This is a genomic window from Delftia lacustris (assembly GCF_040267515.1).
Taxonomy (GTDB): Bacteria; Pseudomonadota; Gammaproteobacteria; order Burkholderiales; family Burkholderiaceae_C; genus Comamonas; species Comamonas tsuruhatensis.
Genome location: NZ_CP141274.1, coordinates 4,474,794 through 4,532,152 on the forward strand (window position 1 = coordinate 4,474,794; position 57,359 = coordinate 4,532,152).

A 57,359-nucleotide genomic window follows, 5' to 3' on the forward strand; every position below is an offset into this window, starting at 1 on the left:
AAGGTGGACACCATGATCGACGGAACCCTTCTGCCCGGCCGCCCGATTGCCTGGGGCATGGTCGGCGGCGGACACAACAGCCAGATCGGCCATGTGCACCGGTCGGCGGCGCTGCGCGACCACAATTTCCGGCTCGTGGCCGGGGCGTTCGACATCGATGCCGCGCGCGGGCGCCGGTTCGGCGAACAACTGGGCGTGGACGTGCAGCGCTGCTACGCCGACTACCGGGCGATGTTCGAGGCCGAGGCCGGCCGCCCGGACGGCATTCGCGCGGTATCCATCGCCACGCCCAACAACACCCATTTCGAGATCTGCAAGGCCGCCCTGCTCTCAGGCCTGCACGTGGTCTGCGAGAAACCGCTGTGCTTCACCACGGCCGAGGCCAAGGAGCTGCTGGAGCTGTCCCTTGCCAGGAACCGCATGGTCGGCGTGGCCTACGGCTATGCCGGCCACCCGCTCATCGCCCAGGCGCGCGAGATGATCGCGCGGGGCGAGCTGGGCGACATCCGCATCGTGCAGATGCAGTTCTCGCACGGCTTTCACAGCGAGGCGGTGGAGCAGTCCAGCCCCGCCGCGCGCTGGCGCATGGACCCGGCCTTTGCCGGCCCCAGCTATGTGCTGGGCGACATTGGCACGCATCCGCTGTACCTTTCCCAGGTGATGCTGCCGGGGCTGAAGATCGAGCGGCTGATGTGCAGCCGGCAGAGCTTCGTCAGCAGCCGCGCCCCGCTGGAGGACAACGCCTTCACCCTCATGCAGTACCAGGGCGGCGCCATGGGCTACCTGTGGGCCTGCGCGGTCAACAGCGGCTCCATGCATGGGCACAAGCTGCGCGTCATCGGCGCCAGGGCCAGCCTCGAATGGTGGGACGAACACCCCAACCAGCTGCGCCACGAAGTCCAGGGCCAGCCGGCGCAGGTGCTCGATCGCGGCATGGGCTATCTGCACCCCGCCGCGCTGCAGGAAGACCGCATCAGCGCAGGCCATGCGGAAGGCCTGTTCGAGGCATGGTCCAACCTCTACCACCGCTTCGCGCTGGCCATGGAGGCCACGGACAGGCGCGATCGCGAGGCGCTGCAAACCATCCTCCATCCGGACATCCACGCTGGCATCGAGGGCGTGCGCTGGGTGGAGAACTGCGTGCGCTCGGCCGATGCCGGCGGGATCTGGGTGGACTACTGCTAGGGAATGCCATGCCCCGCCTGGGCTGCCAGCGGCCCGGGACCCGGGGATCGCCATGGCATCATGGCCCATCCAGAAATCAGTCGATCCCTTGCCCCGGGATCGCCCACCGGCCCGCCTGCGATGAGCCCTTCCCCGCCGCCCCCCGCATCCGTGGACCGACTCCTGCAGCAGATTGCCCAGGAATACGATGGCCTGAGCCGGCAGCTCAAGGCCATTGCCCGCCACATCGAGGTCCACCGCGACCAGCTCGGCCTGCAAGGCATACAGTCCCTTGCCGCGCAATGTGGTGTGCAGCCCTCGGCCGTCGTACGGTTTGCCAAGCATTTCGGGCTCTCGGGTTTTTCCGAGATGCAGCGCCTGTTCCGCGAAGGCCTTGCCGAGCAGATCGCGCCGGGCCGCGCCTATGAACTGCGCGTGCGCGACATGGTCGAGGCCGGCCCCGCCGCCCTGGAGCCCGTGCAGATTGCCGACGAATTCCTCAAAGGCGGCATGGCCGGCATGCAGCAGCTGCGCCAGAACCTGGACGGTCAGGCATTCGACCGGGCGGTGGAGCTGCTGGCCGGCACGCAGGCGATCTGGATCGCCGGCTCGCGCCGCTCGTTTCCCGTGGCCGTGTATCTGGAATATGCGCTGCAACACACCGACAAGCGCATAGGCCTGTTCAGCGCGCTGGGCAGCATGCAGCAGGGGCAGATCCGGTCGGTGCGCAGCGGCGACGTGATGATCGCCATTTCCTTCATGCCCTATGCGGACGAAACCGTGCAGGTGGCGCAGTGGGCCAGGCAGCGCAGCGCCCACCTGATCGCCATGACCGACAGCCGCATGAGCCCCATTGCGCGCGAGGCCGAGGCGGCCCTGATCGTGCAGGACAGCGCCACCTTCGGCTTTCGCGCGCTGACGGCGGCCATGGGGCTGGCGCAAAGCCTTTTCGTGGCCCTGGCCTACCGGCTGGAGCTGTCGCTGCGCTCGTCCGCCGCGCCCGGCAGCTTGGCAGGCGAGTAGACAAAGCAAAGCGCCACCCTGGGGTGGCGCAGCGGTGAGGCAGGCAGGGGCCGTTGCCGGCCCTTGCCCTGGCCAGGGCGTTCTCAGGCCTTGGCCACGGCGGCCTCGGAAGGCAGGGCCTGCACGGGCTCTCCGTCCAGGGCGGCGTTGAGCTTGCTGTAGTCCAGCTCGTTTTCCCAGCGCGAGACCACCACGGTGGCCACGGCGTTGCCCATGAAGTTGGTCAGCGAGCGGCACTCGCTCATGAAGCGGTCCACGCCCAGGATCAGGGCCATGCCCGCCACCGGCACCTCGGGCACCACGGCCAGCGTGGCGGCCAGCGTGATGAAGCCCGCGCCGGTCACGCCGGCAGCGCCCTTGGAGCTGAGCATGGCCACCAGCAGCAGCGCGATCTCGTGGCCCAGGGTCAGGTGGGTGTTGGTGGCCTGGGCGATGAACAGCGCGGCCAGCGTCATGTAGATGTTGGTGCCGTCCAGGTTGAAGGAGTAGCCCGTGGGCACGACCAGGCCCACGACGGACTTGCCGCAGCCGGCGCGCTCCATCTTCTGCATCAGCGAAGGCAGGGCCGATTCCGAGGACGAGGTGCCCAGCACCAGCAGCAGCTCGGCCTTCAGGTAGCGTGCCAGCTTGAGCACCGAGAAGCCGCACAGCCGCGCCACGAAGCCCAGCACCACGACCACGAAGAGCAGCGAGGTGATGTAGAACGAGCCCACCAGCCAGGCCAGGTTGACCAGCGAACCCAGGCCGAACTTGCCGATGGTGAAGGCGATGGCGCCGAAGGCGCCCAGCGGCGCAGCCTTCATCAGGATGCCGACCAGCTTGAACACGGGGGCCGTCAGCGCCTCCAGGAAGTTGAGCACGGGCTTGCCGGCGTCGCCGACCATGGCCAGCGAGATGCCGAACAGCACGGCCACGAACAGCACCTGCAGGATGTTGTCGCCCACGAAGGGGCTGACCAGCGTCTTGGGGATGATGTCCATGGCAAAGCCGGTGAGCGTCAGCTCATGCGACTTGGCCACATAGCCCTTGACGGCGGCCTGGTCCAGGTCGGCCGGGTTGATGTTCATGCCCGCGCCGGGCTGCACCACGTGCGCCACCACCATGCCGACCACCAGGGCCAGCGTGGAGAAGAACAGGAAGTAGGCCATGGCCTTGAGGAACACGCGGCCCACGGTGCGCAGGTGCGTCATGCCCGCAATGCCGGTGACGATGGTCAGGAAGATCACCGGCGCGATGATCATCTTCACCAGCTTGATGAAGGCGTCGCCCAGCGGCTTGAACTGCTCGGCGTACTGGGGCTCGAAGTGGCCGAGCAGCACGCCCGCCACGATGGCGACCACCACCTGGAAATACAGCTGGCGGTAGAAGGGCAGCCGCTCGGGGCTGGCGGCGTGGGTGGGGACGGCATGCATGGTGCGGCTCCGGCAGGATTTCTGTGGGGTTGACGCACCACCGAGGTGCGGCAAGTTGCGGGAAGGTGCAGGTTGTACCGCTGGCATCCTCCGGCGCCGATAACCTATTGGTATTAGGCGCAGGCGCTCTCCCAGGGAGAATGGACGCAGAATCAGGGTAATCCCCAACCCCTTCCCGCCCCTGGAAGGCACCAAGCTGGCGCCCAATCGGGTCCAGACCACCATGCCCCAACCCGTTCGACGCCCTTCACGCCGTTCCTTCTGGACCCTGCTGCTGCTGTTCGGCGGCATGCTCGCCTGCATGCTGCTGGCCGGGGAGCTGGTCTACCACCGTGCCCTGCGCGGCGAGGCCGAAAGCGTGCAGCGCCAGCTCAGCCTCTACGCCCAGGCCCTGGGCCAGCGCATAGACCGCTACCGAACCCTGCCCGAGGTGCTGGCGCTGGATGCGCAGCTGCGCGCCGCCCTCACCCACCCGCTGTCCGCCGCCGAGGTCGATGCCCTCAACCGCAAGCTGGAGCAGGCCAACGGCGCCAGCCAGTCGTCCACGCTGACCCTGATCGACCGCCACGGCACGGCCCTGGCCGCCAGCAACTGGCGCGAGACGCGCAGCAACGTGGGCGTGGACTACAGCTTCAGGCCCTATGTGCAGCAGGCGCTGTCGCGCGGCAGCGGGCGCTTCTACGGCATCGGCCTGACCACGGGCCTGCCGGGCTACTTCCTGTCGCAGGCCATCCTGGACGAGCACAACGCCGTCGCGGGCCTGGTGGTGATCAAGATCGCGCTGCTGGAGCTGGAGCGCGAATGGCTGCAGACGCCCGACGTGGTCATGGCCTCGGACGAGCACGGCGTGGTCTTCCTGGCCAGCCAGTCCGACTGGCGCTACCGCCTGCTGTCACCCCTGAGCCCCGCCGACGAGGCGGACCTGGCCGCCACGCGCCAGTACATCGACCAGGAACTGCACCCCATGCGCTACCGGGTGCGCCAGGGCCTGGAGCAAGGCAGCCGCCTGGTGCAGATGCAGGAACCCGCCCTGCCCGGCACCACGCTGTGGCAGACCCTGCCCCTGTCCGGCAGCGACTGGCAGTTGCACCTGCTGCATGACACGCAGGCCAGCACCGTGGCCAGCCGCTGGGCGGCGGCGGCCGCTGCGGGCGGCTGGCTGGCCCTGGGCATGCTGGTGCTGTTCGTGCGCCAGCGCAGGCGGCTGGCCGCGCTGCGCCTGCGCAGCCGCCTGGAGCTGGAGACCGTGCTGCGCCAGCATGCCCAGGAGCTGCGCACGGCCCAGGACGGCATCGTCCAGGCCGCGCGCCAGGCCGACACGGGACTGAGCCGCAGCCTGGAGCACCTGCCCCAGGGCGTGGTGGTGATCGATGCCGACCTCAACCTGGTGGCCTGGAACTCGCGCTACGTGGAGCTGTTCCGCTTTCCCTCCGAACTGCTGCGCACGGGCCAGCCCATAGAGAACCTGTTTCGGTACAACGCCCGGCGCGGCCTGCTGGGGCCCGGCCCCATCGAAGAGGCCATCCACCGGCGGCTGCAGCATCTGCGCAGCGGCAGCCCGCACCTGCGCGAAAGCACCAAGGACGACGGCACGGTGCTGGAGATCCGCGGCAACCCGCTGCCCGACGGCGGCTTCGTCACCAGCTATGCCGACATCACCAGCTACAAGAACGCCGCGCGCGAGCTGCGCTCGCTGGCCGATGCGCTGGAGCAGCGCATTGCCGAGCGCACGCGCGACCTGGCCGAGGCCAAGCGCGAGGCCGAGCAGGCCAACCGCTACAAGACCCGTTTCGTGGCCGCTGCGGTGCACGACCTGCTGCAGCCTCTGAACGCCGCGCGCATGTTCAGCTCCCTGCTGCGCAGCCATCTGCATGACGAGGCGGGCCGCCACGTGGCCGACAGCATCGACGGCGCCCTGGCCGCGCAGGACGCCATCCTGGGCAGCCTGCTGGACATCTCGCGCATGGAATCGGGCCAGCTGGAGGTGCGCGTGCGCGACTTCGCGCTGGGCCCGCTGCTGCAGGTCATGCGCCACAACTTCGGCATCCTGGCCGAAAGCCGGGGCCTGCGCCTGAGCGCGGTGGACACGCGCTGCGTGGTGCGCAGCGACGAGGCCCTGCTGCGCCGCATCCTGCAGAACTTCCTGTCCAACGCCATACGCTACACGCGCCAGGGCCGCATCGTCATCGGCTGCCGGCGCCAGGGCCAGCAGTTGCGCATCGAGGTGCACGACCAGGGGCCGGGCATTCCCGAGAGCCTGCAGCACGAGATCTTCGAGGAATTCCGCCGCCTGGACGAGGGCCATGGCGACGACCGTGGCGCCGGGCTGGGCCTGGCCATCGTCGAGCGCCTGGGCCGGCTGCTGGGCCATGAGATCGGCCTGCGCTCGCAACTGGGCCGGGGCAGCGTGTTCTGGGTCTGCGTGCCGCTGGGCGACCCGGGCGCCGTGCCGCAGATCGCCGCAAGCGCGCAGACCGGCGACCCGGACCAGGATGCACCGCTGCAGGGCATGAACGCCTGGTATGTGGAGGACGATCCCCAGTCCTGCACCGCCATGCGCGCCCTGCTGCAGCGCTGGGGCTGCAGCGTGCCGCTGGCCGGCGGCCCGGCCGAGGCGCTGGCGCTGGCCGCGCCCGGCGAGGCGCCGCAACTGGTGCTGCTCGATGTGCGCCTGGGCCAGTTGCACGGCCCCGATGTCTACGCGCAGCTGTGCCAGCGCTGGGGCCAGTCGCCGCCCGTGATCCTGGTCACGGCCGAGCGCGACGGCATGCTGCGCCGCCAGGCGGCCGAGCGCGGCTGGGGCTTTCTGGCCAAGCCCGTGCGCCCGCCCGCGCTGCGTGCGCTCATGAGCCAGATGCTGCTGCGCCACCGGTAGGGGCACGGCACGCCGCGGCATGGAGTTCAGGCCGTGCCGTCGTTCTCCAGGCTCTTGACCAGCACGGCAGCCTGCGTGCGGCTGTAGCACTCCAGCTTCTTGAGAATGGCCGTCACATGCACCTTGACGGTGTTCTCGGCCAGCCCCAGTTCATGGGCGATCTGTTTGTTGAGCAGGCCGTCGGCCAGGCACAGCAGCACGCGGAACTGCTGGGGCGTGAGCTGGGCCAGCCGCGCGGCCAGCGCGGCGTCGGCCTCGGAGCGCTCGGCGGCCATGGGCGGGAACCAGCTGCCGCCGTCCAGCACTTCCTGCAGGGCCGTGCCTATGGCCTCGGCCGGCGCCGATTTCGGAATGAAGCCCGCGGCACCGAACTGCTGGGCACGGCGGATCACGCGCGGATGGTCGTTGGATGAGATCACCACCACCGGAATGTCGGGGTACTCGCCGCGCACATGCAGCAGCGCGGAGAAGCCGCGCGCGCCCGGCATGGCCAGGTCCAGCAGCACCAGTTCGATCTCGGGGTGCTGCTGCAGCGCCGCCCCCAGGGTCGCAGCGCTTGCGGCCTCCAGCACGGCGAACTGCGGCAGGGCCTCGCGCAGCACATGGATCACCGCAGCGCGGAACAGCGGGTGGTCATCGGCAACGAGCAGGGTGGATTCGGACATGGGCGCGAGTCTGACACGTCTGCAAACACATGCCCGGCTCATGGACCCCCGTGGAGGCCGGTGGCCGGGTTGCAGGCTGGCACGCCGTTTGCAATCAGTTGCAGCCACAGGCCTGGCAACAGGCGGAAATCTTCCTCCAACCGACGAACAAGGAGCCCTGAATTGACCTTTGAGCCCTCTTGCAAGGACCTGCTGCACAGGCCTGGTGCCCCGGCCCCAACCCAGTGCACGGCAGCGTTCAAGCCGCGAGAGTGCAAAACACAAATTAAGTTTCGTCATAACTGTGTCAAAGACACCACTTTCTGGCCGGTGCAATGGCTGGGATGCGTTGTAATACGCGGCTTAGCCAGTCTGGACTGCCTCGCGCGCGCACCGCAAAGGCACGCCGACACCGGCCGGACCCTGATGCGAAAACGCCACTGTCCCAGGTTTGCCACATAGCCCGCCCAGGGCGTTTGCCTCATCGTCTGCCCCGGTCACAGCACTGGCCAACCGTTTCCACTATCCAACAATGAAAGACTCCTCAACATGAAACGTTCCTTCATCGCACTGGCCGCTGCACTGGCCTGCGCCGGCGCAGCACACGCCCAAAGCTCGGTCCAGCTGACGGGCCTGGTGGACGCCTATGCCGGCTCCATGCGCATGGCTGGCGACGCCAGCGGCAAGGGCGTCGTGGGTTCGGGCGGCATGACCACCTCCTGGTGGGGCATGAAGGGCCAGGAAGACCTGGGCGGCGGCCTGAAGGTCGATTTCCAGCTGACGGCCTTCATGCGCGTGGACACCGGCAGCCCCGGCCGCTTCGACGGCGACCCGTACTTCTCGCGCGATGCCAACGTCGGCCTGTCCGGCGGCTTCGGCACGGTGCGCCTGGGCCGCGGCATGGCACCCAACTTCCTGCCCACCATCCTGACCAACCCCTTCGGCGACTCCTTCACCATCTCCCCGCTGGTGCTGCACGCCAACGTGGGCACGGCAGCCTGGGGCTCGGCCAACCTGACCACGCCGTCGGACACCGGCTGGAGCAACCAGATCGTCTACAGCACGCCCAAGTTCGGCGGCCTGCAGGCCAACGTCCACTACCAGTTCGGTGAAAAGGGCGGCGACTCCGGCAAGAAGAACATCGGCGTGAACGCCATGTACTTCGGCGGCCCCCTGAGCCTGGTGGCCTTCTACGAGCGCGCCCAGATCAGCAACCCCGTGAGCCTGGCCGTCATGCCCACCAAGACCGACTGGATGCTGGGCGGCACCTACAACTTCGAAGTGGCCAAGCTGTACGCGACCTATGGCCAGGCCAAGGTCAAGGACCTGGACCGCAAGAACAGCACCTACTCGCTGGGCCTGGACGTGCCCGTGAGCAGCGCCGGCACCATCAAGGCAGCCCTGGCCCGCACCAAGGCCGAGATCGGCGCCGTGGACTCCACGCGCACCACGGCCAGCCTGGGCTACGACCACTACCTGTCCAAGCGCACCGATGTGTACACCGTGCTGATGCACGACCGCATCACGGACCTGAAGTCGGGCACCAGCCTGATCGCGGGTATCCGCCACCGTTTCTAAGGCGACGCCTGGCCTGCCAGCACGGGCCGGGGACTTACGTCCCGAACTTTCAGCGAGGCCCTGCCTCGCTTTTTTTTCGGCCTTCTGAAGATCGATAGGGAATTTCTCCCACCGCTTTTTTCACGAACGTCAAGAGAGAAAGCGATTGTCCGACAGCCACGCTGCGCAATCCGGTGTGCAATGGAGTCCAGGCCCAGCCCCATGCTCTGCCTGCGCTGCCAGACAGGAGGTGCACCATGCGCAGACCCAGCCCCTTCGGACGTCATCCCTTCATTGCCTTCACCGCCACGGTATTGCTTGCCGTCGCCGCCAGCGTTGCCACCTTGTGGCTGGACAGCGCCGCCCCGGCCGCAGACACCTTGCTGCAAAAAGACCCGGGCGCCCTGCTGTCGTCGATGTAGGCCCTGCAAGCGCCTGCAAATGCCTGCTCAGCGCCATCCCTTTCGGACTGGCGCTGTTTTCATTTGCCGGCCGATGCGCCGGTTGATGTACCTGCCGATGCGCCCCCACCGCTGGCCGTCTTCTCCAGCAGCGCCAGCCTGCGCCTGACGGCCTGGGCCTTGTCCACCTCGCCCGCCTGATCATGGGCCCTGGCCTGCAGCAGCAGCCAGGCCATCACCGCCCGGCGCCAGCCCTGGGCCGAGGCGGTCTCGGCACCCAGCTCCAGCAACTGCGGCTGTGCCGCCCCCGCCCGCAAGGCCGCGCCGGCCGCCACCAGCCGGGGCAGCGGTTCCTTGATGGCGCCCACGGCAGCCAGCGCCGAGGCAGGCGCACCCAGCAGCGCCTGCGCCACGGGGCGCTGTAGTTCCGGCAATAGCGCAATGTCTTCGGGCCGGGGCCTGCCTTGCAAATAGCGCGCATAGGCGGCCTCCGCCGGCGCCGCGTCAAGCGCCAGCGCCTGGTAGCCGGGGCAGTCGTCCCATTCGAGACTGGCCACCTGGGCCGCGCAGCGCATCAGCTCCAGACGCGCGGCCAGGTCGGTGCGGCCCGTGGCGGCCACCTCGGCGCGGGCCTTGTCCCATTCCAGGGCCTGCACGCGCTGGCGGCCTTCCAGGTAGGCGGTGGATGCGCGTTGCGAAGCCGATTCGGCATTCAGCGCCCAGTCCGGCGCGGGCGGGCGGCTGCTGCAGCCGGCCAGCACCAGGGTCAGCACGGCGCCGGCGGCGGCATGGCGCGCCAGGAGGGTTGCGGCAGAAAGTTTCTTGGCGGCAGCACTCATGGCAGCTTCAACTCCGGTTGATGGGCAAACGGCCACTTGCGCTGCAGGTCGGCCAGCACGCCTTCGAGGCGGCGCAGGTTGCCCTCCACCTCGGCGCGCAGTGCGCCCAGGTCGGCCGTGGCCTCGCGCGCATTGGAGCCCACGGCCTGGGCCTCGGCCAGCACGGCGTCCACCTTGCCCAGCGTGCGGCGCGTGTCGGCCAGCAGGCCGTTGAGCTGCACCACGGTGGAACGCACCTCGGGCATGACGCCGCCGGCGTCGAACACCTGGCTGTCGGCCCGCGCCACCATGCGCTCCATGCGGGCCAGCGTGGCATTGGCGCGGTCCAGCAGGGCCGTGACCTTGCGCGCCTCCTGCTCGCTGCCCATGACCACGCCCAGCACGCCGCCCGGCCCCTGGGCCCGGCCGGCCAGGCCGCGCAGCTCTGTCAGCGACCCGCCCAGGGCCGAATCCGGCGCGGTGAGTTGGGCGATGTTGCCCAGCACTTCCTTGGCCGTGGACATGATCTGCGGCAGCTCGGCCGTGGCATCGCCGCGCAGCACGGGGCGCACGGCCTCGTCGGGCAGCGGCGGATCGCTGAGGATGCCGCTGTAGGCCTTGATGGTGGTGCCGCCCACCAGCCCCTTGACCAGGGTGAAGACGCTGGACTCGCGCAGCCAGTGCGCGTCCTTGCGCGGCACGTCGATGAGGATGCGCACATTGCCGTCCTCGGCCAGCTCGATGCGGCGCACGCGCCCGATCGGAAAGCCCGAGAAGGTCATGTCCATGCCCACGCTCACGCCCTCGGAGTCGTCGGCCGTGAGCACCAGGCGCTGCGTGGCGTCGAACACGCCGCGCGAGTACAGCAGGTACAGGGCCGATCCAAGAATCAGCACCAGCGTGAACAGCAGCAGGCCCGCCGCCTTGGCGCGCAGGTGCGCCACGGGCTTGAGGGCCTCGATTTCCTCGCCGTCCCAGGGGTCTGGCGGCGTGCGCCGCGTATCGGTCATGGCATTCCTTGTTCTGGCACGGGCCTTGCCGTGCATGTGGGGTTCGTGGAGTTCAGCGGGCGTGCTCAGTAATAGTTGCCCATGAGCGAGATCACCTCGATCACCAGCAGCACGGCAAACATGCGCGCAAAGCCGCCCAGCGCCGCGCCGCCGAGCCGGTGGCGCCGCAGCGGCGCATACAGGCCCGAGGCCATGGGCATGATGGCCACGGTGAGGCTGAAGAACCAGGTCTTGAGCACGAAGACCAGGGTCACGGCCGGCGTGAAGATCTGGCCGAAGATGCGCGTGTAGCCGGGCAGGCCCGCCAGCGTGAAGCCATAGACACTCAGGTAGACGGTGACCAGGGCCACCACGCAGCTGAGCACGGCCAGCGTGACCGAGGCAAACACGCCACCGGCGGCGCGCGGCACCAGGGCCATGCGCAGCGGATCGGAGCCGCGCTCCTGCCAGGCCTGGAGCTGGCCCCGCGCGCGCAGCTGCGCAATCAGCGTGCCATTGGGAATGGTGCAGCGCATGGCCACGAACAGCGCGGCCGTCAGCGGGATCAGCTCGATCACCAGCACGCGCACCACCATCTCCAGCGCATAGCGCGACAGCCCATAGCTCAGCGCCGTGACGATGACGATGCGCGTGATCACCGCGCACAACAGCGCCGCAAGCGCCGTGAAGCCCAGGAGGATGGGCCCGGTCTGCACATAGATCTGGTGCGCCATGGCACGCCGCGCGCCGCGCCGGTAGCTGGAGGGGGACATGGCCAGCACCAGCAGCACGGCGCCCAGGTAGACGCTGCGCCACCAGGCCAGCGCATGGTCGCGCAGCGCCGCCCAGATGCGGTCGGGAAGGGACAGGGCTGCGTGGCTGAGGCTCATCGGTCGATGATAGCGAGCCGTACCGGGACGGTCCGTCGGACGCCGGCGCAAGACAGGCAGCCGCGGACGGCGCTACACATGGCGCTTGGCGCCGGAGCTGCCCAGGGCAGGCGCCAGCGGCTCGTCAGCCTGGGCATGCAGGGCCTCGATCAGATGGCAGTAGCTGTCCGACCCGTCGCACTGGCTGCGCAGCTGCATCAGCTCATGCTCCAGCGCGCGCAGCTCGGCCAGGCGCTCGCGCACATGGCCCAGGTGGGCGTCCAAGGTTTCGTTGGCGGCCACGCAGTCGGCCTTGCTGGCGCCGTCCAGCGCCAGCAGGGTGCGGACCTCGTCCAGCGACATGTCCATGGCGCGGCACAGGCGGATGAAGCGCAGCCGGTGCACATCGCTGTCGCTGTACAGCCGGTACTGGTTGTCCTCGCGCACGCCCGCGCTCAGCAGCCTTTCCTTCTCGTAGTAGCGGATGTTGGCGGCGGCCACGCCGGAACGCTTGGCCGCCTCGCCGATGCGCCAGCGCGCAGATTCATGCTGTGACATGCTTGACCTTGAAGTGACTTCACCGTTTCCAATGCTCGCATGAACTCCAATCGCCTGCCAAGCCCTCAGGGCAACGAGGCCCTGAAAGCCTTCCCAGCCCTTTCCAAGCCCGCCTCGACTTCGCCGTCTTCCGCCTGCGGCACCGATTGCTGCGCGCCCTTCACCATCACCCAGCCCACGCCGGCCCGCAAGAAGGCCCATGGCCACTCGCATGCGCATGGCGAGGGCCACGATCACGCCCACGCCCGTGACCACGACCATGACCACGGTCACGACGAGAGCGATCCCCATGCCGGCCACGACCACAGCGTGCTGCCCGGCTGGCCGCGCATCACGGCCGCGCTGATTGCAGCCGTGCTGGCCGAAGCCGCCCACTGGCTCAGCGGTTCCCAGGGCGGCGTGCCGGCCCTGCAATACGGCGGCATGGCCGTGGCCGTGCTGGCCATTGCCCTGTCGGGCCTGGGCGTCTACAAGGCCGGCATCCGCGACGTGCTGCGCCTGAAGCTGGGCATCCACGCGCTGATGGCCATTGCCGTCACGGGTGCCTTCGCCATCGGCCAGTGGCCCGAGGCCGCCATGGTCATGGCCCTGTACGCCGCGGCAGAGCGCATCGAGGACCAGGCCATGGACCGCGCGCGCAATGCCATCCGCAGCCTGCTGCAGATGGCGCCCGAGACGGCCGACGTGCTCCAGCCCGACGGCAGCGTTCAGCGCGTGGCGGCCGCCGACGTGGCGCTGGACGCCAGCGTGCGCGTGGCCCCCGGCGCGCGCGTGCCGCTGGACGGCGTGGTCCTGCGCGGCGAAAGCTCGGTCAACCAGGCGCCCATCACCGGAGAAAGCGCTCTGGCCGACAAGGCCCCGGGCGACGAGCTCTACGCCGGCAGCATCAACCAGGATGGCGAGCTGCAGATGCGCGTCACCTCGGCGGCCAATGACAGCCTGATTGCGCGCATCGTCCATGCCGTGGAGCAGGCCCAGGCCTCCAAGGCACCCACCCAGCGCTTTGTCGATCGCTTTGCCGCCGTCTACACGCCCATCGTGCTGGTGCTGGCCATTGCGCTGGCGGTGCTGGCGCCGCTGGTCATGGACTGGAGCTGGCATGACGCGGCCTACCAGGCCCTGGCCCTGCTGGTCATCTCCTGCCCCTGCGCCCTGGTGCTGTCCACCCCCGTCACCGTGGTCAGCGCGCTCACGGCGGCTGCACGCCGCGGCCTGCTGATCAAGGGCGGCCAGGCGCTGGAATCGGCGCGCAAGCTGCGCGCCATTGCCCTGGACAAGACCGGCACGCTGACCACGGGCAGCCCGAAGCTGGTCGAATGGAAGTCCTGGAGCGAAGAGAATGCAGCCCGGGACGCCGCCCCTGGCCCCGCCCTGCCCGCCGCGCGCGCCCTGGCCCTGGCCGGCCGCTCGGACCACCCGGTCTCGCGCGCCATTACTTCCGGCCTCCAGGCCGACGCCGCCGTGGCCGCCGATGCCGCGCGGGCCTCGGTCAGCAAGCTGCTGGCCCTGCCCGGCCGTGGCGTGCAGGCCGAGATCGACGGCCAGCTCTGGACCCTGGCCAACCTGCGCTGGGTGCAGGAGCAAGGCTGGGACAGCGCCGCGCTGCGTGCCAGCCTGGCGATGCACGAAGCCCAGGGCCGCACCGTGACCCTGCTGGCCGACAGCAGCGGCGTGCGGGCCCTGTTCGCCGTGGCCGACCCGTTGCGGCCCCAGGCCCGCGAGGCCGTGGCGCGCCTGCAGGCCCTGGGCGTGCAGCCCGTGGTGCTCAGCGGCGACAACACGGCCACCGTGCGCTCCATCGCTGCCGAAGCCGGCATCCAGGACGCGCGCGGCGGCCTGCTGCCGCAGGACAAGCTCGACGCACTGGCCGAGCTGCAATGCACACGAGGCCCCACCGCCATGACGGGCGACGGCATCAACGACGCGCCGGCCCTGGCCCAGGCCGACATCGGCTTTGCCATGGGCGGCATGCACAGCACGGGCATGGCCATGGAAACCGCCGACGTGGTGCTGATGAACGACGACCTGCGCCGCCTGCCCGAGGTGGTGGAACTGTCGCGCAGCGCCCACGCCGTGCTCTGGCAGAACATCGCCCTGTCGTTGGGCGTCAAGCTGGTGTTCTTCGCGCTGGCCCTGGCCGGCAACGCCAGCATGTGGCTGGCTGTGCTCGCCGACATGGGCGTGAGCCTGCTGGTGGTCGGCAACGGCCTGCGGCTGCGCCGCTGGGGCAGCGACCGGGAGACGGCATGACCGACGCCCAGCGCCGCGCCGCCTTCACCCACCTGCTGCACAGCTTCCGTTCAAGCCAGGACCAGGCGCCCGCACAGCGCTGGCTGCTGCTGGAGGCCAGCCATGTGCTGGGCCAGCAGCTGCTGGGCCTGCACTGGCGATCCCACTGCTGGATGCTGCGCCACGCGCTGCAGCTGCGCGACGGCAGGGAGGTCGCCGGCCAGCTGCTGCGCCTGGCCCTGGTGCCCGCAGGCCATCTGCTGGACCGGCTGCCGCGCGGCAATACCGGCCGCACCACGGTGCCGGCCACCCTGCCCATGGACATGCCACCCGCCATATCGGCGCTGATCGCCGAAGCACTGCGCACCACGCGCCGCCCGCCCGGGCAGAGGGCCCGCACCTGAGGAACTTCGCGGCACCGTCCGGTATCATCCATGCCTATGCGTCGCCCCTTGTCCATTGTCCTGGTCTTGCTGCTGGTCCTGCGTGGCCTGCTGGGCGATGCCATGGCCATGGGGGCGGCTCCGGTGATGGGCGCCCCGGCTCCGGCCGTCGCATTGGCGTCGGACTCCGCACTCCACCACCATGCGCCGGAGATCGCGCAGTCGCCGGACAGCCATGAACGGCATCCGGCACACGCGACGGAGCAGCCCTCTCACCCCTCGCACACGTCGCACGCCGAGCACAGTGCAGACTGCTCCCCCCAGGCCGGCAGCCCTGCGGGCGGCGGCTGCGGCGAGCATGAACACGGCCCCAGCTGCACCCTGTGCGGCATCTGCCATTCGGCCCTTTTCACCCCTGGCCAGATCGGTTCGGACGGCGCTGCGCCGTCCGCCGCACTGCGCCCCCAAGGCAGCACGCGCTTTGCCAGCGCGGCCAAGCTGCAGGCCATCAAGCCACCCATTTCCTGAAGCCTGACGCCCGAATTGCGTCCGCGCCCACCCTGCCGCCCGCCCATGGGCAGCCCGTTCTCGGGCATGGCAGGGCGCTTGGCTGCGGATGCGTCACCCGTTACGCCTTCAGGAGATCACCATGCGCCGAGCGCATTTTCTCGCCCCCCTCATCCCCCTCATCCATTTCGGGCTGGCGGCCCTTGCCGCATCCAGCCCTGCTGCCTGGGCCCAAGCCCATGACGGCAGCCTCCCCCCGGCCTCTTCCTCCGCTGGCCTGACAGGCGCCATCGATCCGGCTGCGGCCAGCCTGCCGCTGCGCCATGCCGCGCTGCCGGCCAGTGGCGCCGTGGAAACCGAGCTGACCGACTGGCGCCAGGCCAATGCGGCCGTGGCCGAGTTTCCCAACGGCCATATGGACATCCTGCGCTGGGAAGCCGCCCAGGGTGGCCGATCCACGCCTGCGCCATCCCCGCACGGCTCTCACATGCAGCACGGAGGCCGGCCATGAAGCGCACCCTCTTCCCCCCCACCCGGCTGGTCGGCGCCATGGCTGCCGTGCTGGTCCTCGCCGGCTGCGCCAGCATCTCGCCTGACGGCCTGCGCGGCGCGGTCCAGTCCCATACCGCCAGCCGCCTGCCGGACGGCGCCCAGCTGCCGCCAACCGATCTGCAGGCCCGCGACGCGGCGCAGCATCGCATCGACGAGTGGCTGCGCCAGCCGCTGGACATGGACCAGTCCGTGCGCATCGCACTGCTCAACAACCCCGGCCTGCAGGCGCGCCTGGCACAACTGGGCGTGCAGGATGCAGACCGCGTGCAGGCCCTGACACTGCCCAACCCCACGCTGACCCTGAGCCGCATGGTCAACAGCGACGAGCGCGAGATCGAGCGCCAGCTGAGCTTCGGCCTGGTCAGCCTGATCACCCTGCCCTGGCGCAGCCGCTGGCAGGGCATGCAAATGGAACAGGCCACCCTGACCGCCGCGCAGGACGTGCTGCGGCTGGCCGCCGACACGCGCCGCGCCTGGCTGCGCGCCGTGGCCGCACGCCAGCAGCTGGCGGCCAGCGAGCGCATGCACGAGGCGGCCGAGGCCGGGGCCGAGCTGGCGCGGCGCATGGCCCGCGTGGGCAACTTCAGCCGGCTGCAGCAGGCGCGCGAGCTCAGCATCCAGCAGGACACCGCAGCGCAGCTGGCGCGTGCGCGCCTGGCCGCCACGGCCGAGCATGAGCAACTGGCCCGCCTGATGGGCCTGTGGGGACGGCGCATCGATTTCAAGCTGCCCGACCAGTTGCCCGCCATCCCGCAGGCCGCCACGCAGTTGCGCGCCGGGGACGATGCCGAGGCCACCGCGCTGCGCGAGCGCCTGGACCTGCGCGCCCTGCGCCGCGACCTGGACCATCTGGGCGAGCGCCGGGGCTGGGCGAGCGCCGGCGCCATCTTCGGCGACATCGGCCTGGGCTACAGCCGCAACACCGCCACGGACCGGGCCACCGGCCACAGTGATGTGACACGTGGCTGGGAGATCGACCTGCCCTTGCCGCTGTTCGACTGGGGCGGCGCTGCCAGCGGCCGCGCGCGCGCCGAGCTGCAGCGCAGCGCGGCCCAGCTGCAGCAAGGCGCCATCCAGGCGCGCGCCGAGGCGCGCAGCAGCTGGATGCGCTACCGCACGGCCTGGGACCTGGCCCACCAGCAGCAGGCCGAGGTGCTGCCGCTGCGCCGCTTCATCCAGGACGAAACCATGCTTCGCTACAACGGCATGTTCGTCAGCGTCTGGCAATTGCTGGCCGAGGCCCGCAGCAGCGCCCAGGCCGTGGCCACCGCCACCGATGCGCAGCGCGACTTCTGGCTGGCAGAGACCGACCTGCAGCTGGCACTGACCGGCACGTCGCCGGGAGCCATCCAGGCTGCCGCCAGCGCTGCCACGCCCACCCCCACCAACGAAGCGAGCCACTGACATGAACCGCCGCAATTTCTTCACCGGCGCCGCCGTGGCCGCCGTCTCCAGTGCCGCCGTCAGCCGTGTGGCCCTGGCCGCCCTGCCCGAGGCAGCGACCCAGTCCTCGGCCGAAACCGCCGCGCCACTGGCCCCGCCCAACGGCCGCCCCTACCGCCCCGTGGTCACGCTCAACGGCTGGACCACCCCCTGGCGCATGAACGCAGGCGTCAAGGAATTCCACCTGGTGGCCGAGCCCGTGGTGCGCGAGGTGGCGCCGGGCTTCTTCGTCAACATGTGGGGCTACAACGGCCAGAGCCCCGGCCCCACCATCGAGGTGGTGGAAGGCGACCAGGTCCGCATCTTCGTGACCAACCGCCTGCCCGAGCACACCACCGTGCACTGGCACGGCCAGCGCCTGCCCAACGGCATGGACGGCGTGGGCGGCCTGACCCAGCCGCACATCCCGCCCGGCAAGACCTTCGTCTACGAGTTCACGGCGCGCCGTCCCGGCACCTTCATGTACCACCCGCATGCCGACGAGATGGTGCAGATGGCCATGGGCATGATGGGCCTGTGGATCACGCATCCGAAGGCGGCCCATCCGCAGATCGCCGAGGTCCAGCGCGACTACGCCTTCCTGCTGTCGGCCTACGACGTGGAGCCCGGCTCCATGACGCCGCGCGTGGCCGAGATGACGGACTTCAACATCTGGACCTTCAACAGCCGGGTGTTCCCCGCCATCAGCCCCGTCGTCGCCCGGCGCGGCGACCGCGTGCGCCTGCGCGTGGGCAACCTGACCATGACCAACCACCCCATCCACGTGCATGGCCACGAGTTCGAGGTCACGGGCACCGACGGCGGCCCCGTGCCCCGGTCCGCACGCTGGCCCGAGGTGACCACGGACGTGGCCGTGGGCCAGATGCGGCAGGTGGAGTTCATCGCCGACGAGCTGGGCGACTGGGCCCTGCACTGCCACAAGAGCCACCACACCATGGGCGCCATGGGGCATGACACGCCGACCATGATCGGCGTGGACCACCGGGGCCTGGTCGGCAAGATCCAGAAGATCGTGCCCGACTACATGGTCATGGGCGACCGCGGCATGGGCGACATGGCCTCCATGGAAATGCCCCTGCCCGACAACACCTTCCCGATGATGACCGGCACGGGCCCCTTCGGCCCCCTCGAGATGGGCGGCATGTTCACCACCCTCAAGGTGCGCGAGCAGCTGGGCGCCAACGACTACGGCGACCCGGGCTGGTTCAACCACCCCAAGGGCCGCGTGGCCTATGAATGGAAGGGGCCGGCGGCCGAGGCCTCCGCGCCGCGCCAGACCACGCCCGGCCAGTCCCCCGGCGCACCCAGCGTGCGCAAGCCCGGTGCGGGCCATGAGCACCACTGATGCCATCCAAGGAGTCCCTCATGAACACCTTTGACCTCCTCCTCGCCACGGCACTGCTCGCCGGCCCCGCCGCCGTCTTCGCCCATGGCAGCGAAACCCACGATGACGCTCCCAAGGCCGCCGCGGTCAAGGAGCAAAAGCCCTGGGGCATTGCCGGCGATGCCTCGGCCGCCCGGCGCACCATCACCCTGGACATGAGCGACAACATGCGCTTCACGCCAGAGCGCATCAGCGTCAGGCGCGGCGAGACGGTGCGCCTGCGCGTGGCCAACAAGGGCCAGGTGATGCACGAGATCGTGCTGGGCACGCCGGCCTCGCTGGACGAGCACGCGCAGATGATGCTCAAGTTCCCCACCATGGAGCACGGCGAGCCCTACATGGCCCATGTCTCGCCCGGCCAATCCGGCGACCTGGTCTGGAATTTCAACCGCGAAGGCAGCTTCGACTTTGCCTGCCTCATCCCCGGCCACTACCAGGCCGGCATGCGCGGAACCATCACGGTGACGCAATGAGCGCGCCACTTCTTCCCCCCCTTCAGGAGCACCCCATGAAACATGAACGCATGGCATCCGCCCACCCGCGCCGCAGTGCGCTGCGCCGCATGGCCCTGGCCTGCACGGCATTCGCCGCCCCTTCGCTGTGGGCGGCTGCACCCACGGCCCGCATCCCGGTCGAGGTCTGGAAGGACCCCAACTGCGGCTGCTGCCAGGACTGGGTGGTGCACATGGAGCGCAACGGCTTTGCCGTCACCGTGCACGACACCGGCAACAGCGCCGTGCGCGCCAGGCTGGGCATTCCGGCGCGCCTGGGCTCCTGCCACACGGCCCTGGTCGAAGGCTATGCGCTCGAAGGCCATGTGCCTGCGGCCGACGTGCACAAGCTGCTCAAGCAAAAGCCCAAGGCGCTGGGCATTGCCGTGCCCGGCATGCCCGTGGGCAGCCCCGGCATGGACGGCCCCGAGTACGGCGGCCGCAAGGACCCCTACGAGGTGCTGCTCATCACCAAGAACCTCATGAACAGCGACGTTTCCACCCGCACCTTCACCAGCTACCGCTGACCCCCGGAGCACACCATGCACAACACAGCCCTCCTTGTTTCCCGTACGTCCCGTACCGCCCTTGCCGTGCGCCTGGCACTTGCCGCCGCGCTGATCCCGGCCTGGGCCTGTGCCCAGGCCACGGCCCACGACCATGCGGCGCATGGCGCGCAATCTGCCGAAACCGCACCCGCCGCCGCCAGCCAGGACCTCAGCGAAGGCGAGGTCACGCGCTGGGATGCACGCACCAGCAAGGTCACGCTGCGCCACGGCGAACTCAAGAACCTGGGCATGCCGCCCATGACCATGGTCTTCCAGCTGCGCGTGGCAGCACCCGAGCCCGCCCTCAAGGCTGGCGACAAGGTGCGCTTTCGCGCCGAGCAGGACCAGGGCGCCTTCGTGGTCACGCAGCTGGAAGTGCTGCGCTGAAGACCGGGTGCAGGGCTGCCGTTTCGGCTAAGGTGAAGGCCTGTCCATCACAGAGCAGAGCAGCGCATGCCAAGCACCGACTCAGACCCCGGCTCCATCACCCGCGTACAGGGCATCGAGGTAGGCCACCACACCAATGCCCGCCGGCCCACGGGCTGCACCGTCGTGCTGGCGCGCGGCGGTGCCGTGGGGGGCTGCGATGTGCGTGGCGCCGCCCCCGGCACGCGCGAGACCGACCTGCTGCATCCCTCCAACCTGGTGCAGCAGGTGCATGCCGTCATGCTGTCGGGCGGCAGCGCCTGGGGTCTGGACGCGGCCAGCGGCGCCATGCGCTGGCTCGATGAGCAGGGCATAGGGCTGGATGTGGGCGTGGGCCGCGTGCCCATCGTGCCGGCCGCCGTGCTGTTCGACCTGGCGGTGGGCGACAGCCGCATCCGCCCAGGGGCCGATGCCGGCCATGCGGCCTGCCAAGCCGCCAGCGCCGCGCGGCCTGCCGAGGGCAATGTGGGCGCCGGCATGGGCGCCTGCGTGGGCAAGGTCTTCGGCATGGATCGCGCCATGAAGGGCGGCATCGGCACGGCCTCGCTCACCGTGCACGGCGTCACCGTGGGCGCGCTGATCGCCTGCAATGCCGTGGGCGATGTGGTCGATCCCCACAGCGGCGTGCTGCTGGCCGGCGCGCGCAGCCCCGATGGCCGCCAGCTGCACGACACCTGCCGTGCCTTGCTGCGCGGCGAAGAGCCCCGGCCGCTGCTGGCAGGCACCAACACCACCATCGGCGTGGTTGCCACCGATGCACGCATCACCAAGGCCCAGGCCCAGCGCCTGGCCGTGGTGGCCCATGACGGCCTGGCACGCGCCATACGACCCGTGCACACCATGAGCGATGGCGACACGCTGTTCGCCCTGGGCACGGGCCTGGCCGAGCACTCGCTGGGCATGCTGACCCTGTCCGCCATGGCCGCCGAGGCCGTGGCCCTGGCCACGGTGCGCGCCGTGCTGGCCGCGCAGTCGCTGACCACGGCCGAAGGGCTGGAGCTGCCCTGTGCCAGGGAGCTGGCCGCCTGCCGGCCCTGACCGGGTTCAGGCCTGCAGTGCCACCGCCCAGGCGTCGTAGCCGTAGACGCCATCGGCATTGCCACCGGCGCGCAGCCAGTTGTTGCCGCGCGAGCCGATCTGGATCTCGCTGGTGCGCTGCATGCGCATGGCCTGGTAGCGCGCCAGGGCAGCGGGCACCTGCTGCGATCCCTGGGCAGCGTCCAGGTTGCGCGCCAGCACCACAGCATCCTCGATGGCCATGCCCGCACCCTGGGCCATGAAGGGCATCATCGGGTGGCAGGCATCGCCCAGCAGCGTGATGCGGTCCTGCGACCAGGCCGGCAGGGGATCGCGCTCGTACAGCGCGGTCTTGAGCACCGTGTCGCAGGCGTCGAGCAGCGCCCGCGCGTCGGGATGGAAATCGGCATAGAAGCCGCGCAACTCCTCGACGCTGCCCGGCGTGGTCCAGGATTCCTCATGCCACGATTCCTGGGCCGTGGTGGCAAAGATGAAGGTATCGCGCCCCTGGTTCAGCGGAAAGGTCACGATCTGGCTTTGCGGCGTGGCGCCCCACCATTTGGTGAAGGCCTGGATGTCGGGCACATGGCGCACGCGCTCGGTGGGCACCACCGCGCGGAAGGCCACCACGCCCGTGAAGCGCGGGCTCTCGGCGCCGAACAGGGCCGCGCGCACCACGGAGTGGATGCCGTCCGCGCCAATGAGTGCGTCCAGCCCGGCCACTTCGCTGCCATCGGTGAAGGCGATGTCCACGCCTTGCCCCGTCTGCGTGATCTGGCTGGCGCGCTTGCCCAACTGCACCTGGTCCAGCGGAAAGGCATCGGCCAGGGCCGCCAGCAGGTCCGCGCGGTGGATGGTGAGCTGGGGTGCGCCGTATTTGCGCTCGGCCTCGTCACCCATGGTCAGGCGCGAGGTTTCCTCGCCCGTGTCCCAGTTGCGGCTGATGCGGTGTGTGGGCCGTGCGGCGCTGGCGCGCACGGCGGCGGCGATGTCGGCGCCCAGGCCATCGAGGGCGCGCACGGCATTGGGCGTGAGGTTGATGTCCGCGCCCACGCGCAGGAACTGCCGGCTTTGCTCGAACACCAATACTTCATGCCCTGCCTGGTGCAGCGCATTGGCTGCCGCCAATCCGCCAATGCCTGCTCCGACGATGCCTATCCTCAAACGCGCCATGGTTCCTGTCTCCTGCTGGTGGGGTCTATTCGGTGGTGATGCGCCCCATGATCCGGGGCGCATCGATGCAGGACATTGTCTTTTTGACGCGCCTCAAGCCTCAACCTCCGCAACGCCCGAATTGGGCACGATTCGTCCCCATCGGCGCCGGCGCATGTCCGGCAGGCGCCTCAGTCCACGCGCCGCAGCTGCCCTTGCGCCAGCAGCTTGTCGCGCATGCGGCGCGTCATGGACTGGGTGCTGCCATCGGTGGCCGTGAACAGGAACAGCGTCTGCTGCGGGCTGACCCAGGTCAGCTGGGTGCGGATGCTCTGCCGGGCATTGGACAGCTCCACCCAGGTGCCCAGCGCCCAGTCCTCGGAGACCACGGGCGCCACGGGTGCCACAGGTTCAGGTGCAGGTGCCACGGATGTCGCATGCGGCGTCACCTGGGGCCCGGCAGGCTCGCCAGGCATCCTGGTCGGCGACGCCGCAACGGCCGGGGGGGCAGGCAGCTCGTCCTGCAGCGCCTCGGGCAGCTCCAGGTCCTGCTCGGTCAGGGTGGCCATCTCGTGCGCCATATCGCTCGCCATGGGCTGAGGCACATCCAGCGGCACCGGCATGGAGGCCGCCACGCCGAACAACGACTGTGGCAGGCGCGCTGCCGAGGAGCCGGGCCTTGCCTGGACGGGCCTGGCCTGGCCGGGCCCGGCAGCATCGAACTGGGAAGGCAGGGACGCCAGCACCGAGTCCGACCCATAGACGGTGGGCGGCACGGAGTCCAGATAAATATCCACGCTCTCTATGGGCTGGCGGACCACACCCGCATCCAGCGCATCCTGGTGCAGGCCGGCCAGGCGCGCGGCAAAGGCCTGGATCTCCTCCTCCGTGCGCCCCACGCTGCGCAGGCCGGCGCGCAGCCGGGCCTGCAGGCGCGGCGCCAGCGCCACCAGCCGGTCGGTATCGCGGCCGGCGTGTGTGGACACGCTCCACAGCAGGCTGGGCACCAGGGCGAGGTAGCCGCCGGGGTCGCGGGCCTCGCTGCCGTCCACAGGCTCCTGGACGCTGGCAATCACCTGGGCCCACGGCCCCGTGGCGAATTCCAGGATGTCATCGGGTACGCCTTGGGCACTGGGCAGGCGCCGGATGGCGGCTGCGATCTGCTCGGCCCGGGGCATGGCGGTTTCCGGCCAGCGCGGGTCCGCACGCCGCCCTTCCACGCTCCGGAGCGCGGCCGAGACGGGGCCGGTCACCGTGCCATCTTCAGGCGCTTCGCTCGGGCCCACGGGCTGCATGCCGCTGCCGCCCCAACCGTCACGCAGCTGCTGCAGCACCGTGGCAAAGGCCGATGCATCGGCGCGCTGCAGGGCCGCCAGCCGCATGGCAGCGGAATCGGCCACCTGCAGGAACTGGCCATAGCCCGGTGCGGATTCACTGTCGAACCACAGGCTGCGCGCCGTCAGCTCGTCGAGCAGCTGGCGCGCAGGGTGATTGCGGTCCTCGAAAAAGCGCGTGTCCTGGACCACCAGCTGCTGCAGCAGCGGCTCCAGCCGGCCCACCGTGCGCTGCACGGAAGGCAGCAGGCGCGTGTCGGCGGCCATGAAACGCATCATGCGCTGCAGCGTATGCAGCGCCGCGCCGTCGTCGGCGCGCGCGCCCGGGGGAGGCTCCTGCGGCTCCTGCGGCTGCAGGGCCTGCATCAGCTGCTCCAGCTGGGCCGAGTGGTGCTGCACGGACTCCAGCGCCATGCAGCTCAGCGAGGTCCAGCCTTCGGGCAGCGCCGCCAGCACGGTGGGTGCCGTCTCGCTGCCCTGCCAGGCGGTGGTCTGCAGCCGGCTTGCGCCGTCCATGGCCGGCGCAAACTGCCCGGGCACGGAATAGGCGGATGGTTGGGCCAGCGCCAGCATGGAAGAAGGCGCCGCAGCGGGCGCCTCGCGGTGTGAATCCATCCAGCGGGGGTCGGACAGCAAGGCGGCCACCAGGCGCCGCGTCAGCTCATCTTCCTGCGCCTGCTGGCCGAAGGCGCCGTAGGCGCGGCTCTGTGCCACGGCATCGCCATAGTGTGAAGGCGCACGCCAGCGGTTCGGCCCCGGCATGTCGGTCTGGCGCCGGCCCGGCTCGGGCGGCGGTGCCACGCCATAGGCGGCAGGCTGCACGCCCTGGTCGCGCAGGGACTGGGCCACATGGCCGTACTCGGATACCAGCAATGCGCCCAGATGCTCGCGCATGAAGCCCAGCCAGCAGGCGGCGCATTCGGGCTCGACCCCGGTGTCGTCGATCACGCGCTGCAGCGCCTGCACATAGTTGTGGGGCCTGAGCGGGTTGCGTTCGGGCTGGACACGGTCCAGGCCCTGGATGGCGCTGACCAGGGCATCGAGCTCAGCCAGTGCGATCTCCACCTGCGGCGCCACATGCTGCAGCAGGCGCTGGTGGGCCAGCTGCGACTGCAGCACGGAGTCATCCAGCAGGGAGAGGGAGGCGAAATCGGTAGTGCCGGGCACACCGGACGCACCGGAGATGCCCGGCACCGGCGGCCAGGCGGCAGCGCCTCCGGATTGGCCAAAGCATTCCAGCAGCGCCAGCCCATAGCCCTTGAGCATGGTGGCCCGGTGGCGGGCCAGCAATTCCAGCGCCTCGGGGATTTCAGCGCGGCGCGGCAGGCCGGAGCCAGGCAGCTCGGCCTGCTCCATGGCATGAGCCGTGCGCTGCAGCAGCCGCAGGATCAGCGCCTCCGAGCCGCGGACAGCCTGCACCAGGCAGGCCTGCAACGCGGCAACAGAAACGGGTGGAGGATTCATGGCCCGAAGAATACAGGCTCCAGCCCGTGCCGGAGGCGCTTTGAGGCTTGCCTTTGATGCTTACTTCAGTGCCTTGTAGCGCATGCGCTTGGGCTTGGCGCCTTCTTCGCCCAGACGCTTTTTCTTATCGGCTTCGTACTCCTGGTAGTTGCCGTCGAAATACACCCACTGCGAATCGCCTTCGGCGGCCAGGATGTGCGTGGCGATGCGGTCGAGGAACCAGCGATCGTGGGAGATCACCAGCACCGTGCCCGCGTACTCCAGCAGCGCATCTTCCAGCGCGCGCAGGGTTTCCACGTCCAGGTCGTTGGAGGGTTCGTCCAGCAGCAGCACGTTGCCGCCCTGGATCAGCGTCTTGGCCAGGTGCAGGCGGCCGCGCTCGCCGCCGGAGAGGTTGCCGACCTTCTTTTGCTGGTCCTGTCCGTTGAAGTTGAAGCGGCCTGCGTAGGCGCGCGAGGCCATCTGGAACTTGCCGACGTTGATGATGTCCAGCCCGCCCGAGATGTCTTCCCACACCGTCTTGTCGTTGGCCAGCGCGTCACGCGTCTGCTCCACATAGGCCATCTTGACCGTCTGGCCCACGATGACTTCGCCGGAATCGGCCTGCTCGCGCCCCGCGATCAGCTTGAACAGCGTGGACTTGCCGGCGCCGTTGGGGCCGATGATGCCGACGATGGCGCCAGCGGGGATGTTCATGGTCAGGTTGTCGATGAGCACGCGGTCGCCAAAGCTCTTGGTGACGTTGTTGAACTCGATGACCTGGGTGCCCAGGCGCTCGGCCACAGGAATGAAGATTTCCTGGGTTTCATTGCGCTTTTGGTATTCGAAATCGCTCAGTTCCTCGAAGCGCGCGATACGGGCCTTGGACTTGGCCTGGCGGCCCTTGGCGTTCTGGCGAACCCACTCCAGTTCCTTCTTCAGGGCCTTGGCACGGGCTTCCTCGCCCTTTTGCTCGGACTCCAGGCGGTTTTGCTTCTGGATCAGCCACTCGGAGTAGTTGCCCTTGTAGGGAATGCCGTGGCCACGGTCCAGTTCCAGGATCCACTCGGCAGCGTTGTCCAGGAAGTAGCGATCGTGGGTGATGGCCACCACGGTGCCGGTGAAGCGGTGCAGGAACTGCTCCAGCCATTCCACGGACTCGGCGTCCAAGTGGTTGGTGGGCTCGTCCAGCAGCAGCATGTCGGGCTTGGACAGCAGCAGCTTGCACAGCGCCACGCGGCGCTTCTCGCCGCCGGACAGCTTGCCGATCACGGCGTCCCAGGCCGGCAGGCGCAGGGCGTCGGCGGCGATCTCCAGCTGGTGCTCGGAGTCGGTGCCGGCAGCGGCGATCTTGGCTTCCAGCTCGCCTTGCTCGGCAGCCAGCGCGTCGAAGTCGGCGTCGGGCTCGGCGTAGGCGGCGTAGATTTCATCGAGGCGCGCGCGGGCCGCGTTGACTTCGGCCATGGCCTCTTCCACAGCCTGGCGCACCGTGTGCTCTGGATTGAGCTGAGGCTCCTGCGGCAGATAGCCGATGGACAGGCCCTGCATGGGCAGCGCCTCGCCTTCGAATTCCTTGTCCACCCCGGCCATGATCTTGAGCAGCGAGGACTTGCCAGAGCCGTTCAGACCCAGCACGCCGATCTTGGCGCCCGGGAAAAAGCTGAGAGAGATATCCTTCAAGATCTGCCGCTTGGGCGGCACGGTCTTGGTGAGGTGGTTCATCGAAAAAACGTATTGAGCCATTCTGGTCCGAGTACTTGAATCGTTGATTTCTGCAAAAACCGGGCAACAAATCGGTTGCACGCCAGCCGTGATTATCGGCGCATGCGACAATACCCTGCGTTGCGGGTTCCAGTTGCCCGTGACATCAGCATTCCAGCTGGGGACGATGGACGCTGTTTTCCAGGCTCCCGACATTGAACCTCATCCGCCTACGACTGGTCCGGCAACCGCCCTGGTTGCCTCGGCAGGCTGATACCCAGCGCCCCGGACGGGCGCATCTTTGATCACATGACATTTGAAGAACTGAATCTGGCTCCCGCCATTCTGAAGGCCGTGCTTGAGGAGGGTTACGAGAACCCGACTCCCATCCAGGCACAGGCCATTCCGGCGGTGCTCGCCGGCCACGACCTGCTGGCAGGCGCCCAGACCGGCACCGGCAAGACCGCGGCCTTCACCCTGCCCATGCTGCACCGCCTCTCGCAAGGCCAGGTGCCGCGCAACAAGTTCGGCGGCAAGGGCATCCGCGCCCTGGTGCTGACGCCCACGCGTGAACTCGCAGCGCAGGTCGAGGAATCGGTGCGCAGCTACGCGAAGTACCTGGACATCAACTCCACCGTCATCTTCGGCGGCGTGGGCATGAAGCCCCAGATCGACCGCATCAAGAAGGGCGTGGACATCCTGGTCGCCACGCCGGGCCGCCTGCTGGATCTGCAGCAGCAAGGCTTCATGGACCTGTCCACCGTCGAAGTCCTGGTGCTCGACGAAGCCGACCGCATGCTGGACATGGGCTTCATCCACGACGTCAAGAAGGTGCTGGCCCTGGTGCCCAAGGAAAAGCAAAGCCTGCTGTTCTCGGCCACCTTCAGCGACGAGATCCGCGACCTGGCCAACGGCCTGCTGCGCAATCCGCAGTCCATCCAGGTCACGCCCAGCAACACCACCGTGCAGCGCATCACCCAGGTGATCCACCCCGTGGGCCGCGGCAAGAAAAAGCAGGTGCTGCTGCACATCATCAACGAGAACAACTGGAGCCAGGTTCTGGTGTTCACGCGCACCAAGTTCGGCGCCAACAACGTTGCCGAATTCCTGACCAAGAACAACATCAGCGCCATGGCGCTGCACGGCAACAAGAGCCAGAGCGCACGCACCCAGGCACTGGCCGGCTTCAAGACCGGCGAGCTGCGCGCACTGGTGGCCACCGACATCGCTGCACGCGGCATCGACATCGATGAGCTGCCGCACGTCGTGAACTACGAGATCCCCAACGTCTCCGAAGACTACGTGCACCGCATCGGCCGCACGGGCCGTGCCGGGCGCGAAGGCCATGCCGTCAGCCTCGTGTGCATGGACGAAGAAGGCTTCATGATGGACATCGAGCGCTTCACCAAGCAGGAAATCCCCGTGCAGGTGCTCGAAGGCTTCGGCCCGGAAGAAGGCGAAGTGGCCGAACCCATCGCCATGGGCCGCCAGACCATCTGGGGCGGCGCGGGCAAGCCGCCCAGCCGTGACGTCATGCAGGCCGCCGCCAAGGCTGCGCGCCAGGAAATGATGGACCGCATCCGCACCAACAAGGCTGCCCAGCCCGACCGCGGCGGTCGTGCAGGCGGCCGTGGCCAGGCAGCACCCAAGGCAGGCTCGGACGAAGGCCGCTCCGAAGGCCGCTCCGAAGGCAGCGCAGGCGGCCAGGGCCGTGGCCGCAACCACGCCGGCGCAGGCGCCAACAACAAGCCGCGCCGCGACCGCTTCGACGGTCCGGGCAACGGCTCCGGCGCTGCTCACCGCCCCAAGGCAGGTCCCCAGAACGCCCCCCGTCGCGGCCCGCGTCCTGACGGCGAAGGCGGCGGTGGCCGTCGCTTCGACGACCAGCCCCCGCGCGCTGACGCCCACCTGGGCACGCAGCTCGGCCATGCACGCAGCAGCGGACCGCGCGGCGGCGCCGGCGGCGGCCAACCCGACCCGATGCGCACCAGCGTGGACACCATGGCCGAACGCGGCCGCCGCGGCGGCGGTGGTTTCAACCGCGGTGGCGGCGGCGGCGGTGGTGGCTTCGGCGGCGGTGGCCGTGGCGGCTCCTCGCGCGGCGGCTACGGTCGCTGACCTGCACTGAATACCCGGCGTGCCAGGCGGCATGCCGGGCATTGCACCAGCCCAAAGGGCTGCATCTCCCCGGGGCTGCAGCCCTTTTGCATTGCACAGATTGCGCCTTCAGCCGACAGCGCGCCGCAAGCCTGCATGGCTATCATCCCGATAGCATTGCGGCCTGCGGCGACTGAAGGCCGCACCCCTTTTCCCGGATTCCCCAAGATTCCCCACGACTGGTTCCTCAAGGCCACGCCATGACACTGCTGACTCCACCCGCCATACCCTCCAGCCAGCGCCCCGATCCGGAGCTGCCACAGGGCCGGCTGCGGTGGTCGGCCCTGGCATGCACCGCACTGCTGGCCGCCTGCTCCAGCACGCCGCTGCCGCCCTGGCCCACGTCCTCCAAGCCCCAGGTGGCCACGCCCACCCGCCCGGCCCCGGAAATACCCGTGGTGCCCCAGGCGACAACGCAGCCGATCGCACCGGCCAACAACCTCGTCCCCCTGCCCTACAACGCGGCCGTGGCGGCGCGCTTCCCCGACCCGGCCACGCGCTATGACACGCCCGGCCTGGCGCCGCAGCGCAACCAGTTCACCACGGCCAGCGAACTGTCTTCCTGGCTGAACAGCCAGGCCAGCAAATCCCTGGGCCGCGACACGCGCCTGGGAATCGTGCAGCCCGGCAGCTCGCAGCGCGGCAGCCCCATCCAGGCCCTGGTGGCCACGCGCGCTCCCGGCATCCAGCCGTCGGCGCTGTATGACAGCCGCCGCCCCACGGTCATGCTCGTGGCCGGCCAGCATGGCGACGAGCCTGCAGGGACCGAGGCATTGCTCATCATTGCCCGCGAACTCGCTCCCGGCGGCCTGCTGGAGCCGCTGCTGCAGCAGATCAACGTGATCCTCGTGCCGCGCGCCAACCCCGATGCCGTGGAAGCCGGCACGCGCAATGCAGCCGATGGCACCGACATCGCCCATGACCACCTGCTCCTGAACACGCCGGAGGCCAAGGCCCTGGCCACGCTGGCACGCGACTACCGCCCCGTCGCCGTGGTGGACCTGCAGGAATTCCCGGCCGCCAGCATCTTCCTGCAGAAGTACCAGGCCATACAGCGCTACGACGCCCTGCTGCAGTATTCGGCCACGGCCAACCAGAATGAATTCGTGACCAAGGCTGCGCGCGAGTGGTACACGGCACCGCTGCGCACCGCGCTGTCGCAGGCCGGCCTGAGCAGCGACTGGTACTACACCACCAGCCAGGAGCTGCAGGACAAGTCCATCTCCATGGGCAGCCTGGCGCCCGATTCGCTGCGCAACATCAGCGGACTCAAGAACTCGGTGGGCTATCTGGTCAGCAGCCGTGGCTCGGACCTGGGCCGCGCCCACATCCAGCGGCGCGTGCACACCCTGGTCACCGCCGCCACACGCATGCTGCATTCGAGCGCCGAGCGCGCCAAGGACCTCACCCAGGTGCAGGCCTTCGTGGCGCGCGAGACCGCCTCTCTCGCCTGCCACCAGCAACTCGCCGTCCAGGCCGAGCAGACGCCCGAGCAGCGCACGCTCACCATGATCCAGCCCGACACGGGTGCCGACCAGCAGGTGCGCGTGGACTGGAACGCCTCCCTGCAGGCCCGCACCACGCTGTCGCGCCCGCGCTCCTGCGGCTACTGGCTGTCCGCCAGCGCCCAGACCGCCGTGGACAGGCTGCGCCTGCTGGGCCTGCAAGTGCTCAAGGTGGCCGAGCCCGGCCAGCTGCTGGCCGACTCGTACAACGAGGCCCGCTCGGCCACGCCCGCCAGCGGCGCCTATGCGCTCACGCGCGGCGCCGTCGAAGCACCCGTGGGCAGCTACTACCTGTCGATGAACCAGCCCATGGCCAATATTGCCGCTGCGGCGCTGGAGCCCGACACGCCCTACAGCTACCTCGCACGCGGCCTGGTGCCCACGCTGAGCGACATGGCGCGCGTGATGGCCCCCCCTTCGGTGGTGTTCGAGGAAGAAGAAGACGCCGAATGACGGCAAGGGCGCCAGGGCACGCCGCCAAGCCCTGAGCGCCCGCCCATTGCGGGTATGATCCGCGCTGGCCCGTCAGCGGCCATACCTGCCCGTAGCTCAACCGGATAGAGCAATTGCCTTCTAAGCAATAGGTCGGGGGTTCGAGTCCCTCCGGGCAGGCCATTCTGGCATCCCACGAAGTTCAAAGAAGTCCAAGAATCCGCGCTGATTCTGGGCTTCAGGGGCATCTGGCGTGCAAAGTCGTCCAACGGCATCCGGTGACATCCAGGATTTTTGTTGGTATGGTTGTTGGTATCCCGTGCACCTGGCACGCAAGATACCAACACGACCAGAATGCCTCTGACAGACACCTTCATCAAAGCCCTCAGACACGACCCCAGCAAGAGCGCTGGATCGAAGCACTCCGATGGGCACGGCTTGTACCTGCACGTGAAGGAATCTGGCAAGTACTGGCGCATGGCGTACCGCTTTGCAGGCAAGCAGAAGACGCTTGCACTAGGGGTGTATCCCGCTGTAGGACTCGCCCAGGCCCGCCGTCGCCGCGATGAAGCCAGAGAACAGCTCGCATCCAGCATCGACCCCAGCCTTGCAAAGCAAGTCCAGAAGCTTGCCCTCGCCCATGCCCAGGAGAGCACTTTTGAGGCTGTGGCGCGTGAATTCCATGGTGTCAAGTGCAGCGCATGGAGCGACACCTACGCAGAGAAGTGGCTGCGCAACATGTCCAAGGATCTGTTCCCGCATGTGGGCCGCATGTTGCTTCCTGAGATTACCCCTCCCCTGCTGCTCAGCGTGCTCCGCAAGGTCGAAAAACGAGGCGCACGCGAAACCGCCCACACGCTTCGCCAGACAGCAGGGCAGGTGTTTCGCTACGGCATCCAGACGGGACGATGTGAGCGCAACCCTGTCTCTGATCTGCAAGGTGCTCTTGAGCCAATCGTGGTGAAACACATGGCAGCAGTTCTCGAGCCAAGCAAAGCTGGAGAGCTTCTACGTTCAATAGACGAGTACAGGGGGCAGCCCACTACCAAGGCAGCTCTGCAGCTGTCAGCTCTTCTATTTCAACGCCCAGGCAACATCCGCTCCATGGAATGGGCGTGGATTGATGCTGAGCAAGCGATGCTTACTATCCCGTCAATGAGCATGAAGAGAACCAGATCCCAGAAGCTCAACGGACGGCCTCACCTGGTACCCCTAGCTGGCCAAGCCCTCGAAATCCTGGAGGAGATTCGTCCACTTACAGGCCATGGGAAGTATGTCTTCCCAAGCTTGCTTAGCGGTGAGCGGCCGATGAGCGAAAACACCGTCAATACCGCACTTCGCCGCCTGGGCTACAGCGGGGACGAGATGACAGCTCATGGATTCAGAGCAATGGCCCGCACCCTGCTTGCAGAGCGTCTTCCAGGGATAGCATCCGACGTAGTGGAGGCGCAACTAGCCCATGGAAAGGCGGGGCCTCTTGGCGCAGCATATGACCGTGCAGAGTACATGGAGCAAAGGCGCTCACTCATGCAGACATGGGCAGGCTATCTTGACCAACTGCGGCAGCAGGGAGAGTCTTCACCATCGCAGTAAGCGCATCTGTCACAGCCTCTCACTCTCCACCCGAATTGACTCGGTTGCGCGGCGACTCCAGTGGCAAGCCTTTTGGCGGGCAAGAAGTGCTAGACCACCAAGCATGAGCGGTTCCGTAGCCAGCTCCACCAGGTCGGCAGGAGTGCGACACTCCGGCAAAGGTCATGACCTGGTTTGCCAGTCACGTGATACGACTTCGATGAAGTCTTTGGACTCGCAAGCCCCCATTCAAACCCACTTCACACGCCGCCAAATTTGTGCTACGGTACTGACCGCGAGGATGAATTCAGCATCGTTCAAGTTGCTTCATCCTATTCGGCGCACGCACACAGCCTCGCCTGACCTCTTACGGAGGCCAAGCCAGGAGACTGCGGTTTTATTTAGGGTTGTGCCGGTCCTTGCAAGGAGCCCGCTGCTAGCACGAGCTATAGCGGGAAGATTTACCTTGCCTTGGACCAAAATATGGCCGTCACCCGCCGCATCATCCGCCTGCCTGAACTTGTCAGCCTTATCGGCCGCAGCCGTTCGAGTGTCTACGACATTCTGAACCCTCGTTCACCCCGTCATATCTCGGATTTTCCTCGGCCTGTACGCCTTGGGAATACGCCACGCAGTGCAATTGGCTGGCATCTTGACGAAGTTTTGACTTGGCTCGACTCTCGTCAGCGTACACCCACAAATCAGCTCTTGCACTAGGAGTCATCGGCGATCTCAATGATTGACCGATCGAAGATTAACGACCCACTTACATCGATTAAAAGACGAAGGTGGATACGCGCTCGATTTATTGAAATCCAAAATGACAAAATACATCATTGATGCAGCAATGCGTGCCTTCGAAGAAAAATATAGCACTCAGCAAAATAAATATTTTTCTAATGAAATAGAATTTTATGGACGTCAGAAGCCAATTTTTACAAAGCACCGGGCGACAGAATTCGAAGTTTCGGCATCAATTCCTGACGGAATCTATCCCGACCTTGCAGTCCAGCTGGTGGCAATCACTCATTTGGCTATCCATCTTTGCAAACGCAAGACAATGCCGTACCGCGTCCGGCGCGAGCAAGCTCGAATCAGCTCTGGCCATGCAAATCTCTACACACCTCGCACCGACTTCGAATTTCACTTCGAGGCCTTGCACCTATTCATAAGCAAAAACCACTCATGTGACTCCTTGTTGAAACGTGCCAATGTATTGCATCCAGCCACTTTTGAGTTAATTAAATTAAGCACTAAAATATATACATGCAAACTCTTGCCTAAGCACCAGAGCTGGGAAGAGGACCAGGTATTGAGTCCGGAGCAAAGTCGACGCAACCTCATTTCGCAAAAAATGAGCGAATGGTCTTTTTTACCATCCAACAAAAATTCTATAAAATTTTGGAATGACAAGCACGTTGCGTGCGCGGAAGATTTTCTAGAAAAATGGACCGATCACGCAAAAAAATATAAATGTTTTATACTGAGAGCGGACCTAATCTACAGTTCCCCATTCCAGATAACCAAAGGCTTTGGCACTCCATCTCACCACGCCGTCCGGGAAAACGTTACGGATTTTTTAGAGGCGATGCGTCGCAATCCAAAATTCCGTGACGCCAAGTTTCTTTTGTCGCCCTACTCGGACATGAACGGACAGTGGCAGCTGCCACTGGTGGCGCTCATCCCAGGCACTGATAGAAACCGCCCAGCAGCCACCATGGAAATTCAAAATACTTGGGAATCTATCGCATCCGTGACTGGCAAAAGCCTGGAGTCGCAAATGCGAAATTTCGAAGGTGAATATCGTTTCATCTCGCATGACCAGAACATGTTCGACAATGTTGAACAGCAAATTTTCCAGGCTTCCATTTACCATTTTCATACCAAAATTATTGCGGATACTTGCATTGACACTGTATCCACGCAGCAAGACTTCGGAACCCACTAGTCAAAACGTTTAAATCTGACAAAGACGTTCACAACACTCCTCGCAATCATTTAAATATCTTTACGACATCATGTGCGCACGTCTTATTCGGCTCTTCAATGAAAATTATGGTAAAAAAAGAGCGATCCACTCCGCCACTCCAAAAGGAAAACCTGACTTTTTTCCTGACGATGAAGATTTCGTAGAGGAATTCCTGGAGCAGCGTTGGATTCTTGATATCTCTACCGACGATAGCGTCCAAAACAGCCATGAAAATAATGCAATGGCAAACCCACATAACCCCTGGGCTCCAGAACTGATAAGAGCATTGGTACAAGCCGAGCAGTTCATGCGCTCATCTGTTAGCTCACTTGAGCTGCTGAGGTCTGTTGAGCCTGACACGAGAATCTTTAGTCGGCCATCGGATCCGGCCTTGGACTGGGTACGACATGCTCTTGATATGGCAATGCGTATTCAGCAGTTGTTCATAGAAAACAAAATTCTACGCAATTCCATCATGAATCCAGGCCTCCACCCACCACCAGCACTGGCGAAGTTCTTGGAGTTGATATTTCTAATCCTATCCACATATCACCTCTGGGACGGAAGACGTGATAACCATTGGATCTGGCCCGACATCCAGACCTCAGATTACAATCAAGACTGGCACAATCACTTCCCCTATGTCGATCTCGTGCGAGAGTTGGAGGAAATTCAGCAACTTCTCGATAAGCAGAACTCTGCCCGTGACCGACTTCGCAATGCCAACTTTGCGACCTCCTGCAACTTGGTTAATGAAGCCTTCGCTATTTCCTCCAAGGTATTAGCCATCCGAATTGACCTGGGATACGCCAGAGGAAAATCCTCTTGCCTTATAGATAACATAAGTAGTCATCAAGACAAGCCCATATTCAACATAGATAAATTCCTATCACATCTGAGCATCTTTTTAGGTGTCATGAACAAGTCCTATGGGAATAGCCGACTGGCTTACATTTTGAAGATTGAATATGGAATCTCTAAAGGATACCACGCTCACATACTCCTTCTGCTGAATGGACAAAAGCATCAAAAGGACATTAGCATAGCCCACAAACTTGGTAAATCCTGGGCCAAAGATATAACACAGGGACTTGGAGTCTACTGGAACTGCAATGCAAACAAACTCCGATATCGGAAAGATGCAATTGGCATGATCAATAGAACGGATGAACAAAAAAAGGAATATTTAAAAAAATACGTGCTTACCTATCTGGTAAAGCATGATATTCCTCTAGAAATGCTGCGCGAAAAAACTTTCAGAAAATTCAGAGCCAGCCACAGAAGACTTAAATAGTTATCTATAATAAATACCTATTACAGTACCAAGGCTCGTCGGCTTCTCCAAAAATGACGATGCAGTGATCCACTCGACGCATCCAACAAGCTGCTCTGTCCTTTACTCGTAGTCTCACCGCCCTTGGCGCAGAGAAATCAGTGCAGATGGCCAGCAGCTGCGTAGGATCGATGAAATCCTCCAGTAGGGCTATCGAGTCCCTCCACCTCTGGCGGCAGCCAGTTCTTGCCCCGGTTCACCAAACAGCGTCTACAATTTCACCGCGGGGACTTGAGCGGTCTCCCCGCGACCAAGGGCGGCTTACGCCCCAAGTACTGCTCCTGTTGATGGGTTCTCACACCCAGATAGGAGCTCGACTTGAATTCCTCACCTCTTTCCGCACCTCCAAGCTCCCAGCCTGTACCGGTTTACACGCTGTGGAATCTCGTACGCTACATGCTGGGTCTCGGAACCTGGGGCTTTGGCGGGCCCGTCGCCCTGGTGGGCTACATGTACCGGGACCTTGTGGAGCGACGCCAGTGGATCTCTGAAGGTGACTACAAGGAGGGAATGGCCCTGGCCCAACTCATGCCAGGTCCGTTGGCGGCTCAGTTGGCCATCTACCTGGGATTCGTCCACTACCGGGCCTGGGGCGCGACGCTGGTGGGCCTGGCATTTGTCTTGCCTTCGTTCTTCATGGTCCTGGCCTTGGGCGTCGCCTATCGTGCCTACGGCAGCCTGGCCTGGATGCAGGCCGTGTTTTACGGCGTGGGCGCTGCCGTGATAGGGATCATTGCGCTGAGCGCTTACAAGCTCACCACCAAGAACCTGGGCAAGGACAAGTTGCTGTGGGTCATCTTCCTCGTGAGTGCGGCAGTGACGGTCATCACGAAGTCTGAGGTGATCTGGGTGTTTCTGGGAGCCGGCATCCTTGTCTGGCTCTGGCGCAGCCCGCCGACATGGGCATCAGGACGAGGGCTGAACAGTGTCGCCGGCCCAGTCGCCGGGCTGTTCGCGTTGAGCACGGTGGACTGGCACAAATTGGCGCAGATTGGTGCGTACTTCGCCTATGCGGGCAGCTTCGTTTTCGGTAGCGGCCTGGCCATCGTGCCGTTCCTGTACGGTGGCGTCGTGAAGGAGTATGCATGGTTGACCGACCAGCAGTTCGTGGATGCGGTAGCCGTTGCCATGATCACCCCAGGCCCGGTGGTCATCACGACTGGCTTCATCGGCTTCCTGGTTGCAGGATTCTGGGGTGCTGTGACGGCAGCGCTTGCCACATTTCTGCCCTGCTACCTGTTTACCGTTCTTCCTGCCCCGTACTTTCAGAAGTACGGCAAGCGGCCGTCGATCGTCGCCTTCGTTGACGGTGTGACAGCCGCCGCCATTGGTGCAATCTCAGGAGCGGTGATCGTTATTGGCCAGCGCTCCATATCGGATTGGCTCACCGCAATTTTGGCAATTTCTGCCGCCTCGGTCCTGTGGAAGTTCAAGAAGATTCCCGAACCCTTGGTCGTTGTGGTGGCCGCTCTGATCGGGCTGGTTGCTTATCCCAATCTCAGGTAGCTCCATGTACTGAAATTTGCAGACTGGCCGCGGCCACTGTTTTGCAGTCGACTGCGGCTAGAAGTCTGCTGCAAACCGGCCTCAACCGGCTCGAGCTCGTTTTTCCTGCTACGGCATCTGTGTTGCCAGTAACGGGCTGCCGATGGCCAAGCAGGTTGCGAGCGAGGGGTGAGCGATCGTAGGCGAGTCTTTCGGTGGAACGCATGCGACACACCGGCCATGAATGGAAAAATCAACCCGATGTCCGACATGACCCAGTTTCGAGAGCGTGTCCAGAATCTGATCAGCGGCTTCCTTGGTGCCTTCACTAGCCTCCAGCAAGTTGAAGTGACGACGGCATGCATCGCACTCGAAACGCAGCAAAGACATGCCCGGTTGTGCAGACCGCAGGCTGAAGCGCCATGTCCGATCCACATCGTCACTGCGCTTTTCCAGCACCTCGGCTGCAACCAGGCGCTCCAGCCACCGGTATAACGTCACCCGATTGACTGACACGCCGCGCTGAGCCAACGCTTGCTCGAACTCTGTGTGCGTCAGCGCTAGCTCAGGCTGTTCCAACAAGACCCCCAGCATGGCAGCGGCGGACGGCTTGTACCGCACTCCCGCTCGCGCCAGAAGATCATTTGCGGGAGTGACGATGCGTTTCGATCGTTTGACCATAAAAAAATTTGAATAGAGCGACTAATCGCAAGAGCACTGTTGATCCATAGACCTTTTTACTAAAATTAGATACCCAGAGATCTCATACACCCGTCTTCAGCCGTTAAATTGAATTGGACATCAATATTTATCTTCAATGACTCCACCTTATAAGGCATGCTGCAGAAGAATTTCGCAGCAGATATTTCTACCGAAAGATCTACTTCATATCAGATAGGAGCTGTCCGATTTCGACATATTCGTCTATTGCCTGCCTCATGGCCAATTCTGTTCTGATGGAGTTGTCAACAAACACGGCCCTTTCCTTGTCAAGGTCTACGGTATTTCCATCAAGTGAAGGTTGATCCACCGTGCGATAGACCAAATCGAACTCATTCCCCGTCCTGAATTTTTCACTGGAAATATGCGATGCGCTGGTCTCTTTTAATGGCATCATTTCAAGCGCACTCCGCTCCAAGGCTGACTTGAAATCGACATCTTTAGCCTGATAACCCGGGGTGTCTGCATTTGCAATATTACTTGCCAACACCGCAAGCCTTTGAATTCTGGCTTTCAGTGCAACATCCTCAAATCTCATCTCGCTCATGAACGTCTCCCATGAAAGATAGTCTGGGTAATCAAGAATTGAGCTCTGACACTTCCTCTAGACCTTTAAGGCACTGGTCATGCCTTGACGCATACCGCAGGAAGGTGCATTCTTTTTTTCATATCTATAGAAAAAATTAGGTTCCGAGACGATAAAAATTTCGCCGCCAGGCGCCAAAGCAAGGCCTTCCGCCTGTGGAATGGTACGCTTAAGGCCATTGAAACCGGTCCACAGCGGCAAAATACCCAATGGCAGTCCCTCAGGGCTGTATTCGGTAAGTATTGCCGATTCATCACTCAACAGAAAATAATTCCCTGAAACCCTGTCTTTTTCTATTGAAGCAAGATCACTAATGAACAGGCCTGACCAACCGGATGCCTGCCATTCATGTATCTCACCTGTAGGCGAAGAAGAAAACCTTTCTTGATCGATCATCTGAATGCGGATCGGCCACTTTTCGAACCCTACCAAGACATGCCTGTCTTCTCTATCCCAAGCCAGTGCCTCTACTCCCAAATTGGGATGGATTCGACGTGCAGAAAGAACCAAGCCGTTGTCTGCATCTACGCCATTTTTTTGTCCTTCAGGTATCTCTATATAGTGCAGCCTCCCCGTGCGCTCATCGGAGATTAAATATAAATTATCACTTATATAAGCAATGCCTTCTACATCAGAGACGCCATGAATAGGCATGCTGCGCAGCACTTCTCCATCGGTGCTAAGTTCAATGACGCGAGCAGGTGTATTCACAGTGGCGTACAACGTCCCACTGCCAGTGTTGTAGGTCAAACCTGATAGATTCCTTGACACCCCTTCAATTTTTCGCGCTTGCACAACGGCCTGATAGCCCGATAGCCATAGGGACACACGGCAGGCTTCCGGGGTCAACCAGGCGATCTGAAACCAGTTATATGCGAGCGATGGAAGGCGAAAATAGAACATCGATGCCACCATGAATACCAGCATCGATGCATTCAGGCATTTCTTCCATTTTTGACGAGCATACTTGCTCACGACTGAATCCATTCCGAACTAAGACGTGCTGGTGCAGGATAGTATCTTTTAAAAATCTCTGTCGCAGTGAGGGCAACCATCGCCAGGAAAAACAAGCAATGAATAACAGTGGTTGCACCGCAGATGCTGACCACATTTTCCACAAACCATTTTCCTATAGGAATTGGGATGCTTGCATTTTGGACAGGCGTAGCCAACTTCACCATAATAGTCTGACGATTCATTTCTCAAGATCTTTAAACCCCTTATTTTTCCAAGGAAAACTACAGAGGTCTTTACCCTTGTGACTGCTTTAGAAATTACTTCTCTTAGCATAACAACTCCAGAATTTCGCCATCAAATTCTCCCCGCTTTTACGAACTAATCTCATGCCGCAGCTTAGTGTTCTCCAAGCAACGAGATAACGGAAAAAATCATGAATACACCGGAAGCCATCCATAAAAACTGCCCTATGGATTCCTTGGGACTCTTCTGAATTTTCAGTCTAGGAACGATATCCGCCAGCGCGACATAGGTGAAAGAGCTCGATGCCAAAGCCAGCAGCAAAGGGAGCCACGGGTCAAGTACGCCCGACAGGGCATAGGCAGCGAGTCCACCGACGATGGTGAAGGCACCGGCGCATGCCACTTTGGCTGTCGAACGAATCGGGCTATTGCCAAATTGCCGTACCACGGACAGGTCGCCGATGTGATGCGGTATTTCGTGGAGCATGACCGCTGTGGTGGCTGTCATGCCTAATTGCGGGTCGATCAGAAAGGCCGAGGCGATCAGCACGCCATCGGCAAATGCATGGATACCATCGGCGAAAATCAGGCTCCAAACGCTTGTATGTTTGCTATTTTTCGCGTGTTCAGCCTTGCATCGAATTTTTTCGCCACCATGCTCGTGGGCGTGATGCCATAACTCAAGGCGTTCAAGCACGATGCATACAACAAGGCCAACCAGAAAAACGGTGAAGATCGTCCGACTGCTGAACGCGCCCTCCAACGCCTCGGGCATGAGATTAAGGAACGCGGTGGACAGCAGTGCGCCGGCGGCAAAACTCAGCATTCTTTCCGCATTTCTGGAGAATCTTGAGCGCAAAATGCCGTCGGCTATCAGCACACTCCCCACCCCCGCCAGGAATGTGCCCATAAAAATGGCTGGAAATAGATTCATCGTTAAAGCCCCCCGTTACAGGGGGCAATGGATTACATACGTTTCAGAGAACCATATTCACCGGCGGTACGCAGTTTCATGGTAACTGCCGTTTGACCGCGATTCCTCCAGTACCAGCCATGACTGCCTTTGAAAGCGGCTGTGAGGGTGCCCTTATCAGACGGCACGCCCTTGCCTTTTTCATAGCTGACAGAGCGGCCTGGCGCATCGCCATGGGCATCGAAATTAACGCCGCCACCCTCGGCAATCCAGTGGTAGGAGGCTTTGGCGCCTTGGTCCATGTTGAGCTTGTATTCGACGCCCTCGCCAGGCTGTAGCGTGAAGGTGACCTCATCCTTCCAGACAGGCTGGGACGGCTCCTGCTGCGCACTCACGGCGGCAGCGGTGTCGTGGTTATGGGCGTACCGATCCGTTGTAGCCGAAGCCGTGACAGCAGGGACCACGGGCTGCGGCGCCGCAGCTTGGGCCTTGGCCACATCCTGCTGGCGATCTGCCTCGGCCTCTTGCGCCAGTTGATTTTTGATCTTGCCCATGTCCGTCAATTTGAGAACGCGGCCAATACCGGTAGGATCAATCGCATATTCAGCAGGCAATACGACGGTGACCAGGATGACGACTGCAGCAATTGCAGCAATGACGGTCGATTTCACGAGTTGTTGGCTCGAAGGCAATTCGGTGATGGTAGGAACGGTATTCATAGTGATCAAACAGGGGTTGCGACAAAAAGGCCGACGGCTTGGTAGCCAAAAAGAATGAAGCCAGCCGACATCATGGCGACATTCACGGTGTAGGCATGCTTGGAAAAAGCCTGAGTTCTTCTCCAAAAACCCATTGCAATCAGAATTGCACCCAATGCCAGTAGTTGCCCCATTTCGACGCCAACGTTGAAGGACAACAGGTTCGGCACCAGTCCATCTCTGGACATGTCGTATTCCTGGATCTTGGTGGCAAGACCAAATCCGTGGCAAAGACCGAAGATCAAGGTTGCCACCTTGGTGTTGGGTTGGAATCCGAGCCACTGCCTCAACGCGCCCAGATTGTCGAGCGCCTTATAGACCACAGACAGGCCGATGATGGCATCGATGAAGTAGCTGCTGACGCCAATGTCAAAGTAGACGCCGAGCAGCATCGTGGTGGAATGTCCGATGGCGAACAGGCTGACATACAGGCCGACATCTTTCAGCCTGTATAAATAGAAGATCACCCCAAACAGGAAAAGGATGTGGTCATAGCCCGTCACCATATGCTTGGCGCCCAGGTAGGTAAAAGGCATGATGTTCACGCCAGATATCTCCTGGATGTAACCCTTGTCTCCTTCGGTGACCGCGTGCGCCCACACCTCGGCAGGCATGGCGAGCAATGAGAATATGGCGATTAAAAATAGAAAGGCAAACAGCGGCCTTTCCTTTGCAAAACGCAAAAGCGAATAATTCAAAATTTTCCCCTACAAGTTTGATTTATTTATGCATATGAATGCACTAATCTAGGTCATACCCAGAACTTTGGGGGACGTTCCAGTCTGTCGGCGGCTAAATCGTAGTGATGCCTGGATGCTATGGCGTAGTGCGCAAAAAGCAGCGCACGATGCCGCCATATGGGAACGACAAACGGATACGGTGTTTCGTGCGAATGGTCGTTGGCACTATGTTGGGTGCTTTTTTGCTCTTTTTCCGCCACCGAAGATGAATCGTCCACATGATCATCGTCAACGGGACTTTGATGCAAATGCAAGACATGACTACCAATCGGAGAATCATCCTGCATCATCGAAAAGAGAATCAGCCCATGGGACGCGAAAGATCCCAAGGTAGACATCATCATCCCCAGGAAAACCAGGACGATCGCGATCCATTTCAATGGCCGGCCTTCTCGCGGATATTTTGCAAAATTCCCTGGCACGGAGCGAACCAATTCTTCAAGAAACAGAGGACTTCCAGCGAAAGGAAGTTTTCTTATATCCACGACGAGATACGAGATGCGCCGAATATCGCTCAGTGAGCGTCGGGCCAGCGTGGATGCAGATCGTCAATGGCAAACACATGACTGTGCTTGCGCTTTCCAAGCGGCACGCCTTCCTTCAGATGCTGGTCCCATGCCGGATCCTCCGGATGCTCATGCCCGATCTCATCTTCGTCGTCTTGCGGCCACAGCTTCCACGCGAGCGCCACGCCGATGACGGTGACAACGGCCAGCGCGGCGAAGGCAGCGGGCATGCCAAATCTGGCGCCCAGTTGGCCCGCCAGGGGATAGGTGATCAGCCAGCAGGCATGCGACAGCGAAAACTGCGCGGCGAATACCGCAGGACGGTCTTCGGCCGCGGCCGAGCGCCGCAGCAGTCGCCCACTGGGCGTGAGCGTCATTGAGTAGCCAAGGCCGATGATGAACCACAGCATGAGGAATGCGGGCCATTCGTAGCCTGCCCCCGTGGTGGAGACCAGCAGTCCGGCCAACAGGCCGGCGCCCATGAGGCTTGCGCCGAAAAGCATGGCGGGCCGGTCGGGCCGCTTTTCCAGGATCTTTGGCAGCCACAGTGCCATCAGCATCGATCCCCCGCCAAAGGCTGCCAGCGCGAACGGTACATCGGTGCTCGGCCGCTGAAGTTTGCTCTGGACATAGACCACGGTGTTGACGATCACCATGGCGCTGGCCGCTGCCGCAGCCAGATTCAGGGCGAGCAGGCCGCGCAAGCGTGGCGTGCGCAGATAGATGGACATCCCTCGGAAGGTTTTGGCGTAGATGCCGCCACGCACCACCACCGCCTTGGCCTGGGGCAGCGTGACCGATACCACCAAGATGGCCGAACAGAGAAAGCCCACCACGGTGCCGGCGAAAAGCCCGTGGAAGGAAATCACGGTCAGCAGCGCCGCGGCGAGCATCGGGCTCAGCAGGCTTTCCATGTCATAGGCCAGCCGGGACAGGGAGAGCGCGCGCGTGTAGTCCTTTTCTTCGGGCAGGACGTCCGGAATCGTCGCCTGGAACGTGGGGGTGAAGGCTGCCGAAGCGGACTGCAATAGGAAGATGAGGAGGTAGACCTGCCACACCTCGCTGACGAAGGGCAGTGAAACCGCCACCGCTGCGCGCACCAGGTCCATCGCGACCAGGAAGGCGCGCCGCGGCAGACGGTTGGCGAAAGCACCCACGACCGGCGCGATGCCCACATAGGCCACCATCTTGATGGCCAGCGCAGTGCCCAGAACGCTGCCCGCATTGGGGCCGGCGATGTCATAGGCGAGCAAACCCAGCGCCACGGTCGCGAGCCCAGTTCCGACCAGCGCAATGACTTGCGCCAGGAACAGGTGGCGGTAGGTACGGTTGGCTAATACTTCCAGCATCAGTGGCTCCTCAAGGGGATACAGCGTCTCTTGGTGTCATCGCCCGGTTACAGCGTAGCCGGGACCGGCGAAGCCTGCGGCTGTTCACGCTCGCGCCTTCTCAGCACCATGCCGCAAACCGCGGGCAGCACAAACAGCGTCAGTATGGTCGCCGTGATCAAGCCGCCGATCACCACGGTGGCCAGCGGACGCTGCACTTCAGCCCCCGTCCCTGTACCGATCGCCATGGGCACGAAGCCCAGTGATGCAACCAGTGCCGTCATGAGCACCGGGCGCACGCGTTCCATCGCCCCTTCGATGACGGCCACATTGGCACTCAACCCCTCTTCCAGGCGCGATCGAATGGCGGAGATCAGCACCAGGCCGTTCAACACCGCGACGCCCGAGACCGCGATGAACCCCACCGACGCCGAAATGGAGAACGGGATGCCACGCAGGGCCAGGGCGAAGACGCCGCCAGCCAAGGCCAGGGGGACGGCTGTCAGCACCGTGGCGGTCAGCGCGACGTTGCCGATCGCCATGTACAGCGCCGCGGCAATCAGCACGAAGCAGGCAGGCACGATGATGGCCAGGCGCTTGGTGGCCGCTTGCAGGTTCTGGAACTGCCCGCCCCACTCGATCCAGGATCCGGAAGGCAGTTTGACTTCCTGTGCGATCCGGGCTGCGGCGTCGTCGACAAAGCTGCCCAGATCACGACCGACAACGTTGGCTTCCACATAGATGCGCCGCTTGCCGTTGTCGCGGCTGACTTCGTTCAGTCCTTGGGTGAATCGGAACTGCACCAGTTGGCGCAGCGGCACCGAGGCACGCGGCTGACCGGAGACCTCGGGCAACATCACGGGCAGCGCGCCCAGCACGTCGAGATTGCCGCGCTGCTCGCCCGGCAGGCGCACGACGATATCGAAGCGGCGGTCCCCTTCGAAGACCTGGCCCGCAGGCTTGCCTGCCAGCGCGGTGGCGACGGTATCGGCGACTTCCTTGACCGTCAGGCCGTAGCGCGCAATGGCCGCACGATCAAAGCTGATATCGAAGGTCGGAAAGCCGGTGGTCTGGGCCACGCGCACGTCCGAGGAGCCCGGCGTCTTGCGCAGCACCGACGCCACGCGCTGAGCGCTGGCGGCAAGCTGATCGAGATCTTCGCCGTAGATCTTGACGGCCACGTCGCTGCGCACGCCGCCGATGAGCTCGTTGAAGCGCATCTCGATGGGCTGTGTCACGTCGTAGTTGTTGCCGACAAGAAACGCCGTTTTCTCGCGGATGCGCTCCACCACCTGCTCCTTGGTCGTCACGCCTTCGGGCCATTCATCCTTGGGTTTGAGGATGATGTAGTTGTCCGACGCATTGGGCGGCATCGGATCGGCCGCCAGGCTGGCCGTACCGGCCTTGGAGTACACGGTCTTGACCTCCGGCAGGCTCAGCACGGCGCGCTCCAGCGGCAGATCGATGGCCGCCGACTGCTCGATGGAGGTCGATGGAATACGGACCGACGACAGGTTCAGGTTTTGCTCATCGAGCGTGGGCATGAACTCGCGGCCCACGAAGGTGAAGGCAAATGCGGCCAGGGCCAGTACCGCGACGCCAGCGCCCACGAAGGGCATGGGGTTCTGAACGGCCCGTGTGAGCAGAGGGCGATAGCGCTGCTTGGTGGCAACGATGATCTTGACTTCCTTCTCCGCGATCTCCTTGCGCAGCAGCACGGCGATCATCGCGGGCACGAAGGTCAGCGACAGCACGAAGGCGGAAGCCAGGGCCAGCATGAGCGTGATCACCATGGGCGAGAACATCTTGCCCTCCACGCCCTGGAAGGTCAGGCAAGGCAGAAACACCAGGAAAATCACCAACTGGCCATAGACGGTCGGCTTGACCATTTCCTTCGATGAGGCGATGACCTCATCCAGGCGCTCCGACAAGGTCAGCAGCCGTCCCTCCTGCTGCTGCCTGTGGGCCAACCGGCGCAATGCGTTCTCCACGATGATGACGGCGCCGTCGATGATCAGGCCGAAATCCAGCGCACCCAGGCTCATCAGATTGCCGGAGATGTGCAAGGAGTTCATGCCGATCGCGCTGAACAGCAGCGACAGGGGAATGACCATGGCGGCAATCACCGCCGCGCGCCAGTTGCCCAGCAAGGCAAACAGGATGACGACCACCAGCACGGCGCCCTCGGTCAGATTGCGCGCCACCGTGGTCACGGTCGCGACGACGAGCTGAGAACGGTCCAGGGTCGGGACGATCACCACGCCCGGCGGCATGGTCTTGGAAATCTCCTTGAGTTTGTCTCCCACGGCCTGCGCCACGGTACGGCTGTTTGCGCCCACCAGCATGAGGGCACTGCCCACCACGGTTTCCTGGCCATCGCGGCTGGCCGCGCCGGTGCGCAGTTCGCCGCCCACGCTGACCTTGGCCACCTGGCCGATGGTGACGGGAACCCCCTGGCGCTGCGCCACCACGGCGCGCGCGATCTCATCGACGGTGCGTATGCGCGCATCGGCACGCACCAGGTAGGACTCGCCCGAGCGCTGGATGTAGTTGGCCCCCACCGAGAGGTTGGCGTCCTCCAGCGCGCGGTTCACATCGGCATAGGAGATGCCGAAGGCCGCCAGTTTGGCCGCGTCCGGCTCCACCAGGAACTCCTTGACATACCCGCCCAGCGAGTCCACATCGGCCACACCCGTTGTCGTGCGCAACTGGGGCCTGACGATCCAGTCCTGCACCGTGCGCAAATACGCGAGTTTGGAGACACGATCCTTGAGCTTCTCGCCCTCGTCGGTGAGGAAGCTACCATCACTTTGCCAGCCCGGTTCGCCGTCCTTGGCGGTGGCGCCCTTGCCTTCGGGATGCTCGAACTCCACGCTGTAGTGGAACACCTCGCCAAGGCCGGTGGACACCGGCCCCATTCGCGGCTCGGCGCCATCGGGCAGGCTGGCCCGCGCCTGCGCCAAGCGCTCGGACACCTGCTGCCGCATGAAATACAGATCGGCATCTTCCTTGAAGATGGCCGTGACCTGGCTAAAGCCATTGCGGGAAAAAGACCGTGTGCGCTCGACACCATTGAGACCCGCCAACGCGGTCTCGATGGGATAGGTCACACGCTTTTCGACTTCCACTGGGCTCAGCGTGGGCACGACCGTGTTGATCTGAACCTGCTTGTTGGTGATGTCCGGCGTCACGTCGATCGGCAGCAGGTTGAGCTGCCAGCCACCGAACACCGCCAGCACCAGGGTCAGAAACAGCACCAACCAGCGCTGCCTGACCGATGCGGAGAGGATTGCGTTGATCATTCGTCGTCTCCGGCGTTCTTCTTGGCCTGCGCCTTGACCAGGAATGCATTGCGCGTGGCAACACGGTCGCCAGCTGCTGCGCCTGAAATCACCTGGGCCACGCCGCCGCTTCGGGCGCCAATCAGCACGGGCTGGGCACGAAAGCCCTGGTCCGTCTTGACGAACAGCACATCGCGCCCATCCAGATTCTGGACCGCGCTTTCTGGCACGGTCAGGCCGGAAGATCCTCCATTGCGGGCATGCAGCCTGACTTGAACGCCCTCGCCCACCACCAGGGCCACCTTGGGCTCGCTGGGCGTCAGCACGACCGTGGCCGCGCGCGAGGCGTTGCTCGCGGTGGGCGTCATGGAGCGCACTACGGCGGCAATGGGGTTGCCACTGGAAGGGATGATGGTGGCCAGCTCGCCGACGGCAATGCGCCCGGCCTCGGCCGGCGTCACAGCGGCCTCGATCTGTAGCGCACCGGGAGCGGCCACGCGAAACAGCTCGGTGTTGGGCGTCACATAGGCTCCGACCACCGCATTCACCGCGGTGACACTGCCGGAAATCGGGCTCACCACGGCAACGGCACGCCCATCCTCCGAGACCTGGGCAGCGCGCGCCACGGAGCTCGCACGCTGCGACTCGGCCTCGGCCACATCCAGCCCCGCTTTGGCGGCTTCCATGTCCTGGCGGGGCGTCACGCCCTGCTGGAAGAGTTCGAGTTCGCGCGCATAGGATTTGCGGGCCAGATCGGCCTTGGCCTGGGCGACGCGGCGGTCCGCCGCCATGGTCGTAGCGTCCAGACTATCGACGGTCGCGAGCACATCGCCAGCCTTCACCGCATCGCCCAACCGCCGTGCCACGCGCTGAATCGTTCCGGTCGCGCGCGCCACCAGAACGGCCTCGCCGCCTGGCGCCGCCGTCACGGTGGCCGGAGCGAGAATCTCCAGGGCCACATCGCCAGGCGTGATCGCTTCCACTGTGATGCCCGCGGCCTGAAGATAGTCATCCGGTATTTGAACCACGCCAGCGGGTGCATCCGACGCGGGAGCAGGGGTCGGCGCCGAGGCAATCGCTGCGACAGGCGCGACCGCGGGCGCAGACTTTCCGATCTGGGCTGCGCCAAAGCCGATCGCGGCGGCGGCACTGGCGACTCCAGCGACCAGCAGCCAGGGGGTAGTACGACGGTTCTCAGTCATTTGATTTCTTCTCCGAAGGCCAGGCGCCCTTCCGCCTGCGCCATTGCCGACAATGCGCGTACGCGCGCCAGACGCGCGCCAATGGTGGATCCGCGTGCCTCCGACAGGGCCCGGCGGATCACGAGCAGTTCCACCAGGGAGGTTTTGCCCGCTTCGTAGCCAACGCGGCCGAGCCGATATGCTTCATTCGCCGCAGCCTCGCCCGTCGATGCCGCCGTCAACCGCTGGTCGGCCGCCTGCACTTGCGCCAACGCCGTGCGCAGATTGGCCTGAGCCAGCAAGCGAGCTTCCTCCAGCCGGGACTCGGCGGCGATGACGCGCTGCTGCGCGGCAGAGATGCCGCCCGCATTGCGATCGAGCAGAGGAATCGTTGCGCTGACGCCCACGACATAACCGCTTTGGCTGGACCAGGCATAACGCCGCACGCCCGCACTGACACCGATTTCAGGCACCCACCTTTTTTGCTCGACGGTGACTTGTGCCTGAAGCGCATCACGCTCCGCACGGGCGGTGACCACCGAGGGTGCTTCCTGTACCGACGAGGCAGGACTGTCGTTGGCCGCGTTCAGCAGCGTGCCGCTGACCCCTGAGTAGGCGATGTCCGATCCGACGAGCGCGGACAGACGCTCCAACGCCTGCGTGAGGTCGGCCGCGCTCGCTTGCGTATTCGCCTGCGCGGCCGCCACGCTCGCCTGGGCCTGTGCCAACCTCAGTTGCGCTTCCTTGCCCGCTTTCACCTGGGCCTGTGCCACGCCCAGATCGTCTTTGGCACGCGCCAAATCTTCCTGTGCCAGTTGCCGTAGTGCCTGGGCCGCTTCCACCGAGGCATAGGCCACGGCAAGGCCCGCGGCAAAATCGACCTGGGCCTGGTGACGGCGGGTCTGCGCCAATCTGAGATTGCGCTCGCCGGCCTCGATGCGAGCGGCCCGCTTGCCAAACACTTCCAGGGGCTGGGTAACGGTGTAGGTATTTTGGCGCTGGCTTTGGCCGCCGCTGGCCGGTGCGCCCAGATTTTCAAAGAGCGTGTCCACTCGCGGGTTGAGCAAGGCCCTGGACTGTTGCGCATCCGCAGCGGCAGCGCCGACATTGGCTTGCTGCTCTGTCAGCGCAGGCGCTTGCGACAGTGCCTGTGCCAGCAACTGGGCATAGATCGGCGCGTCAGCCGCGTTCGCATGGGCAACGCCCAACATGGCCACGCCAAGCGCCACGATGGCGCGTCGATAGGGGAGAACGGGAATGATGGCGAGCCTCCTTTCAGGCAGTCGGCACTCCAGCGTTTGTGGAGGAGTCAACTAGGAATACGGCGCTGCCCGCATCTCCCCCTCGTTCTCAAACAAAAAAATTTACGACAAAGATGTGCCGTCCCTGTGCCGCCTTCCACGCGCCCAAGAACGAGAGCGACTCAGGCGCTGCTACCGCGCGAAATCAGCAGGGTCAGCTTGCTGCGCGCCCGAGTGAGGCGGCCTTCAAGCGCCTTGAGGGTGACGCCCAGGGCGGCTGCGGCCTCGGGCTGGGTGAGTCCCACAATACCGGTCAGGACGATGGCCTCTCGCTGGTCACGCGGCAGCAGAGAGAGTGTCTGGGTCACTTTGGCCAGTTCCCTGCGGGCGGCCGTTGCGCGCTCCGGACCAGGCGCGGGATCCGCTTGCTCGGGCGTGTCCGGGCTGAGCAGATCCAACGCGCCGAACAGGAAATTCCGTACCTTGCGGAAGCGGTACAGATCCCGCATCTTGTTCATGGCGATGCCGAAAAGCCAGGCGCGAAAGAGACGGGATTCATCGTAGTCGCCCAGGGCTTTCCAAACGGCCAGGAACGTCTCCTGGGTCACGTCATCAATGTCGGTGTCAGGAATGCCAAAGCTGCGCGCGGCCTGCGTCACCGCTGCGCCATAACGGTCAACGAGTACCTTGAAGGCACGCTGATCGCCCTGCGCCGCGCGCTTGGCCAACACAGCGTCCGAATCCGAGGCAATCACTGCGAACCACGCCGAAGCGCTTCCACCAATACGTTGTCGTACGCCGGCCGATGCTCGGGCTTGAGTCCGGCCCGCATCTCGAAAACGTGCACGAGCGTGGCGCGCTGCAGATCTCCAGCGGCTTTCTCCACTTCACGAATGGCGGACTCGACCTCCGGCGACCAGGAGGGATTTTTGGAGATCGCTTCGGCCAACTGGCCATTCGCGGCACGCAAGCGCTTTTCTATCTCCTGGCGCCGCTCCGCAAATGCCTGCTCTTTGGTCTCCAGGATTTGCTTTTCATTGGCGTCCAGGGGGACAGCGCGATGCAACATCTCGTGGAGATCCGTCTCGGGTCGCGGCGCATTGTGCCGAACCATGACAATCGCCCCGGCCACCAGTACGCCGACCAGAGCCCCAGCAATCGTCGCCAACGCGAAACGTCGTAGTCGATGGGCCATCATTCCCCCACGAGCAAGCCGAACGGCGAGGCCGCCGGCGGTGCAGAAATCCAGGTGGCCACGGGCTGCTCCCATGCCTTGGCGGCAATCGAGTCCAGCCCGGCGAGGGCCACTATCGCGGCAACGGCGGCGCACAACATGGCCAACCGGGCATCGTGTCTGGCCAGTGCCAAAGCTGAGGACGCGGGCGAGGTGCTCGCGCTGATCCGCTGCAAGACCTTGTCGCTATTGACAGGTGCATCGGCATTTTTGGTCAGGTTGGCTGCATCTGCGAGCCACTTGTCTATGTCCACCATGGCAGACCTCCTTTGGAGCTGTTCATCTCTCTATACGGCTGCGAAGCAATTTCCCCTCGGAAAATATGCAAATCTCTGCCAAAAGCTTAAGCGGCGTTGCCCTTGGCCGCCAGTTGCCTTGCCGGGGGACTGCGGCACGGAATACAAGACGTGTAAAGCATGGGGGCACGTCCCCGCTTTCCCGTGCGCCTGGGCTACACTGCGCGGCAATATGTTTCGCCGCCTGATCGTGCTTGTCCAAGTATGCTGCCTTTGCTGGCAGTCCTTGGCCTTTGCGGGAGCCGGCGTCGCGCTGGCCCCATCGGCGGAAGAGGCGCATGCGCTCATGCACTTCGCAGGCGAGGCGCATCACCATGATGACCACGAGCACGCGCCCTCGCAGGATGACGCCGTCGCCGGCAGCCAGCATGCCGCAAGCGATGCAGGCATTTTCTCTCCGGCACTCGTGACCGTCATCCAGGGACATCCGCAGTTGGATGCCTCGTCGGACTACGCAGGTGCCTTGTACGGCAAACGGGTGAATCCCTTCGTGCAAGGCCTGGAACGCCCCCCCAAAACCTTTTCCTGACCCGGTCCGGAGTGTGCCGCTGCTGACGGCTGTGCTGTCGCGCGCATGCTCCATTGATGGCTCGTGACGGCCTGTCCATGCGCCCTGCGCCGTTGGACGGCGCCGCGCTTACCGATTCAGGAAAATGTTGAAACTCCCACCATGGTGTGTGCCATGGCTCGCTGCGCGCGTTTTCGCGGGCAGCGCGCTGGGCTGCGCCGCGAACGCCCAAACCACACCGCTACCCCCGCCTACCGTGGCAAGCGCGCATGCGCAGGAGCACGTGACACTGGCACAGGCCCTGGAGGCCGCGTGGCGTCGCTCATTGGATGCCACACAAGCCTCTGGCCTGCAACAACAGGCCTTGGCCAACCAATCGGTCGCCGACAACTGGCTTGCAGCGGCCCCATCTCTGCTTCTGGCACAGCGGGAGCCCTCCAGTGCTCGCACCGGTGATGCCAGAGAAACCGAGGCCGGCTTGGCCCTGCCCTTGTGGCGTCCCCGGCAGCGTCGTATCAGCGCCTTGGCAGCACAGACAGACCAGGTCTGGGCGCAGGCCTATGCCGACGCGGCGCAATGGCGGCTGGCCGCTCAGGTGCGTGAATTGGCCGGCCAGCTCGAAATCGCCACCGCCCAACTGCGGCAGGCTGAGGTGCAGCGAGAACTGCTTACGGGACTTGCGAACGATGTCGCACAGCGCGTCAGCGCAGGCGATTTGGCACCCTCCGATGCCCTGGCCGCACAGGCAGAACTGTTGGCGGCCCAGTCACGGGCAGCAGAACTGCAACGCGAGCGGCAGGCACACCAGTCCAATTGGCTGTTGCTCACCGGATTGCATGCGTCGGCTGAGCTCGACATGCCACGCACAGGCGCCCGCGATCTTTCCGAGCACCCGGAAATGATTCTGGCGGACATCGCTGTACAGCGTGCCCGGCAACGCGTCGAACTCGTGCAGGCCCAACGCGGCGCGCAGCCCGAGCTGGGCGTCAGCATCAGGCAGGAACGGCCCGGGCAAGGCCAGCCCCGGCAGAACAGTCTCGCGGTCTCGATCAAGCTGCCCATCGGCACCCAGGGCTACAACCAGCCGGCAATGGCCGCGGCGGTTGCACAACACGACCTGGCGCTGACCGCACAACAGCGCACGCAGTTGCAGTTGCTGTCCGAGTTGGAACTGGCTACGCGCGCGCTCGAAAGCAGCCAGGCCCAGGCCGATACCGAGATGGCCCGGGCCAAGCTGCTGGGGCAGCGGGCTCAGCTCTTGCGCAAGTCTTTTGATGCCGGCGAAACGGCCCTTCCTGAACTATTGCGCGCGGTCGCCGCCGCGGCACAAGCCGATGCGGCCGCGACCCGACAGACCACAGCGCTGGCCTTGGCCCAGGCACGCGTTCATCAAGCACAAGGAATACTCCCATGACCTCCACCCAAGCCTTCAAGCGATGCATCGCTTGCCTGTCCAGCCTTCTGTTTTTCATGACCACCAGCCTGGTCCAGGCCGCGCCAGGGGCGCATGGCCCGAACGGCGAGCATCTGGACACCGTTCAGCAAAGCGCCGGTGGCCAGGCAAGCGCTCCGCGTCTGGATGCGAAATCCGAACTGTTCGAGCTGGTCGCTACCTTGAGTGACGACAAGCTGTCCATCCTGATCGACCGCTTCGATACCAACGAGCCCGTGCTGCGCGCGTCCGTGGAGGTCGAGTCGGGCAACCTCAAGGCGCCGGCAACGTTCCACGAAGACCTCGGCGACTACCGGGTGGAAGATGCACAACTGCTCAAGCAGTTGCGCGAGCCCGGTGAGCATCCCCTGGTGTTCACGGTGAGCGCTGGCTCGGACAGCGACTTGCTCGATGGCGTTTTGCGCGTCAGCCCCGTGGCCGCAGGCACAGCGACCGAAGTCCACGGCCACATGCATGGCGAGCCTTCGTGGCTGCGCTGGATCTTTGTGGTGCAGGCGTTCATCGTGGTCGGGATACTGCTGTCCTGGCGCGGTCTGGCACGGCGCAAAGCCATGTTTGACGGAGGGAAGGTATGAGCTACCGTCCCACGGCCCTGGCACTCGCCTTGTTGATGGGGTGGCCGGCCTGGGCCGCGCCTGGAGCCCATGGCCCCAACGGCGAGCATCTGGATCAGACCAGCGCAGTCAGAGGCAACGGCTTGGCGCGCCTGCCCGATGGCAGCGTCAATATTCCCAAGCTGGCGCAGCGCCGAATGGGACTGAGAACCGTGTCGGCCCCGGAGACCCAGGCGGCCGCGACCGTCCAGTTGCCGGCGCGAATTGTCGCGGACCCCAATGCCAGTGGCATGGTCCAGGCCGCGCAAGGCGGCAGGATCGAGCCAGGCCCCAATGGTCTTCCCCTACCCGGACAGTCGGTGCGCCAGGGCGAGACCCTGGCATGGGTGCGCTATCAGGCGGACCCCTACGCGCAGGCAAGCCAGCAAGCGCAGCGAGCGGAGCTGAGAGCCAGCCGTGAACTGGCTGAAAAGCGCCTTCAACGCCTGCAATCGCTGGAAGGCTCCGTGCCTAGAAAGGAAATCGAGGCAGCTCGAATCGAGTCCGAGTCATTGCGGCAACGCGAGAATGCCGTGGGCGCAAGCCTGCAAGCGAGAGAGGCGCTGCGCGCGCCGATCACGGGCGTCATTTCCAGAGTGGACATCAAGGCCGGACAGATCGTCAGCAGCCGGGAATTGCTGGTCGAGGTGGTGTCGCCCTCGCGGCTCATGGTGGAGGCCACCACCCCGGACGTCGCTCTCGCTGCACGCATCGACAAAGCCAGTCTGGCTGGCATCGAGGGCCTGGAGCTGAGGTTGGTGGGCGCGGCACGTGCACTGCGCGATGGCGTGCTGCCCCTGACCTTTGTGATTCGGGCCCGTGACGCTGCGCCGGCGGTCGCCATTGGACAGTCCGTGACGGTGATCGCGCAGCTCGACACGCAACGCAAAGGCATTGTCTTGCCTGCGGATGCCGTCGTCCGGGGCGCCGCCAATGAACCCGTGGTGTGGATCAAGAGCGGCTCGGAGCGCTATCTCCCGCAGCCGGTGCAGGTCCAGCCCTTGGACAGCCACAGCGTGCTGGTCACGCAGGGTCTTGCTGCTGACAACCGCGTCGTGGTCCAGGGCGCTGCGCTCATCGCTCAGATCCGCTGAACGGAGCCACCCACCATGTTCAATTGGATCGTCAGGTACAGCCTGAACAACCGGCTTTTCGTGCTCGCCTTTGCGGCGCTTCTCATGGCCTACGGCGCCTTCACGGCATGGCGCACGCCGGTCGATGTGTTCCCCGACCTGAACAAGCCCTTGGTCACCGTGCTCACGGAAGCCGGGGGAATGGCGCCCGAGGAAGTCGAGCAACTGGTCAGCTTCTCCATTGAGACCGCACTCAACGGCATGCCCGGCATCACGCGGGTGCGCTCCACGTCCAGCATCGGCCTGTCGATCGTGTACGCGGAATTCGACTGGGGCACCGACATCTACCGCAATCGCCAACTGGTGGCCGAACGGCTGGCCCAGTTGCGTGAGCAACTGCCCCAGAGCGTCACACCCATCATGGGGCCCGTGTCCTCGATCATGGGCGAGGTCATGCTGATCGCCCTGAAGCTGTCCGCCGAGGAAGGCGCTGCCTCGGCCATGCAGGCGCGCGAGTATGCCGACTTCGTGCTGCGGCCACGGCTGCTCGCCATTCCAGGCGTATCCCAGGTCATTCCCATCGGCGGCGATGTGCGTCAGTTGCGGGTAGAACCCGATCCCGCGCGCATGGCCCAGCTCGGGGTGTCGCTGACCCAGGTCGAACAGGCGCTGCGCGGCTTCGCCAGCAACGCGGGCGGCGGCTTCATCGACATGAACAGCCGCGAATACCTGATCCGGCACATTGGCCGCACCAACAAGGTCGAGGACCTGCAAGGCATCGCCATCGCCTGGAAGGATGGCCGGGCCGTGCTGCTGCACCAGGTGGCCCAGGTCCGCTACGCACCCGGCCTCAAGCGTGGAGACGCGGGCTACATGGGTTCCCCTGCCGTGATCGTGAGCGTCCAGAAGCAGCCGGCAGCCGACACCGTGCAACTGAGCCGGCAGATCGAGGCCGCGCTGGACGAGCTCAAGCCAGGCCTGCCCAAAGGCTTGGGACAGCCCCAGGTGCTGTTTCGCCAAGCGGATTTCATCAATTCATCGATAAACAACGTGACCGAGGCGCTGCGTGACGGCGCCATCATGGTGGCGATCATCCTGTTCGCCTTCCTGATGTCGGCGCGCACCACCCTGATCTCGCTGACGGCCATCCCCCTGTCCCTGGCGGCGACGGCCCTGGTATTCCGGCTGCTGGACCAATCCATTAACGTCATGACGCTGGGCGGCCTGGCCATCGCCATCGGTGAACTGGTGGACGACGCTGTGGTGGACGTGGAAAACATTCTCAGGCGCCTGAAGGAGAACCAGTTGCGGCCCCAGCCCAGACCGGTTCTGGAAGTGGTGCGACAGGCCAGCGTGGAGGTGCGCTCGGGCATCGTCTATGCCACGGTGATCGTGGTGCTGGTGTTCGTGCCGCTGTTCGCCCTGCCGGGCATCGAAGGCCGCCTGTTCTCTCCTTTGGGCATCGCCTACATCGTCTCCATCCTCGCCTCCATGCTGGTATCGATGACGGTCACGCCCGCACTGTGCAGCTACCTGCTGCCACGCATGAAACGCCTGGGCCACGGCGACAGCCCGCTGGTCACCCGGCTCAAGCGCTGGGATGCCAGGCTGCTGGCCTGGTCCTTTCCCCGGGCCAAGGCACTGATCGCTGCCGCTGCCGTCTGCGTGGCGCTCGCGGCAGCGAGCGTGCCGTTCTTTCCCAGGGCCTTTCTGCCGGCCTTCAATGAAGGCTCACTGGTGCTGTCGCTGATGTTCAACCCCGGCACTTCGTTGGCCCAGGCCAACCGCATGGGCGCCCTGGCCGAAACCCTGATCAGCCAGGTGCCCGGCGTGACCCAGGTCGGCCGGCGCACCGGCCGGGCCGAACTGGACGAACATGCCGAGGGCGTGCATTCGGCCGAGATCGACGTGGACCTGCGCCGCGACGGCGAACCCGTGGACCGGGAAACCATCATGGCGCAGATCCGGACGCAGTTGGCCTCGCTGCCCGCTCAGGTCGCCATCGGCCAGCCCATCTCGCACCGACTGGACCATCTGCTGTCCGGCGTGCGCGCGCAGATCGCGCTGAAGATCTACGGCGACGACACCGACACCTTGCGCGCCGTGGCCGAACAGATGCGCCAGAACCTGTCCGGCATTGCCGGGCTGGTGGACCTGACCGTCGAAAAACAGGTGCTGGTGCCGCAAGTCATGGTGCGGCTGGATCAGGCACGCCTGGCCCAGACCGGGCTGTCGCCGGGTGAAGCCATCCGTGTCTTGCAGGCGCTGACCGATGGCGCGCACGGCGCGCAACTGGTGGATGGCAACCGTCGGTATGAACTGGTGCTGCGGCTGCCCGATGACAAGCGTGGTCCGCTGGACCTGGCGCGCACCCTG

The 57,359-nt window shown here is 64.7% G+C and carries 51 protein-coding genes and 1 tRNA gene (1 of these 52 only partly in view); 29 read left to right on the forward strand and 23 right to left on the reverse strand.

Annotated elements, in window-relative coordinates:
- The first annotated feature begins 12 nt into the window (after window positions 1–12).
- Window positions 13–1,185, forward strand: a complete 1,173-nt coding sequence (locus U6958_RS21770; protein ID WP_017404563.1) for a Gfo/Idh/MocA family protein — start codon at window positions 13–15, stop codon at window positions 1,183–1,185.
- Window positions 1,186–1,305: 120 nt separating this feature from the next.
- Window positions 1,306–2,187, forward strand: coding sequence for a MurR/RpiR family transcriptional regulator (locus tag U6958_RS21775; protein WP_016452430.1), 882 nt, complete (start codon window positions 1,306–1,308; stop codon window positions 2,185–2,187).
- 83 nt (window positions 2,188–2,270) lie between these two features.
- Here U6958_RS21775 and U6958_RS21780 read toward each other — a convergent pair whose 3' ends face one another.
- Window positions 2,271–3,599: a dicarboxylate/amino acid:cation symporter gene (locus U6958_RS21780; protein WP_043791482.1), complete on the reverse strand. Its 1,329-nt coding sequence runs from the start codon at window positions 3,597–3,599 to the stop codon at window positions 2,271–2,273.
- Between the two features lie 223 nt (window positions 3,600–3,822).
- On the opposite strand from U6958_RS21780, the gene U6958_RS21785 reads away from it, so the two are divergent.
- The gene (locus tag U6958_RS21785; RefSeq protein ID WP_074923395.1) at window positions 3,823–6,474 is read left to right on the forward strand and encodes a PAS-domain containing protein; all 2,652 of its coding nucleotides are present in this window, start codon (window positions 3,823–3,825) and stop codon (window positions 6,472–6,474) included.
- Between the two features lie 26 nt (window positions 6,475–6,500).
- On the opposite strand, the gene U6958_RS21790 is transcribed toward U6958_RS21785, so the two are convergent.
- Window positions 6,501–7,139, reverse strand: coding sequence for a response regulator transcription factor (locus U6958_RS21790; RefSeq protein ID WP_016449908.1), 639 nt, complete (start codon window positions 7,137–7,139; stop codon window positions 6,501–6,503).
- Window positions 7,140–7,667: 528 nt separating this feature from the next.
- Here U6958_RS21790 and U6958_RS21795 point away from each other — a divergent pair.
- On the forward strand, window positions 7,668–8,696 hold the full coding sequence (locus U6958_RS21795; protein WP_016449909.1) for a porin: 1,029 nt from the start codon (window positions 7,668–7,670) through the stop codon (window positions 8,694–8,696).
- Window positions 8,697–8,932: 236 nt separating this feature from the next.
- Entirely contained in the window at window positions 8,933–9,097 is a 165-nt protein-coding gene (locus U6958_RS21800; protein WP_016449910.1) for a hypothetical protein, read from the forward strand.
- A 59-nt stretch (window positions 9,098–9,156) separates the two neighbouring features.
- Here U6958_RS21800 and U6958_RS21805 read toward each other — a convergent pair whose 3' ends face one another.
- From U6958_RS21805 to U6958_RS21820, 4 genes are all read right to left on the reverse strand, one after another.
- The gene (locus U6958_RS21805) at window positions 9,157–9,915 is read right to left on the reverse strand and encodes a hypothetical protein (RefSeq protein WP_074923396.1); all 759 of its coding nucleotides are present in this window, start codon (window positions 9,913–9,915) and stop codon (window positions 9,157–9,159) included.
- Entirely contained in the window at window positions 9,912–10,904 is a 993-nt protein-coding gene (locus U6958_RS21810) for an MlaD family protein (protein WP_013803088.1), read from the reverse strand. The genes U6958_RS21805 and U6958_RS21810 overlap by 4 nt, the downstream gene beginning before the upstream one ends.
- A 65-nt stretch (window positions 10,905–10,969) precedes the next feature.
- Window positions 10,970–11,773: an ABC transporter permease gene (locus tag U6958_RS21815; protein ID WP_012204765.1), complete on the reverse strand. Its 804-nt coding sequence runs from the start codon at window positions 11,771–11,773 to the stop codon at window positions 10,970–10,972.
- Between the two features lie 72 nt (window positions 11,774–11,845).
- The gene (locus U6958_RS21820; RefSeq protein ID WP_013803089.1) at window positions 11,846–12,310 is read right to left on the reverse strand and encodes a Cd(II)/Pb(II)-responsive transcriptional regulator; all 465 of its coding nucleotides are present in this window, start codon (window positions 12,308–12,310) and stop codon (window positions 11,846–11,848) included.
- A 39-nt stretch (window positions 12,311–12,349) separates the two neighbouring features.
- Here U6958_RS21820 and U6958_RS21825 point away from each other — a divergent pair, with 39 nt between their 5' ends.
- The 10 genes from U6958_RS21825 (at window position 12,350) to U6958_RS21870 (ending at window position 21,311) form a co-directional block, all read left to right on the forward strand.
- The gene (locus tag U6958_RS21825) at window positions 12,350–14,560 is read left to right on the forward strand and encodes a cation-translocating P-type ATPase (protein WP_074923397.1); all 2,211 of its coding nucleotides are present in this window, start codon (window positions 12,350–12,352) and stop codon (window positions 14,558–14,560) included.
- Entirely contained in the window at window positions 14,557–14,943 is a 387-nt protein-coding gene (locus U6958_RS21830) for a DUF3703 domain-containing protein (RefSeq protein ID WP_016449914.1), read from the forward strand. Before U6958_RS21825 ends, U6958_RS21830 begins: the two co-directional genes overlap by 4 nt.
- Before the next feature lie 48 nt (window positions 14,944–14,991).
- A complete protein-coding gene (locus U6958_RS21835; RefSeq protein ID WP_244160543.1) occupies window positions 14,992–15,450 on the forward strand; it encodes a hypothetical protein in 459 nt (152 codons plus the stop codon).
- Window positions 15,451–15,571: 121 nt separating this feature from the next.
- Window positions 15,572–15,940: a hypothetical protein gene (locus U6958_RS21840; protein ID WP_074923398.1), complete on the forward strand. Its 369-nt coding sequence runs from the start codon at window positions 15,572–15,574 to the stop codon at window positions 15,938–15,940.
- Window positions 15,937–17,385 (forward strand): TolC family protein, encoded by a 1,449-nt coding sequence (locus U6958_RS21845; protein ID WP_074923399.1) that lies wholly within the window; start codon window positions 15,937–15,939, stop codon window positions 17,383–17,385. The genes U6958_RS21840 and U6958_RS21845 overlap by 4 nt, the downstream gene beginning before the upstream one ends.
- Window position 17,386: 1 nt before the next feature.
- Window positions 17,387–18,769 carry a multicopper oxidase family protein gene (locus U6958_RS21850; RefSeq protein WP_074923400.1) on the forward strand — a complete coding sequence of 461 codons (1,383 nt, stop codon included), beginning with the start codon at window positions 17,387–17,389 and terminating at the stop codon, window positions 18,767–18,769.
- 20 nt (window positions 18,770–18,789) lie between these two features.
- The gene (locus U6958_RS21855) at window positions 18,790–19,281 is read left to right on the forward strand and encodes a plastocyanin/azurin family copper-binding protein (RefSeq protein WP_074923401.1); all 492 of its coding nucleotides are present in this window, start codon (window positions 18,790–18,792) and stop codon (window positions 19,279–19,281) included.
- 35 nt (window positions 19,282–19,316) lie between these two features.
- Window positions 19,317–19,826, forward strand: coding sequence for a DUF411 domain-containing protein (locus U6958_RS21860; RefSeq protein ID WP_016449919.1), 510 nt, complete (start codon window positions 19,317–19,319; stop codon window positions 19,824–19,826).
- 15 nt (window positions 19,827–19,841) lie between these two features.
- Window positions 19,842–20,234 (forward strand): copper-binding protein, encoded by a 393-nt coding sequence (locus tag U6958_RS21865; protein ID WP_016449920.1) that lies wholly within the window; start codon window positions 19,842–19,844, stop codon window positions 20,232–20,234.
- Window positions 20,235–20,300: 66 nt separating this feature from the next.
- Window positions 20,301–21,311, forward strand: a complete 1,011-nt coding sequence (locus U6958_RS21870; RefSeq protein WP_074923402.1) for a P1 family peptidase — start codon at window positions 20,301–20,303, stop codon at window positions 21,309–21,311.
- Between the two features lie 6 nt (window positions 21,312–21,317).
- On the opposite strand, the gene U6958_RS21875 is transcribed toward U6958_RS21870, so the two are convergent.
- The 3 genes from U6958_RS21875 to ettA form a co-directional block, all read right to left on the reverse strand.
- Window positions 21,318–22,463: an FAD-dependent monooxygenase gene (locus tag U6958_RS21875; RefSeq protein ID WP_026062174.1), complete on the reverse strand. Its 1,146-nt coding sequence runs from the start codon at window positions 22,461–22,463 to the stop codon at window positions 21,318–21,320.
- A 170-nt stretch (window positions 22,464–22,633) separates the two neighbouring features.
- Window positions 22,634–25,240 carry a DUF1631 family protein gene (locus U6958_RS21880; protein ID WP_074923403.1) on the reverse strand — a complete coding sequence of 869 codons (2,607 nt, stop codon included), beginning with the start codon at window positions 25,238–25,240 and terminating at the stop codon, window positions 22,634–22,636.
- Between the two features lie 60 nt (window positions 25,241–25,300).
- The gene (gene ettA, locus U6958_RS21885) at window positions 25,301–26,962 is read right to left on the reverse strand and encodes an energy-dependent translational throttle protein EttA (protein ID WP_016449924.1); all 1,662 of its coding nucleotides are present in this window, start codon (window positions 26,960–26,962) and stop codon (window positions 25,301–25,303) included.
- A 267-nt stretch (window positions 26,963–27,229) separates the two neighbouring features.
- Between ettA and U6958_RS21890 the strand changes: the two genes are divergently transcribed.
- From U6958_RS21890 to U6958_RS21925, 8 genes are all read left to right on the forward strand, one after another.
- On the forward strand, window positions 27,230–29,038 hold the full coding sequence (locus tag U6958_RS21890) for a DEAD/DEAH box helicase (RefSeq protein WP_074923404.1): 1,809 nt from the start codon (window positions 27,230–27,232) through the stop codon (window positions 29,036–29,038).
- 239 nt (window positions 29,039–29,277) lie between these two features.
- On the forward strand, window positions 29,278–31,035 hold the full coding sequence (locus tag U6958_RS21895; protein WP_017404579.1) for a M14 family metallocarboxypeptidase: 1,758 nt from the start codon (window positions 29,278–29,280) through the stop codon (window positions 31,033–31,035).
- 85 nt (window positions 31,036–31,120) lie between these two features.
- Window positions 31,121–31,197: transfer RNA gene (locus U6958_RS21900), tRNA-Arg, on the forward strand.
- 171 nt (window positions 31,198–31,368) lie between these two features.
- On the forward strand, window positions 31,369–32,607 hold the full coding sequence (locus U6958_RS21905; RefSeq protein WP_074923405.1) for a phage integrase central domain-containing protein: 1,239 nt from the start codon (window positions 31,369–31,371) through the stop codon (window positions 32,605–32,607).
- Between the two features lie 462 nt (window positions 32,608–33,069).
- Window positions 33,070–33,303: an AlpA family transcriptional regulator gene (locus tag U6958_RS21910; RefSeq protein WP_074923406.1), complete on the forward strand. Its 234-nt coding sequence runs from the start codon at window positions 33,070–33,072 to the stop codon at window positions 33,301–33,303.
- A 103-nt stretch (window positions 33,304–33,406) separates the two neighbouring features.
- Window positions 33,407–34,534 carry a hypothetical protein gene (locus U6958_RS21915; RefSeq protein ID WP_143044661.1) on the forward strand — a complete coding sequence of 376 codons (1,128 nt, stop codon included), beginning with the start codon at window positions 33,407–33,409 and terminating at the stop codon, window positions 34,532–34,534.
- A 70-nt stretch (window positions 34,535–34,604) separates the two neighbouring features.
- Entirely contained in the window at window positions 34,605–35,849 is a 1,245-nt protein-coding gene (locus U6958_RS21920) for an inovirus-type Gp2 protein (RefSeq protein WP_083393662.1), read from the forward strand.
- Window positions 35,850–36,206: 357 nt separating this feature from the next.
- A complete protein-coding gene (locus tag U6958_RS21925; protein WP_074923409.1) occupies window positions 36,207–37,394 on the forward strand; it encodes a chromate transporter in 1,188 nt (395 codons plus the stop codon).
- 108 nt (window positions 37,395–37,502) lie between these two features.
- Here the strand turns inward: U6958_RS21925 and U6958_RS21930 are convergent, their stop codons facing one another.
- The 7 genes from U6958_RS21930 to U6958_RS21960 all read right to left on the reverse strand — a co-directional run bounded on the left by U6958_RS21930 (window position 37,503) and on the right by U6958_RS21960 (window position 42,163).
- On the reverse strand, window positions 37,503–38,054 hold the full coding sequence (locus U6958_RS21930) for a Fur family transcriptional regulator (protein ID WP_143044662.1): 552 nt from the start codon (window positions 38,052–38,054) through the stop codon (window positions 37,503–37,505).
- A 199-nt stretch (window positions 38,055–38,253) separates the two neighbouring features.
- The gene (gene flgB / locus U6958_RS21935; RefSeq protein ID WP_074923411.1) at window positions 38,254–38,640 is read right to left on the reverse strand and encodes a flagellar basal body rod protein FlgB; all 387 of its coding nucleotides are present in this window, start codon (window positions 38,638–38,640) and stop codon (window positions 38,254–38,256) included.
- A gap of 57 nt (window positions 38,641–38,697) precedes the next feature.
- Complete coding sequence (locus U6958_RS21940; RefSeq protein WP_167368425.1) at window positions 38,698–39,654, reverse strand: SdiA-regulated domain-containing protein; 957 nt, start codon at window positions 39,652–39,654, stop codon at window positions 38,698–38,700.
- Complete coding sequence (locus U6958_RS21945) at window positions 39,651–39,878, reverse strand: hypothetical protein (protein WP_143044663.1); 228 nt, start codon at window positions 39,876–39,878, stop codon at window positions 39,651–39,653. Before U6958_RS21945 ends, U6958_RS21940 begins: the two co-directional genes overlap by 4 nt.
- A gap of 154 nt (window positions 39,879–40,032) precedes the next feature.
- Window positions 40,033–40,812, reverse strand: coding sequence for a ZIP family metal transporter (locus U6958_RS21950; RefSeq protein ID WP_074923413.1), 780 nt, complete (start codon window positions 40,810–40,812; stop codon window positions 40,033–40,035).
- A gap of 32 nt (window positions 40,813–40,844) precedes the next feature.
- The gene (locus U6958_RS21955; RefSeq protein WP_074923431.1) at window positions 40,845–41,510 is read right to left on the reverse strand and encodes a transmembrane anchor protein; all 666 of its coding nucleotides are present in this window, start codon (window positions 41,508–41,510) and stop codon (window positions 40,845–40,847) included.
- Window positions 41,511–41,515: 5 nt separating this feature from the next.
- Complete coding sequence (locus U6958_RS21960; RefSeq protein WP_080945296.1) at window positions 41,516–42,163, reverse strand: HupE/UreJ family protein; 648 nt, start codon at window positions 42,161–42,163, stop codon at window positions 41,516–41,518.
- A 344-nt stretch (window positions 42,164–42,507) separates the two neighbouring features.
- Here U6958_RS21960 and U6958_RS21965 point away from each other — a divergent pair, with 344 nt between their 5' ends.
- Window positions 42,508–42,810 carry a hypothetical protein gene (locus tag U6958_RS21965; protein WP_143044664.1) on the forward strand — a complete coding sequence of 101 codons (303 nt, stop codon included), beginning with the start codon at window positions 42,508–42,510 and terminating at the stop codon, window positions 42,808–42,810.
- On the opposite strand, the gene U6958_RS21970 is transcribed toward U6958_RS21965, so the two are convergent.
- From U6958_RS21970 to U6958_RS22000, 7 genes are all read right to left on the reverse strand, one after another.
- Entirely contained in the window at window positions 42,804–44,144 is a 1,341-nt protein-coding gene (locus tag U6958_RS21970) for an MFS transporter (protein WP_074923415.1), read from the reverse strand. The two genes, U6958_RS21965 and U6958_RS21970, sit on opposite strands and share 7 nt — an antisense overlap.
- A 47-nt stretch (window positions 44,145–44,191) precedes the next feature.
- Entirely contained in the window at window positions 44,192–47,425 is a 3,234-nt protein-coding gene (locus U6958_RS21975) for a CusA/CzcA family heavy metal efflux RND transporter (RefSeq protein ID WP_074923416.1), read from the reverse strand.
- Complete coding sequence (locus U6958_RS21980; protein ID WP_074923417.1) at window positions 47,422–48,606, reverse strand: efflux RND transporter periplasmic adaptor subunit; 1,185 nt, start codon at window positions 48,604–48,606, stop codon at window positions 47,422–47,424. The genes U6958_RS21975 and U6958_RS21980 overlap by 4 nt, the downstream gene beginning before the upstream one ends.
- Complete coding sequence (locus U6958_RS21985; protein ID WP_083393667.1) at window positions 48,603–49,796, reverse strand: TolC family protein; 1,194 nt, start codon at window positions 49,794–49,796, stop codon at window positions 48,603–48,605. The genes U6958_RS21980 and U6958_RS21985 overlap by 4 nt, the downstream gene beginning before the upstream one ends.
- Before the next feature lie 212 nt (window positions 49,797–50,008).
- Window positions 50,009–50,557, reverse strand: coding sequence for an RNA polymerase sigma factor (locus tag U6958_RS21990; RefSeq protein ID WP_074923433.1), 549 nt, complete (start codon window positions 50,555–50,557; stop codon window positions 50,009–50,011).
- Between the two features lie 20 nt (window positions 50,558–50,577).
- Window positions 50,578–51,024 carry a periplasmic heavy metal sensor gene (locus U6958_RS21995; protein ID WP_074923418.1) on the reverse strand — a complete coding sequence of 149 codons (447 nt, stop codon included), beginning with the start codon at window positions 51,022–51,024 and terminating at the stop codon, window positions 50,578–50,580.
- Complete coding sequence (locus U6958_RS22000; protein WP_046238791.1) at window positions 51,021–51,317, reverse strand: CnrY/NccY family anti-sigma factor; 297 nt, start codon at window positions 51,315–51,317, stop codon at window positions 51,021–51,023. Before U6958_RS22000 ends, U6958_RS21995 begins: the two co-directional genes overlap by 4 nt.
- Window positions 51,318–51,528: 211 nt before the next feature.
- Between U6958_RS22000 and U6958_RS22005 the strand changes: the two genes are divergently transcribed.
- From U6958_RS22005 to U6958_RS22025, 5 genes are all read left to right on the forward strand, one after another.
- Entirely contained in the window at window positions 51,529–51,885 is a 357-nt protein-coding gene (locus U6958_RS22005; protein ID WP_143044665.1) for a hypothetical protein, read from the forward strand.
- Between the two features lie 262 nt (window positions 51,886–52,147).
- Entirely contained in the window at window positions 52,148–53,278 is a 1,131-nt protein-coding gene (locus U6958_RS22010) for a TolC family protein (protein ID WP_143044666.1), read from the forward strand.
- A complete protein-coding gene (locus tag U6958_RS22015) occupies window positions 53,275–53,892 on the forward strand; it encodes a hypothetical protein (RefSeq protein WP_074923421.1) in 618 nt (205 codons plus the stop codon). The genes U6958_RS22010 and U6958_RS22015 overlap by 4 nt, the downstream gene beginning before the upstream one ends.
- Entirely contained in the window at window positions 53,889–55,004 is a 1,116-nt protein-coding gene (locus U6958_RS22020; protein WP_074923422.1) for an efflux RND transporter periplasmic adaptor subunit, read from the forward strand. The genes U6958_RS22015 and U6958_RS22020 overlap by 4 nt, the downstream gene beginning before the upstream one ends.
- Window positions 55,005–55,019: 15 nt before the next feature.
- Window positions 55,020–57,359: the 5' portion of an efflux RND transporter permease subunit gene (locus U6958_RS22025; RefSeq protein WP_074923423.1), read on the forward strand. 801 nt of this gene lie beyond the right edge of the window; the window shows 2,340 of its 3,141 coding nt (coding positions 1–2,340); the start codon lies at window positions 55,020–55,022; its stop codon lies beyond the right edge, outside the window.

Excerpts from the sequence above, each read along its gene's own strand:
- U6958_RS21770 (WP_017404563.1), top strand. The coding sequence starts at position 13 with ATGATCGACGGAACCCTTCTGCCCGGCCGCCCGATTGCCTGGGGCATG.
- U6958_RS21775 (WP_016452430.1), top strand. The coding sequence starts at position 1,306 with ATGAGCCCTTCCCCGCCGCCCCCCGCATCCGTGGACCGACTCCTGCAG.
- U6958_RS21780 (WP_043791482.1), bottom strand. The coding sequence starts at position 3,599 with ATGCATGCCGTCCCCACCCACGCCGCCAGCCCCGAGCGGCTGCCCTTC.
- U6958_RS21785 (WP_074923395.1), top strand. The coding sequence starts at position 3,823 with ATGCCCCAACCCGTTCGACGCCCTTCACGCCGTTCCTTCTGGACCCTG.
- U6958_RS21790 (WP_016449908.1), bottom strand. The coding sequence starts at position 7,139 with ATGTCCGAATCCACCCTGCTCGTTGCCGATGACCACCCGCTGTTCCGC.
- U6958_RS21795 (WP_016449909.1), top strand. The coding sequence starts at position 7,668 with ATGAAACGTTCCTTCATCGCACTGGCCGCTGCACTGGCCTGCGCCGGC.
- U6958_RS21800 (WP_016449910.1), top strand. The coding sequence starts at position 8,933 with ATGCGCAGACCCAGCCCCTTCGGACGTCATCCCTTCATTGCCTTCACC.
- U6958_RS21805 (WP_074923396.1), bottom strand. The coding sequence starts at position 9,915 with ATGAGTGCTGCCGCCAAGAAACTTTCTGCCGCAACCCTCCTGGCGCGC.
- U6958_RS21810 (WP_013803088.1), bottom strand. The coding sequence starts at position 10,904 with ATGACCGATACGCGGCGCACGCCGCCAGACCCCTGGGACGGCGAGGAA.
- U6958_RS21815 (WP_012204765.1), bottom strand. The coding sequence starts at position 11,773 with ATGAGCCTCAGCCACGCAGCCCTGTCCCTTCCCGACCGCATCTGGGCG.
- U6958_RS21820 (WP_013803089.1), bottom strand. The coding sequence starts at position 12,310 with ATGTCACAGCATGAATCTGCGCGCTGGCGCATCGGCGAGGCGGCCAAG.
- U6958_RS21825 (WP_074923397.1), top strand. The coding sequence starts at position 12,350 with ATGAACTCCAATCGCCTGCCAAGCCCTCAGGGCAACGAGGCCCTGAAA.
- U6958_RS21830 (WP_016449914.1), top strand. The coding sequence starts at position 14,557 with ATGACCGACGCCCAGCGCCGCGCCGCCTTCACCCACCTGCTGCACAGC.
- U6958_RS21840 (WP_074923398.1), top strand. The coding sequence starts at position 15,572 with ATGCGCCGAGCGCATTTTCTCGCCCCCCTCATCCCCCTCATCCATTTC.
- U6958_RS21845 (WP_074923399.1), top strand. The coding sequence starts at position 15,937 with ATGAAGCGCACCCTCTTCCCCCCCACCCGGCTGGTCGGCGCCATGGCT.
- U6958_RS21850 (WP_074923400.1), top strand. The coding sequence starts at position 17,387 with ATGAACCGCCGCAATTTCTTCACCGGCGCCGCCGTGGCCGCCGTCTCC.
- U6958_RS21855 (WP_074923401.1), top strand. The coding sequence starts at position 18,790 with ATGAACACCTTTGACCTCCTCCTCGCCACGGCACTGCTCGCCGGCCCC.
- U6958_RS21860 (WP_016449919.1), top strand. The coding sequence starts at position 19,317 with ATGAAACATGAACGCATGGCATCCGCCCACCCGCGCCGCAGTGCGCTG.
- U6958_RS21865 (WP_016449920.1), top strand. The coding sequence starts at position 19,842 with ATGCACAACACAGCCCTCCTTGTTTCCCGTACGTCCCGTACCGCCCTT.
- U6958_RS21870 (WP_074923402.1), top strand. The coding sequence starts at position 20,301 with ATGCCAAGCACCGACTCAGACCCCGGCTCCATCACCCGCGTACAGGGC.
- U6958_RS21875 (WP_026062174.1), bottom strand. The coding sequence starts at position 22,463 with ATGGCGCGTTTGAGGATAGGCATCGTCGGAGCAGGCATTGGCGGATTG.
- U6958_RS21880 (WP_074923403.1), bottom strand. The coding sequence starts at position 25,240 with ATGAATCCTCCACCCGTTTCTGTTGCCGCGTTGCAGGCCTGCCTGGTG.
- ettA (WP_016449924.1), bottom strand. The coding sequence starts at position 26,962 with ATGGCTCAATACGTTTTTTCGATGAACCACCTCACCAAGACCGTGCCG.
- U6958_RS21890 (WP_074923404.1), top strand. The coding sequence starts at position 27,230 with ATGACATTTGAAGAACTGAATCTGGCTCCCGCCATTCTGAAGGCCGTG.
- U6958_RS21895 (WP_017404579.1), top strand. The coding sequence starts at position 29,278 with ATGACACTGCTGACTCCACCCGCCATACCCTCCAGCCAGCGCCCCGAT.
- U6958_RS21905 (WP_074923405.1), top strand. The coding sequence starts at position 31,369 with ATGCCTCTGACAGACACCTTCATCAAAGCCCTCAGACACGACCCCAGC.
- U6958_RS21910 (WP_074923406.1), top strand. The coding sequence starts at position 33,070 with ATGGCCGTCACCCGCCGCATCATCCGCCTGCCTGAACTTGTCAGCCTT.
- U6958_RS21915 (WP_143044661.1), top strand. The coding sequence starts at position 33,407 with ATGACAAAATACATCATTGATGCAGCAATGCGTGCCTTCGAAGAAAAA.
- U6958_RS21920 (WP_083393662.1), top strand. The coding sequence starts at position 34,605 with ATGTGCGCACGTCTTATTCGGCTCTTCAATGAAAATTATGGTAAAAAA.
- U6958_RS21930 (WP_143044662.1), bottom strand. The coding sequence starts at position 38,054 with ATGGTCAAACGATCGAAACGCATCGTCACTCCCGCAAATGATCTTCTG.
- flgB (WP_074923411.1), bottom strand. The coding sequence starts at position 38,640 with ATGAGCGAGATGAGATTTGAGGATGTTGCACTGAAAGCCAGAATTCAA.
- U6958_RS21945 (WP_143044663.1), bottom strand. The coding sequence starts at position 39,878 with ATGAATCGTCAGACTATTATGGTGAAGTTGGCTACGCCTGTCCAAAAT.
- U6958_RS21950 (WP_074923413.1), bottom strand. The coding sequence starts at position 40,812 with ATGAATCTATTTCCAGCCATTTTTATGGGCACATTCCTGGCGGGGGTG.
- U6958_RS21955 (WP_074923431.1), bottom strand. The coding sequence starts at position 41,510 with ATGAATACCGTTCCTACCATCACCGAATTGCCTTCGAGCCAACAACTC.
- U6958_RS21960 (WP_080945296.1), bottom strand. The coding sequence starts at position 42,163 with ATGCCTGCCGAGGTGTGGGCGCACGCGGTCACCGAAGGAGACAAGGGT.
- U6958_RS21965 (WP_143044664.1), top strand. The coding sequence starts at position 42,508 with ATGATCATCGTCAACGGGACTTTGATGCAAATGCAAGACATGACTACC.
- U6958_RS21970 (WP_074923415.1), bottom strand. The coding sequence starts at position 44,144 with ATGCTGGAAGTATTAGCCAACCGTACCTACCGCCACCTGTTCCTGGCG.
- U6958_RS21975 (WP_074923416.1), bottom strand. The coding sequence starts at position 47,425 with ATGATCAACGCAATCCTCTCCGCATCGGTCAGGCAGCGCTGGTTGGTG.
- U6958_RS21980 (WP_074923417.1), bottom strand. The coding sequence starts at position 48,606 with ATGACTGAGAACCGTCGTACTACCCCCTGGCTGCTGGTCGCTGGAGTC.
- U6958_RS21985 (WP_083393667.1), bottom strand. The coding sequence starts at position 49,796 with ATGTTGGGCGTTGCCCATGCGAACGCGGCTGACGCGCCGATCTATGCC.
- U6958_RS21995 (WP_074923418.1), bottom strand. The coding sequence starts at position 51,024 with ATGATGGCCCATCGACTACGACGTTTCGCGTTGGCGACGATTGCTGGG.
- U6958_RS22000 (WP_046238791.1), bottom strand. The coding sequence starts at position 51,317 with ATGGTGGACATAGACAAGTGGCTCGCAGATGCAGCCAACCTGACCAAA.
- U6958_RS22005 (WP_143044665.1), top strand. The coding sequence starts at position 51,529 with ATGTTTCGCCGCCTGATCGTGCTTGTCCAAGTATGCTGCCTTTGCTGG.
- U6958_RS22015 (WP_074923421.1), top strand. The coding sequence starts at position 53,275 with ATGACCTCCACCCAAGCCTTCAAGCGATGCATCGCTTGCCTGTCCAGC.
- U6958_RS22020 (WP_074923422.1), top strand. The coding sequence starts at position 53,889 with ATGAGCTACCGTCCCACGGCCCTGGCACTCGCCTTGTTGATGGGGTGG.